Origin of the sequence: Mycobacterium sp. (assembly GCF_046091765.1) — a bacterium.
In the GTDB taxonomy this organism is placed as follows: Bacteria; Actinomycetota; Actinomycetes; order Mycobacteriales; family Mycobacteriaceae; genus Mycobacterium.
Genome location: NZ_JBJTCF010000045.1, coordinates 1 through 43266 on the forward strand (window position 1 = coordinate 1; position 43266 = coordinate 43266).

Consider the following 43266-nt stretch of genomic DNA (forward strand, 5'->3'; position numbering starts at 1 on the left):
AGCCTCTCCAACACCTCGAAGCGCTCACCCGGATTCAGCGAGTCCAGATCGGCGGCGGCCAGCTGCGCCACCGCGGCGTCGAGCGCATCCAACGCCACCTGAATCGAACCCATGTTCTAAAAATAGCGCGGAGGTACGACAGGCAAACACCCCTCAGGCCTGCTCCTGACGATTGAACAGGGCCTGTGAGTCAGGCGGCCCGGATCTCCAGACCGACGGTGCGCTTGGCGCCGCCGCGGAGTTTGGAGAAGAAGGTGAACACCTTCCCGACGAGCCCGTAACGATTGGTGATGGCGCGGTAGACCGCGTCGGTCTGCGACTCGTCCAGCACGGTCGCCACCGCCTCCACCGCCTCGCCCTTGACGTTGCCGCGCATGTCGCAGACCGCCAGCGTCACCCGGGGCGTGTTGCGGATCCGCTTCACCTTCCACGCGTTCTTCTCGGTGATCACCAGCGCCCGGTCGCCGTCGCGGGCGATCCAGATCGGGGTCGGCTTGGGCCGGCCGTCCTTGGTGAAGGTCGTCAGCAGGACGTACTGGGCTTTGGACACCTCGTCGAAAGTGGTAGCCATGGCTTAAATCCTAGCCGTGTCCCAGCCGTCGCCGCCGAGTGAACGCCGACCGGGCGAACGGCGGCTACGACCGGGTTTCGATCACCGACACCGTGCCGGCGTCGGAGTTGGTGACATAGACCGTGTGCGTGCCCGGGTCCACCGCCACCCCGCGCGTACCCGGACCGACGGGCACGGTGTCGCTGACGGCGCGCGCCGAACCGTCGATCACCGCAACCGAATCGCCGCGTTCGTTGACCACGTACGCGGTGCGGGTGCCCGGATCCACCGCCAGTCCGCCGGATGCGGAGATGCTCTGCACCGGCACGGCCGCGACGACCGCGCGCGGACGAGCGTCGATCATCGACACCGTGCTCTCCCAGAAGTTGGCGACGTAGACGACGTGCTCACGGGTGTCCACCGCCACCCCGCGCGGCCCGGTGCCGGCCGGAATCGTGTGGGTCACGGTGCGTGTCGAGGCGTCGATCACCGACACCAGATTGGCCCCGGTGGCGGGCTGATTGCCCCCCGCGAACCTCTCGGTGATGACGTAGAAGGTGTTCAGGGCGGGGTCCACCGCCACACCCTGTGGATTGGCTCCGACCCTCACGGTGGCCACAACGGTGGATGTTGTTCCGTCGATGACCGACAGCGTCTCGTCTCTGGCGTTCGGGACGTAGACCAGGTGGGTGTTCGGGTCCACCGCCACGTCGACGGGAAGGCGGCCAACGGCCACCGTGGCGGTGACGGCGCGCGTCGAGCCGTCGATCACCGAGACGGTGTTGTCGAAGAGGTGGGTCACGAAGATGGTGTTGGTACTCGGGTCCACCGCGACGGACCAGGGCTTGTTACCGACCGGGATACGGCTGGTGACCGCGCGCGTTTCCCCGTCGATCACCGAGACACTGCCGTCCTCGGTATTGGCGACGTACACGGCGCGGGTGCCCGGATCCACGGCGATACCGTTGGGTCCCTTGCCGACCGGCACGGTCGCGGTGACCCGGTAGGAGACGTCCGTGGGTCGATCGTCGTTGCCGGGTGTCGCCTGACCCCCGGTGCGCCCACCGCAGCCGGACAGCGCCACCGCCATTGCAGCAACGGGGATGAGCAGGAATCCGGTCCGGTGAGCACCTATGGTTATCGCGCCTCGAGATCACCCTCGGTCTCCAGCAGCACCTGACGCAGCCCGCTGAGCGTCTGGGGTTGCGGGCTCTGCCACATCCCCCGGCCCACCGCCTCGAGCAGCCGCTCGGACATCCCGTGCAGCGCCCACGGATTGGACTCGGAGAGGAACTTGCGGTTCTGCGGATCCAGCACGTAGGACTCGGTGAGTTGCTCGTACATCCAATCCGCCATCACACCCGCGGTCGCGTCGTAACCGAACAGGTAGTCCACCGTCGCCGCCATCTCGAAGGCGCCCTTGTAGCCGTGGCGGCGCATCGCGGCCATCCACCGCGGGTTGACCACCCGGGCGCGGAACACCCGGGTGGTCTCCTCGCCCAGGGTGCGGGTGCGCACCGCGTCGGGTCGGGTGTTGTCGCCGATGTAGGCGGCCGGGGCATGACCGGTCAGGGCGCGGACGGTGGCGATCATGCCGCCGTGGTATTGGAAGTAGTCGTCGGAGTCGGCGATGTCGTGCTCGCGGCAGTCGGTGTTCTTGGCCGCCACCGCGATCCGACGGTACTGCGTCGACATGTCCTCGGCGGCCGGCCGGCCGTCGAGCCCGCGGCCGTAGGCGAACCCACCCCACGCGGTGTAGACCTCGGCGAGGTCGGCGTCGTCGCGCCAGTTGCGGCTGTCGATCAGTTGCAGCAGTCCCGCCCCGTAGGTTCCGGGCTTGGAGCCGAAAATCCTTGTGGTGGCGCGCCGTTGGTCGCCGTGTTCGGCGAGGTCGGCCTGGGCGTGCGCGCGCACGTAGTTGTGCTCCTCGGGCTCGTCGAGATCCGCGACCAGGCGCACCGCGTCGTCGAGCAGGGTGAGCACGTGCGGGAAGGCGTCGCGGAAGAAGCCGGAGATGCGCACGGTGACGTCGATGCGGGGCCGGCCCAGTTCGTCGAGCGCGATCGCCTTAACGCCGACCACCCGGCGCGACGCGTCGTCCCAGACCGGCCGCACCCCGAGCAGGGCGAGCACCTCGGCGATGTCGTCACCGGAGGTGCGCATCGCCGAGGTGCCCCACGCCGAAAGGCCGACCGAGCGCGGCCAGTCGCCGTGGTCGGCGCGGTAGCGCTCCAGCAGTGAATCGGCCATCGCCACGCCGGTCTCCCAGGCCAGCCGCGAGGGCATCGCCTTGGGGTCCACCGAGTAGAAGTTGCGTCCGGTGGGCAGCACGTTGATCAGGCCGCGCAGCGGTGAGCCGGACGGCCCGGCCGCGATGTAGCGGCCCTGTAGCGCGCGCAGCACCTGGTCGATCTCCCCCGCCGTCCCGGCCAGTCGGGGTACCACCTCCTCGGCGGCGAAGCGCAGGATCGCCGCCACGGCCGGGTCGCCGGTCAGCCCGTCCGCACATCCGGGGTCCCAGCCCGCCGCCTGCAGCGCGGACAGCAGTGCGCGGGCCCCGGCCTCGGCCGCGTCGACGGTTGCCCGGTCGTCGCTGCCGTCCTCGGCCAGACCGAGAGCCTGACGCAGACCCGGCAGATGCTGCTCACCGGCGAACAACTGCCGCGCCCGCAGGATGGACAGCACCAGATCGAGTTCGGCCGCGCCGGTCGGGTTCCGGGCCAGGATGTGCAGGCCGTCGCGGATCTGGACGTCCTTGATCTCACACAACCAGCCGTCGACACCCAGCAGCATGTCGTCGAAGCTGTCGTCCTCGGGCCGCTCGGCCAGACCCAGATCGTGGTCCATCTTCGCCGCGCGGATCAGCGTCCAGATCTGCTGACGGATGGCGGGCAGCTTGGCCGGGTCGAGAGCGGCGATGGTGGCGTGCTCGTCGAGCAGTTGCTCCAGCCGCGCGATGTCGCCGTAGGTCTCCGCCCGTGCCATGGGGGGAATGAGGTGGTCGACGAGCACCGCGTGCGCGCGACGTTTGGCCTGGGTGCCCTCGCCGGGGTCGTTGACCAGGAAGGGGTAGATCAGCGGGAGGTCTCCGAGCGCGGCGTCGGTGGCGCAGTCCGCCGACATCCCCAGCGTCTTGCCGGGCAGCCATTCCAGGTTGCCGTGCTTGCCCAGGTGGATCATCGCGTGCGCACCGAACTCGTGCCGCAGCCACAGGTAGGTGGCCAGGTAGTGGTGACTCGGCGGCAGGTCCGGGTCGTGGTAGATCGCCACCGGGTTCTCCCCGAACCCGCGCGGCGGTTGCACGAGGATGACCAGGTTGCCCGATTGCAATGCCGCGAAGACGATCTCGCCGTCGGGGTCGCGGCTGCGGTCGACGAACAGATCCCCCGGCGGCGGGCCCCAGTGCGCGACGACGGCTTCGGCCAGGCCGACCGGCAGGCCGGCGAACCACTGCCGGTAGCGGGCGGCGGAAACGCGAACGGGGTTGCCGGCCAGGTGGCCTTCGGTGAGCCAGGACGGATCCTGCCCGCCCCGCTCGATCAGGGCGTGCATCAGCGCGTCGCCGTCGCGGGCCTCCACCCCGGGCACCTCGCCGATGTCGTAGCCGTGCTCGCGCAGTGCGCGCAGCAGGGCGATGGCGCTTGCCGGGGTGTCCAGCCCGACGGCGTTCCCGATCCGGGAGTGCTTGGTCGGGTACGCCGAGAACACCACCGCCAGCCTCTTGTCGGCGGGAGCGACCCGCCGCAGCATCGCGTGCCGTACAGCCAGCCCGGCGACCCGCGCGCAGCGCTCGGTGTCGGGAACATAGGAGATCAGCCCGTCGGGGTCGATCTCCTTGAAGGAGAAGGGGACGGTGATGATCCGCCCGTCGAACTCGGGCACCGCGACCTGGGTCGCGACGTCCAGCGGGCTCAGTCCGTCGTCGCTGTCCGACCAGCGCGACCGGGAACTGGTCAGGCACAGCCCCTGCAGAATCGGGACATCAAGGGCGGCAAGGTGTTTGACATCCCACATGTCGTCCTCGCCGCCCGCCGAGGCCGACGCGGGACGCGCCCCGCCGGCGGCCAGCACGGTCACCACCAACGCGTCGGCGCTTCCCAGCAGCTCCAGCAGTCCCGGCTCGGGATTGCGCAGCGAGGTGCAGTACACCGGCAGCGGCCGCCCGCCGGCGTGCTCGATCGCGGCGCACAGCGCCTCGATGTAACCGGTGTTGCCGGCGAGCTGCTGGGCCCGGTAGTACAGCAGGGCCACCACCGGACCGTCGGTGTCGGGCGCCTGAAGGTCCAGCACTCCCCACCCCGGCATGGACACCGGCGGGGTGAAGCCGAACCCGGTCATCAGCACCGTGTCGCACAGGAACGCGTGCAGTTGGCACAGGTTGTCCACACCGCCCTGGGCCAGATAGGCGTGGGTCTGCAGGGCGACCCCGGCCGGCACCGACGAGCGCTGCATCAATTCGGCGTCGGGGGCCTGCTCGCCGCTGACCACCACGGTCGGAATCCCGCTGCCGACGACCGCGTCGATGCCGTCCGGCCACGCCCGGTAGCCGCCGAGGATGCGCACCACCACGACCGCGACGCCGTCGAGCAGTCCACTCAGTTCACCGTCGAGCAGCCGGGACGGGTTCGCCCAGCGGAACGGCAGACCGCTGGCCCGGGCGGTGATCAGATCGGTGTCCGACGTCGACAGCAACAGCACCAGGGGCCGGGTCACCGTTCGTACCCTAACCGGGCGGTTCGGAGTCGGCGCCCAGGGCGGCGACCCCCGAGCCGGACAGCGGCATCGCGGCCACCGCGAGGATGGCCACGATCACCACCGGGCCCAGCAGCGGCGCCCAGTCCAGCCGCAGCGGCACGGCCAGGGCGGCCAGAGCGGCGAGGGTGAAGCCCAGGAGCCCGGCCACGCTCGGCATCGTCATCGTCACCGCCTGCCCGCCGGCGGCGTGCCGGATCACCAGATAGGCCGCCGCGCTCACCCCGGACACGGCGGCGAAGAGCACCGGCGGGTCGGTGAGCGCGCCGCCCGCCAGCGTCAGGAGCACCGCCGCCGTGGCCGCCCACCGCACGAACAGCCCCGCCAGCACGGCGACCGCCGCCACCCCGAGCACGACCAGACCGACGGTCCCGGCCGGCCACGCTGCGGCGAGGACCATCAGGACGCCGAATGCCGTCGAGGACAGCAGCGGGGCGGGCTGGGCGCCCGCGGGAGCGCTCACCGGGATCTCCTGCGGGTGACCGCCCGGGTGGCCTGCGGTATCAGTCGCATCGCCTGTTCCAGCGTCACCTCGTCCGGCCAGGACAGCACCTCGACCCCGATCACCCGCATGTCGCGGTACATCGCCGAGCGCTGCAGCGCCCACATCCGCTGCATGATCGGCTCCTCCTCGTCCTCGAGCGGATAGCCCTGCAGGACGTCGACCACCACAACCGGGTGTCCGCGTTTGCACAGGTCGGTCAGCGCCAGCCCGAATGCGGTGTCGAGCAGCGTCGAGAACGCGATCACGATCGCGTGCGGCGGGATGGCCGGCTGCGGGGCGAGGGTGCCCTCCATCGGGTGATAGCCGACCCCGGCGCACAGCACGGTGTCGAGGACCCGATAGAACTGCCGCTGCCCGATGTCGGGCGCCAGCCAGCGCGGGCGCGGCCCGCCCAACCCGACCAGCCCGGCCCGGTCGCCGGCCCGCAGCGCCGACTGCACCACCTGGACGGCGCCCTCGACGGAGCGCTGGGTGGCCGCCGTCGCGGGCCCGGGCGGCTGCGCGCTCATGTCCACCAGCACCACGACGTCGACGGAGCGGTCGGTTAGCCGCTCGGTGACGTGCAGGTTGCCGCGGCGCGCGCTGACCGCCCAGTTGACGGTCCGCAGCTGGTCGCCCGGCACGTAGGGGCGGATGTCGGCGTACTCCACCCCGGGACCGGTGTGGCGGGTCAGGTGCGTGCCGAGCCGGTCGGGCACTTCGCTGGGCGGGATCGCCGTCGACGGCGGGGGCACCAGCGGGAACACCAGGACGTCGGCGATCTCCGCCGACGCCGCGGCGGTCAGCAGCCCACCCGGTGCCACCACGCCCACCGTCGCCGAGACGGGGTAGCGGCCCCAGCGCTCGGCCGACACCGACACCCGCTGTCGCACCGCGTCGCCGTCGGGCAGCGACTCGAGCCGCATGCCGGGCAGCGCGCGCACCTCGAGTCGTACATCCACCTCGGCCGCCGCCTCGCCCTCCGCCGCAATCTCGGCGACTATCTCGACCCCTTCACCCTCGAAGCAGCGCTGCAGGGCCGGTGTCGCGTCCACGGTGAGCCGCCGCGGCGGGGTCTGCCACCCGATCGTGCACAGCACGCCCAGCATCGGTGCGGCGAACAGCAGCAGCTGCCAGCGGCCGGACGCCAGAGCCGCCACCAGAGCGGCGGCGGCGCAGACGAACAGCGACTGGGTCAGCGCCGAGATACGCCAGCGCAACTCGACGTCAACTCGGCGAACCTCGTCGGCCACGCTAAGCCTGCTCGGGCGCGCGGGGCACCGGCAGCCTGCGCAGCAACTGATCGACCACGTCGGATCCGTGCAGACTGCGCACCCACATCTCCGGGCGCAGGGTGATCCGGTGACCGAACGCCGGCACGGCCAGCGCCTTGATGTCCTCGGGCAGCACGAAGTCGCGACCGCTGAGCAGGGCGCGTGCGCGGGCGAGCTGAACCAGGTCGAGTTCGGCCCGCGGGCTGGCTCCGACGACGACCTGGGGGTGACTCCGGGTGGCCGCGGCCACCGTGACCACGTAGCGCAGCACGTCGTCGTGCACCGACACCTGCTCGACCGCCTCCTGCATCTCCAACAGCTCTGCGGCGTCGACGATCTCGGTGAGCTCCACCTCGGCCGCGCCCCGCTCCAGCCGCCGGCGCAGCATCGAGGCCTCGTCGCTTTCCGACAGGTACTTCAGCGCCACCTTGACGGCGAACCGGTCCAGCTGTGCCTCCGGCAGCGGGTAGGTGCCCTCGAACTCGATCGGGTTGTCGGTGGCGATCACGACGAACGGCGCGGGCAGCCGGTGGGTCTCCCCGTCGATGCTGACCTGACGTTCGGCCATCGCCTCCAGCAGCGCCGCCTGGGTCTTGGGCGGGGTCCGGTTGATCTCGTCGGCCATCAGCAGGTTGGTGAAGATCGGGCCGCGCCGGAAGTCGAACTGACCCGACCTCATGTCGTAGATCGTCGAGCCGAGCAGGTCGGCGGGCAGCAGATCCGGAGTGAACTGCACCCGGGTGAAGCGCAACCCCAGCGTGGCGGCGAAGGACCGCGCGATCAGGGTCTTGCCCATGCCCGGCAGGTCCTCGATGAGGACGTGGCCACCGGCCAGCACCGTGGTGAGGATCAGCGTGAGCGCGGCGCGCTTGCCGACGACTGCCCGCTCGACCTCGTCGAGGACCGCCTCGCAGCGCGCGGTGGTCGCGGCGACCGATGTCGTCATAGCTGTTCCATTCGTCGGAGGATCTCGTCGAGGGTGTCCCGCCCGGGACCGGGCTCACGGCCCTTCGTGGCGGCGACGTTCTGCGGGTCGACCCACTGCCACAACTCGGCGCCGAAGACCATCTGGCCGGTGGCGGCCAACGCGGATGCGTCCCGCTGGCGGGTGGCCAGCACGAACTCCCGGGCGAGTTTGGGGCGCAGGTGCCGGTCCCAGTCGGCGCGCGACGAGTCCGCCCAGCGGACCATCGCCTGGGTCTGCGACCGCCACCGGTGCAGCGACTCCAGGGAGTCATCGACACCCTGATCACCGGACTCCCCCGAGCCGACGCCCGCGAATCTGCCGCGCAACTCCCACGCCAGCAGCGCGACGGCGACACCGGCGACCGGCAGCGTCCAGCGCCGTGCCACCACGAAGGTCATCAGCTCGGCCAGGACCACCAGCAGCAGGCCGCCGGCGACGATTTTGTTCATGAGGGCCTCACGGCACGGCCACGCTGTGCACGTCGTCGAGGACGGTGCGCAACGCCCGCTCGGCCGCCAGCCGGTGTTCCTCGGTCATGACGTGCGCACTGAACCGGGCCTCGGCGAACAGATCGACCAGCGCAGTCGCGCTCCCGGCGCGCAGCACCCCGGAGTCCACCGCCCGCTCCAGGACCTCCGAGGGGGTGTCCGATTCGCGCGGCGCCGCGTGCGGCGAACCGGCCAGCGCCCGCTCCATCGCGGCGTAGCAGGCGATGATCGCCTCCCGCGGGTCGCGGCTGCGGTCGCCGATCTCGGCCAGGCCGAGTTCCGCGGCCACCGCGAGCGGCTCGGCCTCCGGCGGCGCGTCACGCCGGTCGCCCGCCCTGAGCGGGGCGGCGACGGGGCCGGGACGGCGGCGTCGGCGTGCGGCGATGACCGCGCCGGCGACGATCATCACCGTCATCACCACGGTGGTCGTCACCAGCAGGACGAAGACCTCCCCGCCGGGTCGCTCCGCCGCCGGCGGCTCGCGGGCCGGCGGGGTCGATCCGGTGGCATCCGAGACCGCCCGCGAGCCCGCCGGCGGTGCCGCGGCGTCGGGCCCACCCAGTTGATTGAGCAGGATGAAAAACGCGAGCCACACCATCAGCAGTCCGACCGCCGCGATCAGCAGACGCCGGTCCAGTCGCCCGCGCCCGGATTCGGGGCTGAGCGGGAAGGCACGCCGCAGACCGGGTGTCGCCCGCACCGGGTTGCGCGCCGAGGCGTAGAGCGCGATCGCCAGGATGATCAGCGAGACAGCGAGCAGAACGGCGATCCCGGCCAGCGTCGTCGGGCTGTCCTCGGCCCGTTGCGGGGTCTGGGTCCGGGCGTCGGGCAGCTGCCCGCGCAGGCTGAGTGCGGCCACGACCAGCAACCCGGCCAGGACGGCTGCCCGTCCGGCGGGCCGGGAAAGAGATGGGCCTGCCCTCGTGATTGCCTGCGTGGTTGCCTGCGTGATTGCCTTCGTGATGCCATTCCCCCTGAGTCGGATCGTGCCCCTCCCATGGTGGCACGCCCGCTGCTCAGCGGCGCAGCCGTACGGTGGGGGCGTGGTGGTCGACCGCGATCGGGCCTCCCCGGACGCCTGCCCGGGCGCCCTGCTTGTGCACCGGGCCGCCGACGGGCCGATGGCCCGGGTGCGGCTGCCGGGCGGCCTGCTGACCGCCGCCCAGCTCGACGCGCTGGCCGAGGCCGCGGAGCGGTTCGGGTCCGCCACCGTGGAGCTGACCTCGCGCGGCAACGTCCAGCTGCGCCGCATCAGCGACACCGAGGCGGTGGCCGACGCGCTCGCCGGCGCCGGTCTGCTGCCCTCGCCGACCCACGAGCGGGTCCGCAACATCGTCGCGTCGCCGTTGTCGGGGCGGGTCGGCGGACGTGCCGACGTGCGGCCCTGGGTGATCGGGCTGGACCGGGCGATCTGCGGCGAACCGGCGCTGGCCGCGCTGCCCGGACGGTTCCTGTTCAGCATCGACGACGGCAGCGCCGACGTGTCCGGGATGGCCGCCGACGTCGGTGTCGCCGTCCTCGACGACGGGGTCGCACTGCTGCTGGCCGGCCACGACAGCGGGGTGCGCCTGGCCGGCGACGAGGCGGTGGCGGCCATGGTCGGGGTCGCGTCCCGGTTCGTCGCGGCCCGCGGACAGGCCTGGCGGGTAGCCGAAATAGCCGACCCGGCGGCGCTGCTCGCCGGGTTGCGCGCGACGGCGACGCCGGTGCGCGACCTTCCCGCCTTTCCGGCCCCGCCTCGGGCGCCGGTCGGCTGGATCTGTCAGGACGACGGGAAGGTGGCCCTCGGCGCCGCGGTTCCGCTGGGAGTGCTGACGGCGCGGCAGGCCCGCTTCCTCGCCGCGATCGGCGCACCGGTGGTGATCACCCCATGGCGCTCGGTGCTGGTGTGCGACCTCGATGCGGGCGTCGCCGACACCGCGCTGCGGGTGCTGGCACCGCTGGGGCTGGTCTTCGACGGGGACTCCGGCTGGCTGGCGGTCAGCGCCTGTGTGGGCAGCCCGGGCTGTGAACGGTCGCTGGCCGATGTGCGCGGTGAGGCGGCCCGCCGGGTGGCCGCCGGGGTCGCGGGCGGGGGCACCCGGGTGCATTTCGTGGGTTGCGAACGCGCCTGCGGCAGCCCGGCGGGGGCGGACGTCATGATGGCCACCGCGACCGGATACCTCCGGCTGCCCCGCTGCGCCGGACCGCAGAGCGGATGCCCCTAGGCTGAGCGGGTGCTCGACTACATTCGCGACGCCGCCGAGATCTACCGGCAGTCGTTCGCGACGATCCGCGCCGAGGCCGATCTGCAGCGCTTCCCGGCCGACGTCGCCGCGGTGGTCGTGCGGCTGATCCACACCTGCGGACAGGTCGACCTGACCGACGAGGTGGCCTACACCCCCGGCGTCGTCGCCGCCACCCGGGCCGCGCTGGAGTCCGGCGCGCCGGTGCTGTGCGACTCGTCGATGGTCGCGGCCGGCATCACCGCCACCCGGTCGCTGGGAAACGAAGTGGTGTCGCTGGTCGCCGACCCGCGCGCGGCCGACCTTGCGGCCCGCCGCTCCATCACCCGCTCGGCAGCCGGGGTGGAACTGTGGGCCGACCGGATGGCCGGGGCGGTGCTGGCGATCGGCAACGCCCCGACAGCGCTGTTCCGGCTGCTGGAACTGATCGACGAGGGCATGCCCGCTCCCGTCTCGGTGTTGGGCGGACCGGTTGGGTTCGTCGGCTCGGCACAGTCCAAACAGGAGCTGGTCGACCACCCCCGCGAGATGGACTACCTGGTGGTGCTGGGACGCCGCGGCGGCAGCGCGATGGCCGCGGCGGCCGTCAACGCGATAGCCGGTGCGCCGCAATGAGCGGAACCCTGTTCGGTGTCGGGCTGGGCCCGGGCGACCCGGAGCTGGTGACGGTCAAGGCCGCGCGGGTGATCGGCGAGGCCGACGTGGTGGCCTACCACAGCGCACGACACGGGCGCAGCATTGCGCGCCGCATCGCCGAGCCCTACCTGCGGCCCGGCCAGATCGAGGAACATCTGGTCTACCCGGTGACCACCGAAGCCACCGATCACCCCGGCGGATATGAGGGGGCGATGGAGGACTTCTACCGGGAGGCCGCCGACCGGCTCGCCGCGCACCTCGACGCCGGCCGCGACGTCGCCCTGCTGGCCGAGGGCGATCCGCTGTTCTACAGCTCCTACATGCACATCCACACCCGGCTGGCGGACCGCTTTGCAGCGGTGATCGTGCCGGGGGTGACCTCGCTGAGTGCGGCCTCCGCGGCGATCGCGACGCCGCTGGTGACCGGGGAGGAGGTGCTCAGTGTGCTTCCGGGAACGCTGCCCGTCGGTGAACTCGCCCGTCGCCTGGCCGACGCCGACGCAGCCGTGGTGATGAAGCTGGGAAGAACGTATCCGCAAGTGCGCGAAGCGCTTTCGGCGGCCGGACGGCTCGGGGACACGGTCTACGTGGAGCGGGCCAGCACCGACTCGCAGGTGGTGCGCCCCGCCGCGGAGGTCGACGGGTCGGCGGTGCCGTACTTCTCGCTGGCGATCCTGCCGGGAACCGGCCGGGCCGCGCGCCCCGCCCCGCAGACCGGGACGGTTGCGGTGGTCGGGCTCGGGCCGGGCAGCGCGGACTGGATGACGCCGCAGAGCCGGCGCGAACTGGCCACCGCCACCGACCTGATCGGCTACGGACCCTATCTGGACCGGGTCGCCCCCTGCCCGGGTCAGCGCCGTCACCGCAGCGACAACACCGCCGAGAGTGAGCGGGCGCGGCTGGCCTGCGAACTGGCCGAGCAGGGCCGGGCGGTCGCGGTGGTGTCCTCCGGGGATCCCGGGGTGTTCGCGATGGCCACCGCGGTCCTCGAGGAGGCCAAGCAGTGGCCGGGGGTGACGGTGCGGGTGATCCCCGCGATGACCGCGGCGCAGGCGGTGGCCAGTCGGGTGGGCGCACCGCTCGGGCACGACTACGCGGTGCTCTCCCTGTCCGACCGTCTCAAGGGTTGGGAAGTGATCGCCGCACGGCTGTCCGCGGCGGCCGCCTCGGATCTGGTGCTGGCGATCTACAACCCGGCGTCGACCACCCGCACCTGGCAGGTCGCCGCGATGCGCGATCTGCTTCTCCAACATCGCGACGCCGGAACCCCGGTGGTGATCGGGCGCGACGTGTCCGGACCCGCCGAATCGGTGAGTGTGGTGCGGCTGGCCGATCTCGACCCCGCCGGAATCGACATGCGCTGCCTGCTGATCGTCGGCTCGTCGCAGACCCAGTGGTATCCCGGCTCGGCCGGCGACGTGGTTTTCACCCCTCGGCGCTACCCCGGCTGAGGCGTCCCGAGCGCGCCGGAGCCGACCCAGTCCAGCGCCTCCCCGACTGTGCCGACGACCCGCACCCCGGGCGGCAGCGGCGGTCGTTCGATCATCACCACGTCGACACCGAGTGCCCGCGCGGCATCGAGCTTGGCCCGGGTCAGTTCTCCCCCGCTGTTCTTGGTCACCAGCACCTGGATTTGGTGCCGCTCGAGCAGCGCCCGCTCGTCGTCATAGCGGTAGGGCCCCCGGGAGAGCGCCACCTCGTGCCGCCGCGGCAGCACGGCGGGATCCGGCGGGGTGACGACCCGGATGAGGAACCACGCGTCGCCGGCGGTGAAGGCGTGCAGTCCGGACCGCCCGGTGGTGAGGAACACCCGCGGATAGCCCCGGGTCGCCACCAGCTCCGCGGCCGCGGACACGGAGCCGACCAGGTGCGCGCCGGCGGGTTCCCAGGCCGGACGGCACAGCACCAGGTGCGGCAGACCGAGTTCGGCGCAGGCCTGGGCACCGTTGCCGGTGATGGTCGCAGCGAAGGGGTGGGTGGCGTCGATGACAGCCTGGATTCGGTTGCCACACAACCACTCTCGCAAACCGCCGGGGCCGCCGAATCCCCCGATGCGGACCGCGCCCACCGGTAGCGCCGGATCGGGTATCCGCCCGGCCAGTGAGGTGATGACCTCGGCGTCCGGATGCAGGTGCCCGGCCAGTTCGCGCGCCTCGGCGGTGCCGCCCAGCAGCAGGATGCGCATCAGTGCCGGCTCCCCCGTCGCCGCCCGGACGAATAGAGATAGCTGTCGGGGAACTCGCCGGCCGTCAGTGCCGCACCGACGATGATCACCGCCGTGCGGGTGATCGCGGCGGAGCGCACCTGTCCGGCGATGTCGGCCAGCGTGCCGCGCAACACCTGCTGCTCGGGGCGGCTGGCGAACGCGACGACGGCCACCGGGGTCTGCGGGGGGTACCCGCCGTGCAGCAGCTGCGGCACGATCGCCTCGACGCGGTGTGCCGCGAGATGGATCACCAGCGTGGTCTGCGCCCGGGCCAGCTCGGCGAGGTCCTCCCCGGCGGGCAGCGGCGTGGACAGGGTGGCGACCCGGGTCAGGATGACCGACTGGGCGACTCCGGGCACGGTGAGCTCCCGGCCGAGGACCGCCGCGGCGGCGGCGAACGCCGGCACGCCTGGCACGATCTCGAACGGGACGCCGAGTTCGGCAAGGCGCCGGCACTGTTCGGCCACCGCGCTGTAGAGCGACGGATCACCCGAGTGCAGCCGCGCGACGTCCTTGCCGTCGCGGTGCGCGGCGGCGAGCTCCGCGACGATCTGTTCGAGGGTCAGCGGCCCGGTGTCGATCACTCGCGCTCCGGGCGGGCAGCTCTGCACCAGTTCCCCGGGCAGGATCGAGCCGGCGTAGAGGCAGACCTCGCAGCGCTCGATGAGCCGCTGTCCGCGCACGGTGATCAGATCGGCGGCTCCGGGTCCGGCACCGATGAAGTAGACGGTCACCCGGGACTGACCACCCACTGGGTGATCGGCATCGCCGGGCGCCAGCCGGTGAAACCGCCCAGCGGTTCGCCGCGGTAGTGCTGGAAACGGGCCAGCTCGCCACCGAGTCGGGAATGCCACTGCACCAGAATCGCTTCGGACTCCGCCGTGACGGCGTTGACGACCAGGCGGCCGCCACCGTTGATCCGCGCCAGGCACTCGTCGAGGAGGTTCTCGGTACTCAGCCCTCCGCCGATGAAGATGGCGTCGGGCGGCGCGGCGCCGTCGAAGTCCCCGGGCGCCGGTCCGCGCACCTCGATGTCACAGCCGAAGGCCCGGGCGTTGGCGGCGATGCGGCCACGGCGCGCGGCGTCGACCTCGAAGGCCACCGCCCGGCACCCGCGGGCGCTGCGGCACCATTCGACGGCGATGCTGCCCGAGCCGGACCCGACATCCCAGAGCATCTCGCCGGGCCGGGGCGCCAGCGCCGAAAGCGTCACCGCGCGCACCGACTGCTTGGTGATCTGTCCGTCGTGGCCGAACACGTCGTCGGGCAGCACCTGCCCGACTCTCCGCTCAGGCAGATAGCGGACCGCGATGACGGAGAGATCGTCGACATCGGTCGCCGGCTCAGCCGCCCACGCGTCGGCTCGGCCGGTGCGGATCCGCTCCCACGGACCACCAAGCTGTTCGAGCACGGTGAATACCGATGCACCGCAGCCGGTTTCAGTGAGAATCGCGCCCAGCGCGGCCGGTGTGTTCCGGTCGCGACAGAGCACCACCGCCTGACCGCCGCGGCGCACGGCGGTGTGCGCGGGCGCGGTCACCAGGCTGATCACCTCGGTGTCCTGCCCGGCCCAGCCCAGCCGGGCACACGCGAGAGTCACCGAAGAGACATGCGGCAGAACCCGGACCGACTCGGCCCCGTACAGGGCGACCAGCCGGCCGGCGATGCCGTGCAGCAGCGGATCGCCACTGGCGACGACGTGAACGTCACCCGGCGCATCGGCGAGCAGGGTTTGCAGTGCGGGCAGCATCGGCGAGGGCCAGCAGCGCCGGGGTGCGCTGATGGAGTCGTCGGCGTCGCCGAGCAGTTCCAGCTGTCGCGGTGAGCCGTAGATCACCGTGGCGCGGCGCAGTTCGCGAAGCGACTCCGGTGACAGCCCGCCCACTCCGTCGGCCCCGATGCCGACCACCACGATCGTCGGGGTCATCGGGGCATCCTGCGCCAGATCGCCTGCGGCAGCAGCCGCAGACCGAAGAACACCGGCCGAAGCGCCCAGGGCACCCACACCACGCGCCGGCCCCGCGCCAGCGCGCGCGCGGTCGCCGCGGCGACCTGTGCGGGTGTGCTCGACAGCGGGGCGGGTTGCATGCCGCGGGTCATGCGCCCGACGACGAATCCGGGGCGGACGATCAACAATGTCACGCCGCTGCCGTGCAGGGCATCGGACAGTCCGCTGGCGAAGCCGTCCAGGCCGGCCTTCGCCGAGCCGTAGACGTAGTTGGCCCGGCGCACCCGGGCCCCGGCCACCGAGGAGAACACCACCAGCCGCCCGCGCCGCGCCGCACGCATCTGCGCGGCCAGCAGGGTGAGCAGGCTGACCTGCGCGACGTAATCGGTGTGCACGATGGCGACCGCGTGGGCGGGGTCGCATTCCGCAACGGACTGCTCACCGAGCACTCCGAAGGCCAGCACCGCGGTGCCGACCGGCCCGAACTCGGCGGTCACCTTGTCGACCAGGACAGCGTGGGTGGCCAGATCGTCGGCGTCGAACTCGACGGTGTGCACCGCGGCGGCACCGGCCGCGCGCACCGCGGCGACCTCGGCGTCGAGGCGGTCGGCACCTCGGGCGGCCAGCACCACCACCGAACCCGGCGCCAGGTGCGTGGCGAGTTCGACCCCGATCTCACTACGCCCGCCCAGAACCAGCACGACATCTGCGGCCGCGTCGGCCGTGTCCTCCATGGCTGCGATTATTCACTGCGCTAGCGTGGGCACCGATGGCCAATACCACCACCCGGCTGACCAGCGACGCGCTCGAATTCCTCACCGAACGCCACCTGGCGATGCTGACCACGCTGCGCGCCGACGGTTCGCCGCACGTGGTCGCCGTCGGGTTCACCTTCGACCCCCAGACGCACATCGCCCGGGTGATCACCAGCGACGGATCGCAGAAGGCGGTCAACGCCGAGCGCAGCACGGTCGGCGTCGTCTCCCAGGTCGACGGGGCCCGGTGGCTCTCGCTGGAGGGCCGCGCCGGGGTCAACCGCGATCCCGAGGCGATCCGCGATGCCGAACTGCGTTACGCCCAGCGCTACCGCACCCCCCGGCCCAACCCGAAACGGGTGGTGATCGAGGTGCTCATCGAACGCGTGCTGGGATCCTCCACCCTGCTCGACCGCTCCGCGGACTGATCGCCCTCAGCGCGCGAGGGGCACCACGGTCAACTCGTGCGGCCGGGCATTGACCGCCGCGGCCCCGGCTGCGGTGACGACCACGATGTCCTCGATGCGCGCGCCCCACCTCCCCGGGAAGTAGATGCCCGGCTCCACGCTGAACGCCATGCCCTCGGCCAGCGGCAGGTGGTTTCCCGCCACGATGTAGGGCTCCTCGTGCACCGACAGGCCGATGCCATGCCCGGTCCGGTGCACGAAGAACTCCCCCAGCCCCGCCGCGGCGAGCACGTCGCGGGCGGCGGCGTCGACCTGCTCGGCACTGACTCCGGGTCGCACCGCGGCCACCGCGGCGGCCTGCGCCCGCTGCAGCGCCGCGTAGCGCTCGGCGACGTCGCTCGCCGGCTCGCCCAGACTGTAGGTGCGGGTGCAGTCGGAGTGGTAGCCCGGCTCGACGGGTCCGCCGATGTCGACGACGACCACGTCGCCGGGCTGCAGGACACGGTCGGAGTGACGGTGGTGCGGGTCGGCGCCGTTGGGTCCGGAACCGACGATGACGAAGGTTGCCTCCGAATGCCCCTCGGCCACAATGGCTTCGGTGATGTCAGCGGCGACCTGAGCCTCGGTGCGCCCGGGGCGCAGGAATTCCGGCACCCGGGCGTGCACCCGGTCGATGGCAGCGCCGGCGGCGCGCAGCGCCTCGACCTCGGCGGCGTCCTTGATCATCCGCAAGCCGGCCAGCACCGGCGTGGCCAGCACCGGAACCGCGCCGAGTTTCCCGGCCAGCGGCAGCAGATGCAGGGCCGGCATCGAGTCGGTGACCCCCGCCCGCGCGTGTCCGCCCAGCGCGTCGGCGACCAGTGTGTAGGGATCCTCCCCGTCGACCCAGTCCCGCATGTCGAGGTTCAGGTCGGCCGCCGCGGACTGGCGCAGAGCGGCCAGTTCCAGGCGCGGCAGCACCACCACCGGCTCAGCTCCCGAGGCGGGCACCACCAGCGCGGTCAGTCGCTCGAAGGTCTGCGCCCGCGACCCGATGAGGTACCGCAGGTCGTAGCCGGGGGTGATGACCAGTCCGGCGAGTCCGGCCTGACCGGCGCTCGCCGCCGCGGCGGCCAGCCGATGGGCGTAGACCTCGCTGGCGAAGCGGGCAGCGGTCATGGGGGCAAGGCTAGTGGGCAGGCTAGCGTGCGGGTATGTCCGCTCCGGTGATGCTGCTTGACGGTGCCAGCATGTGGTTTCGGTCCTACTTCGCGCTGCCGTCCTCGATCACCGCGCCGGACGGCCGTCCGGTCAACGCGGTCCGCGGTTTCCTCGACAGCATGGCCAAGGTCATCGATCAGCACCGGCCCGGACGCTTGGCGGTCTGTCTCGATCTGGATTGGCGCCCGCAGTTCCGGGTGGACCTGATCCCGTCGTACAAAGCCCACCGGGTGGCCGCCGAGGTCGATGAGCTCGACGACACCGACGCCGACACCGAGGAGGTACCCGACGATCTGGGCCCGCAGGTCGAGATGATCGCCGAGATCCTCGCCGCGCTCGGGATCGCCACCGCCGGCGCGCAGGGGTTCGAGGCCGACGACGTGATCGGCACCCTGGCCGCCACAGAGCGCCGAGATCCGGTGGTGGTGGTCAGCGGCGATCGCGACCTGCTGCAGCTGGTCGCCGACACACCGGTGCCGGTGCGGGTGCTCTACCTGGGCGGGGGCATGGCCAAGGCGACGCTGTTCGGGCCCGCCGAGGTGGCCGAACGCTACGGCGTGCCGCGGGGCCGCGCCGGGGCGGCCTACGCCGAACTGGCGCTGCTGCGCGGTGACCCGTCCGACGGGCTGCCCGGGGTGCCGGGTGTCGGGGAGAAGACCGCGGCGACGATGCTGAACCGCTACGGGTCACTCGAGCGGATCCTCGCCGCCGCTGCCGACCCGCAATCGGATCTGCCGGCCGGCTTTCGGACCAGAATCGTCTCGGCACTCGCCTACATCGAGGCCGCGCTGCCGGTGGTCTTCGTCGCGCGTGATGCCCCGGTGGAGTTGTCGACCGCCGACGACCATCTGCCGAAGGCCGCCGTCGATCCCGCCGGGCTTGCCGAGCTGGCCGAGCGCTACGGGGTGGTCTCGCCGGTCGGGCGGCTGCGCCAGGCAATGGGTCTCGCGTGAGCCGCTCTGCACCCCGTTGCTTTCAGGTGAAACCCGTCGCGAGGCTTACCCACGCTCCTAGGCTGACCGGGTCGGTGTCCGGGTGATCGGGAGGCGTCACGGTGTTGCACAGGTATGCCCTTTGTGTGGGTTCGGCGTTGTCGGTGGGACGGGTCGGTGCCTTGGCGGCGGCGCTGGGTGTGGGTGTGGTTCTGGGGGTGGTGCCGGCGGTGGCCTCCGCGGACAGCGCCGAGGGATCGGGCGTCGCGCAGGCGACCACACGCTCGGCGGCTGATGCGGGCCCGACCCGTGCGGGGCGCACCGCACCCCGGGCCACCGCGCTCAGCGCGGTGCGCGACCAGCTCAGCCCGACCAGGGCTGCGCGCACCGGGCAGACACGACACGACCAGCGGCCCCCGGCCCCGGCGGCCGCGGTCGCGCTGGCGGGCCAACTCAGCTCAGCACCCCCACCGCGGCGCGCCACCACCAGCGTGCAAACCACCCGGCCCCGCTCAGCACTGAGCACCGCCGCGGCCGACCCGATCTCCGACTTCATCGGGATCTTCATCGGCGACGGCACCGCAGAGAAACCCAATGCCGGGATCCTGCTCGGCAACGGCTACAGCTGGACCGCAGACACCTGCCCGACCGGCCCCTGTGCCGGCGGCAACGGCGGACTGATCGGCAACGGCGGCAACGGGTTCAACGGCGGCAACGGCGGCAGCGCCGGCTGGTTCGGCACCGGCGGCAACGGCGGCGCCGGGGTGGCCGCGATCAACAACGGCACCGGCGGTGACGGCGGCGCCGGTGGACTGATCACCGGCAGCGGCGGTGACGGCGGAACCGGCGCCCCCAGCACCAACGGCGGTGACGGCGGCAGCACTGGACTGCTGTCGATCTTCGGCGACGGCGGCAACGGCGGCGCAGGCGGAACCGGCACCCCCGGCGCAGGCGGCACCCCCGGTGCCGGCGGCAGCGCCGCAACCCCCAACGGAACCACCGGCGGCAACGGCAGCGCAGGCTCAGCAGGCGGCACCGGCGGCGACGGCGGCGAAGGAAGCTGGATCCTGGGCCGCGGCGGTGACGGCGGTGCCGCCGGCACCGGTGGTGACGGCGGTGCCGGCGGCAGCGGCGGTGCCGGCTACAGCCCCCTGATCGCCGGCCAAAACGCCGGCAACGGCGGCCAAGGCGGTAACGGCGGCGACGGCGGCACCACCGGCACCCCCGGCGCCCCCGGCATCGGACGACTGCTCTTCCTCATCGCCCAAACCGGCACCCCCGGGACCACCGCAAACCAAGGCAACGGCGGCACCGGAGGAACCGGAGGAAACGCCGGCACCGGCTCCAAGGGCGGAGTCGGACAGACCGGCGGCAACGGCGGAGCAGGTGGCGACGGAGGCACCGGCGGCGGCGGCACAACCCCCGGCCAAGGCGGCGCCGGCGGAACCGGCGGGGCCGGCGGCAAGGGCGGCGACGGCACGGCCGGCGGACTTGCCCCCGCCCCCGGCGGGGAAGGCGGCGACGGCGGTGCGGGCGGATCCGGCGGCACCGGACCCGCCGCAACCCAAGCCGCAGGCGGCACCGGCGGAACAGGAGGAACCGGCGGAACCGGTGGTGGACTCTTCGGCAGTACTGGCCAGACAGGCACCGCAGGAAACACCGCAACCGGCGGGACCGGTGGCGGCGGCGGAACCGGCGGCACCGGCGGAGCCGCCTCGGCCCCCCGCGCCTACGTCACCAACAACGGCAGCAACACGGTCTCGGTCATCGACACTGCCACCAACCCCGTCACCGCGACCATCGCCCTCCCTGGCAAACCCTGGGGAATCGCCATCACACCGGACGGAACCCGGGCCTACGTCGGCGAGGGCTACTCAGCAGACGGCGAGGCCACCACGGTGTCGGTGATCGACACCGTCTCCAACACCATCACGACGGCGATCCCGCTCAGCGGAGACGCGTTCGGACTTGCGATCACCCCGGACGGCAGCCGTGCCTACGCGACTGTCGCAGGTGCTGATGGGAACTCGACCGTGGCGGTGATCAGCACTGCCACCAACACCGTCACAACGACCATCCCGGTGGAAGGCTCAGGCTCTAACCCGGCGATCACCCCGGACGGTGGCAGGGTGTACCTCACCGCGACTCTTGATCCGACCCTCGGCAGCGTCGTGGTGATCGACACTGCGACCAACACCGTCACCGCGACCATTGACCCGGTGGGATCCTCGGGAGCGGTTCCATCTGGCGTTGCGACTTACAGCGGACAGGTCTACTTCTCCACCTTCAGCTTCTTTGATCCGGCCGGTGGCGCCACTGTTCAGGTGATCGACACTGCCACCAACGCCATCACCGCCGTCATCAGGCTTGACCCGAGTCCCTTCGCGGTCGCGGTGACGCCGGACGGCGACTTCGTGTACGTCACAGTCGACGATATCGAGACCGGCGGGACCGGTTTACTGTCGGTGATCGATACCGCCAGCGACATCGTCGCTACCACCATCACTCTGACCGGCGGTAGCGGAGTCCGCCCCTGGGCCGTGGCGGTCACCCCCAACGGGGCTTACGCGTACGTCACCCTCGGCGACGTCGACACCTTGACCGGCGGCAAAGTCCAGGTGATCAACACGACCAGCAACACGGTGACCGCCACGATCCCCGCACCCAACGGCTCCGCTCCCTACACCCTGGCGATCACCCCGCGGTGGTGGTAACCCTCCGCGAACGTGCGCACAGATACACCGGCAGCGGCGTGTCGGGTACCGACACGCACACTCGCGGGGCGGGCTACTTGGGCCGGCCGACCTCGTAGGTGCCCTTGTCGTCCTGGAAGGTCACCGTCACCTGGCGCTTGGTGCCATCGATGCTGACCTCGCAGTTGAAGGTATCGCCCTTCTTGACGGTCGGGTTCTGGCCGTTGTTGCACCGGACGTCCTGGACGTTCTTGGCGCCGTAGCCGTTGGACTCGTCGGTGAGGACCTGCTGCACGCCCTGCTGGGCCTGGTTGACGTCGAGCTTGGTGGTGACGAAGAAGCCCGGCTTCCAGAACCCCAGGATCAGCACCACGATGAGCGCCAGCGCCGCCAGCAGGCCCAGCACCGTGCCGGCGACCGCGGTGGACTTCTTCCCCGCCTCCTCCGCACCCGGCGGGGCGAAGGGCGGGTACTGCCCGGGCGGCGGGTACTGCCCCGGCGGGTACTGGCCGTACTGCGGGGGCATCGGGTAGCCGCCGGGCTGCCCGTAGGGCTGCACCCCGGGCTGGCCGTAGGACGCGTACTCGGGCTGACCGTAGGGCTGCGGATAACCCGGCGGGGGCGGCTGACCGTACTGCGGGTACTGCCCGGTCGGGTAGGCCTGCGGCTGCCAGGCCGGAGCCTCCGACCCCGGCGGCTGCCAGGACGTCTCCGGTCCGGGCTGACCGCGCGACGCGCCCTGCTCGGCGCCGCCAGGCTGATCCTTGTCCGAGCCCTTCCAGGGGTTGGCCTCAGATCCCTGCGGTCCGCTCATCGTCTCTCCTTGGTGTGGGTCGTTGCCCCGGGGTGCGCGTAGCAACGGTAACGCCTGCACCACCCTACCCGCTGTCAACAGCGACGACGCCGCGGCGGATGTCGTCGATGGCCCGTTGGGCCGCCCCCCGCAGCCCCGGCTGCGGGGCGGCGTTGCGCACCTGATCGAGCAGGTCAAGCACCTGACGGCACCACCGGACGAAATCTCCGGCCGACAGCGCCGACCCGTCGCCGGCGGTGTCCGAGCAGTCCAGCGCGGCGGCCAGGTTACCGGTGGTGGCCCAGCGGTGGACTGCGGCCACGAATCCGGGGTCGGGCTCCCGCGAGGGCGTCAGCCGGTGGCGCTGCTCGTCGGCGCGCAACTGGTCGAAGAGCCGGCGGGTGTCGGCCAGGGCGCGGCGCACCGCCGCGGTGGGCGTGTCCACCGCGTGGGCGGGGGTGGGGCCGTCTGAGCCGCGGGTCTCGAACACCACCGCCGAGAGCACCGCCGCCAGCTCGGCGGGCTGCAGCCCCGCCCACGCCCCCGTCCGCAGGCACTCGGCCACCAGCAGGTCGCTCTCGCTGTAGATGCGGGCCAGCAGCCGACCGTCGGGCGTCACCCGGGGCGCCCCGCCGCCGGTTTCGATGTAGCCCCGCTCGGTCAGCAGACCGACGATCCGGTCGAAGGTCCGGGCCAGCGAGTTGGTGGCGCCGCGGATCTTCTGCTGCAGCTGCTCGTTGTCCCGCTCGATGCGCAGGTAACGCTCGGCGATCCGGACCTTCGCCTCCCGCTCGGGCAGCCCGTGTGCCGGGTGCCGGCGCAGTTTCGTCCGCAGCGCGGCCAGTTCCGGGTCCACGTCGGGGGTTGGGTTCGCAGCACCCCGCCGGCCGCGGCGCGGTGCGGTGTTCAGCCCGGCCGCGGCCGTCAGCAGCGCGGAGGCGAGGTCGCGGCGGGTCTTGGGCTGGCGGTGCTCCACCCGTTTGGGCAGCGTCATCGAACCCAGCGGGGCCGAGGCCCCGGAGTAGTCGGCGGAGGAAATCCTTCCGGCCCAGCGGTTCTCGGTGAGCACCAGCGGGCGGGGGTCCTCCGCGTCGCGCGCCGCCTCCAGCACGACCGCCAGCCCGCCGCGGCGGCCGTGGGTGATGGTGATGATGTCGCCGCGGCGCAGCGCGGCCAGCGCGTCGGTGGCGGCCTGCCGCCGCTGCAGCCGCGAGGCCCGCGACTGGGAACGCTCGCGTTCGCCGATCTCGGCGCGCAACCGGGCGTAGCCCAGGATCGCCGGCTCGGCGCCGGCGGCGCGGCCTTTCCAGCCGAGTTCGTCGGCGATGTCCTCGAGCATCTTCTCGCCCCGCTCGACCCCGCGCACCAGCCCCACCACCGACCGGTCGGCCTGGTACTGGGCAAAGGACCGCTCCAGCAACCGGTGCGCCTGCTCGGGCCCCATCTGGCCGACCAGGTTGATGGTCATGTTGTAGGACGGCGCGAACGAACTCTTCAGCGGGAACGTCCGGGTGGAGGCCAGCCCGGCCACCTCGGCCGGTTCGGCGGTCGGCTCGCCGGGATGCCAGATCACCACCGCGTGACCCTCCACGTCGATCCCGCGGCGTCCGGCCCGCCCGGTCAGCTGGGTGTACTCCCCCGGCGTCAGCGGCAGGTGCGCCTCGCCGTTGAACTTCACCAGCTTCTCCAGCACCACGGTGCGGGCCGGCATGTTGATGCCCAACGCCAGGGTCTCGGTGGCGAACACCGCCCTGACCAGACCGGCCGCGAACAGTTCCTCGACGGTGTGCCGGAAGACGGGCAGCATCCCGGCGTGGTGGGCGGCCAGGCCGCGCAGCAGCCCCTCCCGCCAGTCGTAGTAGTCCAGCACCGCCAGGTCGGCGTCGGCCAACTCGCCGCAGCGGCGGTCGATCACCTCGGCGATGCGGTCACGGTCCTGCTCGCCGGTCAGCCGCAGCGAACTGCGCAGGCACTGCTTGACCGCGGCGTCGCAGCCGGCCCGGGAGAAGATGAAGGTGATGGCCGGCAGCAGGCCCTCGCGGTCGAGCATGGCGATGACGTCCGGCCGTGCCGGGGGCCGGTACACGCCGGAGTAACCCGGTCGGCCGCGCCGGCGCGGCTGCCAGTCGGCGAGCCGGTCGGCCTCGCGGCGGTGGGCGATCTGGCGCAGCAGCTCCGCGTCGACCACCACGGGGTTGCCCTCGCCGGCGCGGTAGTCGAAGAGGTCGAAGAGCCGCTTGCCGACCAGCACGTGCTGCCAGAGCGGAACGGGCCGGTGCTCGTCGACCACCACGGTGGTGTCGCCGCGCACCGTCTTGATCCAGCCGCCGAACTCCTCGGCGTTGCTGACCGTCGCCGACAGGCTGACCAGGCGCACCTGCTCGGGCAGGTGCAGGATGACCTCCTCCCACACCGCGCCGCGCATCCGGTCGGCGAGGAAGTGGACCTCGTCCATGACGACGTAGGCCAGCTCATGCAAGGTCTCAGACCCGGCGTAGAGCATGTTGCGCAGCACCTCGGTGGTCATCACGACCACCGGGGCGTCGCCGTTGATGGACTGGTCCCCGGTGAGCAGCCCGATGTGCTGTGCGCCGTAGCGGCGCACCAGATCGGAGTGCTTCTGGTTGCTCAGCGCCTTGATCGGTGTGGTGTAGAAGCACTTCTGCCCGGCTTGCAGCGCCAGGTGCACGGCGAACTCCCCGACGACCGTCTTGCCGGCTCCGGTGGGCGCGCACACCAGCACGCCGTGGCCGTTCTCCAGCGCGGTGCAGGCCTGCTCCTGAAACGCATCGAGCCGGAAGGAGAGCTGGCCGGCGAAACGGGCCAGCTCCGACTCGCGCTCAGGTGTTGTCATGCTCAGTGCGCGACGGCGCGGGCACCGGGGAGGGCGCCTCGATCGGTGCCGCGCGATCGTCGGGCAGAGCCTCGGTGGCCGCGCGCTTGGCCTTGCGCCGGTCGTGCAGGCGGGCGATCTGGATCGCGAACTCCAGCAGCACGGTCAGCGCCAGGCCGAGCGCCAGCATGGAGAACGGGTCCGACCCGGGGGTGGCGACCGCGGCGAAGGCGAACACCGCGAAGATCAGCCCCCGCCGCCATTCCTTGAGCTTGGCGTAGCTGAGCACCCCGGAGAGGTTGAGCATGACGATCAGCAGCGGGAACTCGAACCCGACGCCGAAGACGAGCAGCAGGTTGACCAGGAAGCCGAAGTAGCGGTCACCGGACAGCGCGGTCACCTGCACGTCACTGCCGACGGTGAGCAGAAAGCCCAGCGCCTTGGAGAGCACCACGTAGGCCAGCACCGCCCCGCCGACGAACAGCACCGCCGCCGAGACGACGAAGGCCATCGCGAAACGGCGCTCGTTGCGGTAGAGGCCGGGGGTGATGAACGCCCACAGCTGGTGCAGCCAGACCGGGCAGGCCAGGACGATCCCCGCGGTCAGGGCGACCTTCAGGCGCAACATGAACTGGTCGAATGGGGCGGTCGCGAGCAGCCGGCAGCCGCCGTCGGGGGTGAGCTCGGCGCGCGCGGAGGACGGCAGCGAGCAGTAGGGCCCGCGCAGCCACTCACCGAGGCTGTCCACGCCGAGGATGCCGTGGCTGTACCAGATGAAACCCACCACGGTGGTCAGGGTGACCGCGCCCAGCGAGATCAGCAGACGGGTGCGCAGTTCCCGGATGTGCTCGACGAGCGACATGGTCCCGTCGGGGTTGGTGCGGCTGCGCCGCTGTCGCGGGTCGAGCCGGGAGAGAAACTTCGGGGTGCGCACGGCTGCTGCCTGACGGCGCCGGGGCGCCGGGTGTGCTTACCGGTTCAGGCCGGCCGGGCGTCGGTCGGGTTGTGGGGCGGATCGACGGGCGCCTCGACCCGCTCGGACGCGACCTGGGTCGCGGGCTGCGCCGGCGTGACCGGGGCGTCGGTCTTCTCCGCCTTCTCGGTCTGCAGCTCCTTGACCTCGGACTTGAAGATCCGCATGGACCTGCCCAGCGAACGCGCGGCGTCGGGCAGGCGCTTGGACCCGAAAAGCACGACGACGACGAGGAGCAGGATCAGCCAGTGCCAGGGTTGCAGAGCACCCATCGTCACCTCCAGGACCTCAGACTCGGCTCGATGCTACCCCACCGGTCGGTCTACCCCGGGTGATCGTAGGCGGCCAGGGCCTCGGCCGCGGCCTGCCGCACCCGCGCGACCAGGGAGTCGGGCGAAAGCGCCCGCACGTCGGCGCCGAATCCGAGAACCAGCCGCGCCATCCACTCCTCGGCGGCGTAGGTCATGGCGACCTCCCGGAAACCCCCGGGCAGTTCCCGGAGCACCCGCAACGGGAAGTACTCCAGCATCCATGCGACGTGCGGGCTGATGCGCAATGTCGCCGCCGGCAGTGCGGGGTCGGCGTCGAACAGTGCCGTATTGGGCGGCGCGTCGAGGGCGGGCCGCGGCGGCGCGGCCGGCTCGTCGAGCACCCGCGCGTCGATGATGCGGTCGAAGCGGAACAGTCGCACCCCCTCGGCGTCGCGCGCCCACGCCTCCAGATAGCTGTGGTCACCGACCAGCACCACCCGGATCGGATCCACCACCCGGCTGGACTGGGCGTCGCGGGAGGCCGAGTAGTACTCGACCGACAGCGCCCGGCCCTCGCCGACGGCGGCGCCCACGGCCGAGGCGGCCTCGCTTTCCGTGGGCTGGGCCGAGATCACCGCTGGGTGCCCGCCCACCGCCGCCTCGATCTTCGCGATGGCGCCGCGAGCCGCCGCCGGGTCGATGACGCCGGGGATGTCGGCCAGTGCTCGCAGAGCCACCAGCAGCCCGGAGGCCTCCGGGGTCGTCAGCCGCAGCGGTTTGTCCATCCCGGCTGAGAAGGTGACGGTGATGGTGTCGCCGGTCAACTCGAAATCGATCAGGTCACCGGGTCCGTACCCGGGCAGTCCGCACATCCATAGTTGTTTGACGTCCTGTTCGAGCTGGCGGCGGCTGACCCCGAGGTCGGCGGCGGCCTTGGCGTAGCTGACACTCGGGTTGGCCGAGAAGTAGGGCACCATGTTGAGCAGTCGCACCAGTCGGGCGGAGACGGCCGTCACGGGCCGGTTCCCGACTGGGCGGTGAGCCGCCCCAGCACATCGGCGCGCAACGACGGCGGATCGAGGACCAGCGCGTCGGCGCCGTACCCGGCGATCTCGCGGGCCAGCCGGTCGATCGCGCCCACCTCCAACTCGAGCACCTCGCCGTTGCGGCCGTTGACGGTCTGCGCTCCGGCGCATGTGCCCGCGCGGCGCAGCGCGGTTGCGCGCCCGTCGGCCACCCACACCCGGGCCCGCCCGCCGCTGGAGGCGTCACCGATCGCCTGTTCGACCACCGCGCGCAGGTCGAGGTCGGGGGGCCGGCTCACCTCGCCGCCCGCGCCCACGGAGGTGACGTCCACGATGCGAGAGAGCCGGAAGATCCGGGTTGCCGCCCGGTCGCGGTCGTGCCCGACCAGATACCAGCGGCCGCGCGCGGAGACCACACCCCACGGCTCGACCGTGCGCTCGGTGTACTCGTCGATCGGAGTGGGCCGGTGCCGGAAGGCGACGATCTGCCCGGCGTCGATCGCCGCGACCAGTACCCCCAGCACCTCCTCGGATCCCCGCAGCCCGGTCGGCCCGGCGCCGGTGCTGATCGTCACCGGTGCCGACGGATCGACCTCCACCCCGGCCGCGCGCAGCTTCAGTAGCGCGTTCTGGGTGGCGGTGATCAGTTCCGGCGACTCCCACAACTTGGTCGCGACGGCCACCGCGGCCGCCTCCTCGGCGGTGAGGTCGATGTCGGGCAGGGAATAGTCGTCGGGCTTGATCCGGTAGCCGTCGACCGCGTCGAAGGAGCGCACCCGGCCGGTCTCCAGCGGGATCCCCAGATCGCGTAACTCGTTCTTGTCCCGCTCGAACATCCGGGAGAACGCCTCGTCGCTGACGCAGTCGGCGTATCCGTAGACGGTGGCGCGGATGCGCTCGGCGGTGAGATACCCGCGCGTCGAGAGCAGGGCGATGACCAGGTTCATCAACCGCTCGATTTTGGCGATGGCCACGGCGCCAACCTTAACCGGAATGCCGCCGGCACACCCTTCACCGCACCGCCACCGGGGCAGACCGGCGCCGGGCGCTCACATGCTGGCGATCAGCCGCCGCACCCGCTCGTCGGAGGACCGGAACGGGTCCTTGCACAGCACGGTGCGCTGCGCCTGATCGTTGAGTTTGAGGTGCACCCAGTCGACGGTGAAGTCGCGTCCGGCCTGCTGGGCGGCGCTGATGAACTCCCCGCGCAGCTTGGCGCGGGTGGTCTGCGGGGGCGTGTCGACGGCCGCCTCGATCTCCTCGTCGGTGGTCACCCGGGCGGCCAGGCCCTTGCGCTGGAGCAGATCGAACACGCCGCGGCCGCGCTTGATGTCGTGGTAGGCCAGGTCGAGCTGGCTGATCTTGGGGTCGGACAGCTCCATGTTGTAGCGGTCCTGGTAGCGGGTGAACAGCTTGCGCTTGATGACCCAGTCGATCTCGGTGTCGACCTTCGCGAAGTCCTGGCTCTCGACCGCGTCGAGTTGCCGACCCCACAGGTCGATCACCTGCTCGAGCTGGGTGTTGGGTTCACGCGACTGCAGGTAGTCGACCGCACGGGAGTGGTACTCGCGCTGGATGTCCAGCGCGCTGGCCTGCCGCCCGCCGGCCAGCCGCACCGGCCGGCGCCCGGTCAGATCGTGGCTGACCTCGCGGATCGCCCGGATCGGATTGTCCAGAGAGAAATCCCGGAACGGCACCCCGGCCTCGATCATCTCCAGCACCAGCGCGCACGTGCCGACCTTGAGCATGGTCGTGGTCTCGCTCATGTTGGAGTCGCCGACGATCACGTGCAGCCGGCGGTACTTCTCGGCGTCGGCGTGCGGCTCGTCGCGGGTGTTGATGATCGGCCGCGACCGCGTGGTCGCACTGGAGACGCCCTCCCAGATGTGCTCCGCGCGCTGGGACAGGCAGAACGTCGCCGCCTTCGGCGTCTGCAGCACCTTGCCCGCACCGCAGATCAGCTGCCGGGTGACCAGGAAGGGCAGCAGCACATCGGAGATCCGGGAGAACTCGCCGGCCCGCACGATGAGGTAGTTCTCATGGCAGCCGTAGGAGTTGCCGGCCGAATCGGTGTTGTTCTTGAACAGGTAGATGTCCCCGCCGATGCCCTCGTCGATGAGCCGCTGCTCGGCGTCGACCAACAGATCCTCCAGGACTCGCTCGCCGGCCCGGTCGTGGGTGACGAGCTGGATCAGGTTGTCGCACTCCGCGGTGGCGTACTCGGGATGACTGCCGACATCGAGGTAGAGGCGCGCGCCGTTGCGCAGGAACACGTTGGAACTGCGGCCCCAGGAGACCACGCGCCGGAACAGGTAGCGGGCCACCTCGTCCGGGCTGAGCCGGCGATGACCGTGGAACGTGCAGGTGACACCGAACTCGGTCTCGATACCCATGATTCGGCGCTGCACGCGTCGAGCCTACTGGTTGGACCCGCCGTCAGGCGCGGCGGCCGAACCCGCCTCGGGCAGCAGCGTCTCCAGCGCGGGGCCGGTGATCCGCCGGAAGGCGCGCCGCGGACGGCTGGCGTCCAGCACCGCGACCTCCAGCGTCGAGGGCCCCAGCACGCGCGGTTCGGCGGCCGGGGTGGCGCTGCCGGCGGCACTGGCGATGCCGGCTCGCAGCGCCTCGACGGCGACGCCCAGCGCCTCGGCCAGTGCCGCGTTCTCCGAGTAGGAGGCCTTCAGCGCGGAGATGATCGGGTCGGTCGTTCCGCCCATCACCACGAAATGCGGTTCGTCGGCGATGGACCCGTCGTAGGTGATGCGGTAGAGCTCGGGCGCCTTGGTCTCGCCGTGATGAGCCACCTCGGCCACGCAGAGCTCCACCTCGTAGGGCTTGGCCTGCTCGGTGAAGATCGTCCCGAGCGTCTGGGCGTAGACGTTGGCGAGCTGCCGGCCGGTCACGTCGCGGCGGTCATAGGCGTAGCCGCGGGTGTCCGCGTACTGGATGCCGCCGCGGCGCAGGCTGTCGAACTCGTTGAAGCGGCCCACCGCCGCGAAGCCGACACGGTCGTAGATCTCGCTGATCTTCTGCAATGAGCGCGACGGATTCTCCGCGACGAACAGCACCCCGTCGGCGTAGGCCAGCGTCACCACACTGCGGCCCCGGGCGATTCCTTTGCGCGCGATCTCTGATCGCTCACGCATCGCCTGCTCAGGCGAGATGAAATAGGGGAAGCTCACGCGTCCGCCCGGGGTGCCTCGTTGCTCGGCATTCCATCAGGACCGTAATCCTTTGTGCGCGAACGGCTCTCGATGACCTGGCGCGCCAGATTGACGATGCGGTCCTCGGCGACGTCGCGTGCGCCACCGGAGTCGATGGTGACCGCGGTCGGGAAAATACCGCGCACCAGGTCCGGGCCTCCGGTGGCCGAGTCGTCGTCGGCGGCGTCGTAGAGCGCCTCCACCGCGACCTTCAGCGCCGAGTCGGCGTCGCCGACAGCGGAGTAGAGCTTCTTCATCGAGGCCCTGGCGAACAGCGACCCCGAGCCGACCGCCTGGTAGCCCTCCTCCTCGATGTGCCAGCCCCCGGCGGCGTCGAAGGTCACGATCCGCCCGGCCGCCTGCGCGTCGGCGGCATCGACGTCGTAACCCACCAGCAGCGGCAGGGCTACGAATCCCTGCAGCGCGGCTCCCAGGTTGCTGCGCACCATGATGGCCAGCCGGTTCACCTTGCCGGCGAAGGTCATCGGCACGCCTTCGAGCTTCTCGTAGTGCTCGAGTTCGACGGCGTAGAGCCGGGCGAACTCGACGGCGAGGGCGGCGGTTCCGGCGATCCCGGTGGCGGTGTAGTCGTCGGTGATGTAGACCTTCTGGACGTCGCGCCCGGCGATCATGTTGCCCTGCGTGGAACGCCGGTCACCGGCGATCAGCACGCCGCCGGGATACTTCAGCGCGACGATGGTGGTGCCGTGCGGCAGGGCCGCCGACGCCGCGGGATTCTCCGGCGCGGCCGGCAGCAGTTGGGGCGCCCGGTTGCGGAGGAACTCCGAGAACGAGGACAGGTCGACTCCGTGGGCAGGTGAACCGGGAAGAGTTGAGGGGGTGGCCAGCCGATCAGGGTTGGGCCAGGTCACTGTCCGCCCTTTTGGACGTAGGCGCGCACGAAATCCTCGGCGTTCTCCTCCAGCACGTCGTCGATCTCGTCGAGCAGGTCATCGGTCTCGGCGGCGAGTTTCTCGCGACGCTCCTGGCCGCCGCCGGCGTCTCCGGTGAGGTCGTCGTCCTCGCCGCTACCGCCACCACGCCTGGTCTGTTCCTGAGCCATCGCTGCCTCCTGCTTCCCGGCCCGGTCTCACGGCCGAATCCCACAGTACCGGGGTCCGCGGCCGATGAGCCCCCGGTGGGGTTACCCGGGTCGCCGCCCGGCAGGTCAGGTGGTGAGCTGCTCGACCAGTTCCACGGCACTGTTCACCGAGTCCAGCAATGCCCCGACGTGGGCCTTGCTGCCCCGCAGCGGCTCCAGGGTGGGGATGCGGACCAGCGAGTCGCCGCCCAGGTCGAAGATCACCGAGTCCCAGCTGGCGGCCGCGATGTCGGCGCCGAACCGGCGCAGGCACTCCCCGCGGAAGTAGGCCCGGGTGTCGGTCGGCGGGTTGTCCACCGCGTCGAGCACCTGCTGCTCGCTGACGAGGCGCTTCATCGAACCGCGTGCCACCAGCCGGTTGTACAGACCCCGGTCCAGCCGGACGTCGGAATACTGCAGATCCACCAGCTGCAGCCTGGGCGCCGACCAGCTCAGGTTCTCCCGGTTGCGGAAGCCCTCGAGCAGCCGCAGCTTGGCCGGCCAGTCGAGCAGTTCGGCGCACTCCATCGGATCGCGTTCGAGCAGATCCAGAACGTGGGCCCAGGTCTCGACGAGGTCGGCGGCCCGGGCGTCGTGGTCGCGGCCGTCGAGCAGTTTGACGACACGGTCGAGGTAGATGCGCTGCAGTGCCAGAGCAGTCAGTTCCCGGCCGTCGGCGAGCGCCACCGTCGCGCGCAGCGTGGGATCGCGGCTGATCACGTGGACGGCGTGCACCGGCCGGGCCAGAGCCAGGTCGCTGAGGTCGAGTCCGTGCGCGAGCCCCTCCTCGATCACGTCCAGTACCAGCGCGGTGGTGCCCAGCTTCAGGTACGTCGAGGTCTCCGCGAGGTTGGCGTCGCCGATGATGACGTGCAGGCGGCGGTACTTGTCGGCGTCGGCGTGCGGCTCGTCGCGGGTGTTGATGATGCCCCGCTTGAGCGTGGTCTCCAGCCCCACCTCGACTTCGATGTAGTCGGCGCGCTGGGAGATCTGGAACCCGGCGTCGTCGCCGGAGGGGCCGATGCCGACCCGGCCGGCGCCGGTGACGACCTGGCGGGACACCAGGAACGGGGTCAGGCCGGCGATCACCGCCGAGAACGGGGTCTGGCGGCTCATCAGGTAGTTCTCGTGCGAACCGTAGGAGGCGCCCTTGCCGTCGACATTGTTCTTGTAGAGCTGGAGCTTGGCCGCCCCGGGCACGCTGGCGACGTGGCGCGCGGCGGCCTCCATCACCCGCTCACCGGCCTTGTCCCAGATGACCGCGTCCAGCGGGTCGGTGACCTCGGGAGCGGAGTACTCCGGGTGGGCGTGGTCGACGTAGAGCCGGGCGCCGTTGGTCAGGATCATGTTCGCCGCCCCGACCTCGTCGGCGTCGACCACCGGGGGCGGGCCCGAGGTGCGGCTCAGGTCGAATCCGCGGGCATCGCGCAGCGGCGACTCGACCTCGTAGTCCCAGCGGGTTCGCTTGGCCCGCTGGATCCCGGCGGCCGCCGCGTAGGCGAGCACGGCCTGGGTGGAGGTCAGGATCGGGTTGGCGGTCGGGTCGGACGGCGAGGAGATGCCGTACTCGACCTCGGTGCCGATGATCCGCTGCACCGCCACAGCCTAGCCGGGCTGGCGGTAAGCTCGTCGAGCGTGGACGTCTTCGGCAAGCGCTACGGCGAAGTCCTGCTGGTCCGGATGGGGCCGTCGGGTCCGCAGGCGACGGTTTATAACACCTTTCCGCTCAATGACTGCCCGGCCGAGCTGTGGGACGTGCTGGACGCCGAGTCGATCGCCCGCGACAACGACGCGGTCGCCGCGCTGCTCAACGGTCCCCGCTACTGGCTGATGAGCGGTCTGGCGAAGAAGGCCGGCGAAGCGCAGCCGACCAAGACCTTCGGCGGGATCGAGATGATCGAGCAGGCGACGGTGCAGTTGTCCTCGCAGGACCCGCAGCCCTACAGCGTGAACAAGGTCGACCGCCGGGCGGTGTTCACCTTCGACGCCGGCCGCCCGGTGTTCGAACTCGTCGACGCCGACGGTCAGCGGTGGGTGATGCAGACCTACAGCCAGGTCGTCGACAAGAACTTGGCCCTCCAGGACCTACCCGGCCTGGCGGCCCGTCTGAAACCGCCGCCGGGGTGGCGTTACGAAACACGCACGCTCACCGAGCCTTTGGTGGTCGACACCACGGCCAGCGTTGCGCACGTGCTGCAGGACGAGCTCACCAACACCTATTCGCGGGAGTCCCCGGCTCCCTAGCAGGCGGGGACGGAATCTGTTTACAGGTACTGCCCGAGGTTGGACTCGGTGTCGATCGCACGACTGGCGCTGGCGGTCTTGCCGGAGACGAGGGTGCGGATGTAGACGATCCGCTCCCCCTTCTTGCCGGAGATGCGGGCCCAGTCGTCGGGGTTGGTGGTGTTGGGCAGGTCCTCGTTCTCGGCGAACTCGTCGACGATCGAGTCCAGCAGATGCTGGATGCGCAGACCCCGCTGGCCGGTCTCCAGGACGGACTTGATCGCGTACTTCTTGCCGCGGTCCACGACGTTCTGGATCATCGCCCCGGAGTTGAAGTCCTTGAAGTACATGACCTCTTTGTCGCCGTTGGCGTAGGTCACCTCCAGGAACCGGTTGTCGTCGATCTCGGCGTACATCCGGTCGACGACCTTTTCGATCATGGCCTTGATGCAGGCGGTGCGGTCCCCCCCGAACTCGGCGAGGTCGTCGGCGTGGACCGGCAGATTCTCAGTGAGGTACTTGCTGAAGATGTCCTGCGCCGCCTCGGCGTCGGGCCGCTCGATCTTGATCTTGACGTCGAGCCGACCGGGCCTCAGGATCGCCGGATCGATCATGTCCTCCCGGTTGGAGGCGCCGATCACGATGACGTTCTCCAGGCCCTCCACCCCGTCGATCTCGCTGAGCAGCTGCGGCACCACCGTGGTCTCCACGTCCGAGCTCACCCCGGTACCGCGGGTGCGGAAGATCGAGTCCATCTCGTCGAAGAACACGATCACCGGCGTGCCCTCGGACGCCTTCTCCCGGGCTCGCTGGAAGATCAGCCGGATGTGGCGCTCGGTCTCGCCGACGAACTTGTTGAGCAGCTCGGGACCCTTGATATTGAGGAAGTAGGACTTGGCCTCGCGCGAGTCGTCGCCGCGCAGATCCGCCATCTTCTTGGCCAGCGAGTTGGCGACCGCCTTGGCGATGAGCGTCTTGCCGCAACCCGGCGGCCCGTAGAGCAGCACCCCCTTGGGCGGGCGCAGCGAGTACTCGCGGTAGAGCTCCTTGTGCAGGAACGGAAGTTCGACGGCGTCGCGGATGAGCTCGATCTGCCGCGTCAGGCCGCCGATGTCGCTGTAGGCGACGTCGGGCACCTCTTCGAGCACGAGGTCCTCGACCTCGGCCTTGGGAATGCGTTCGAAGGCGTAGCCGGCCTTGGTGTCGACCAGCAGCGAGTCACCGGGGCGAAGCTTGCGCGGCCGCTGATCCTCGTCGAGGGACTCGGCGACCTCCGGGGCCATGTCCTCGACAGCCACCAGCGGCTCGGCCAGCCAGACGATGCGCTCCTCGTCGGCGTGCCCGACCACCATCGCGCGGTGTCCGTCGGACAGGATCTCGCGCAGCGTGCAGATCTCCCCCACGGCCTCGAAATGCCCGGCTTCGACAACGGTCAGCGCCTCGTTGAGCCGCACCGTCTGACCCTTCTTGAGCGACTTGACGTCGATGTTGGGCGAGCAGGTCAGCCGCATCTTGCGACCGGAGGTGAACACATCGAGGGTGTCGTCGTCGTGTGCGCCCAGCAGCACGCCGTAGCCGCTGGGCGGCTGGCCGAGTCGGTCGACTTCCTCGCGCAGCGCCAGCAGCTGCTGGCGGGCTTCCTTGAGGGTGTCCATCAGTTTGGCGTTGCGAGCGGTCAGAGAGTCGATCCGGGCCTCGAGCTGCTGCACCTCGCGCACGCTGCGGGGGCCGGCGCCCGTCGCGTGCACCTGCTCACGCAGGGACGCCGCCTCGCGCCGCAGTTGCTCAAGCTCATCCGCCTCCCCGCCGGTCAGCGGGTCGTCGTCGGCGTTGAACGCGTCGGGAGAGGCTTGATCACTCATCTACGGCTCCTTCCCCACACCGAGCCGGTGCGGCGGGACACCTCAACGCTACCGGCGATTACACCATGGTGCGCTCCCGGTGAATTTCGACACTCTGACTTGACTGTTAACCTTTTCGGTGACGTGAGCTGACCGAAAGGACTCCCGTGACCCTCAGACTCCTCGCCGCCGGGGCGGCCGCTGTCGCGGTCGCCGGGTCCGCCGCCGTCGGCGTGACCGCCCTCGCGACGGGTATCGCGGCTGGTCCAGGGCCGGTGCAGGCTGCGGTTTTCGGCGTTCCGCTGCCCCTTGACCCGGCCGCCGCCGTGCCGACCGCCGACCAGCTCAACTCGGTGCTCTACGGCCTGGCCGACCCCAATGTGCCGTTCGCGGCCAAGGGCAACCTCGTCGAGGGCGGTATCGGCCGGATCGAGGCCCGCACCGCCGATGCCCTGATGCTCAAGGCCGTGGCAAACGGGCAGCTGCCGCTGAGTTTCTCGGTCGGCAACATCGCCGCCGCCGGCCCCGGTGCGGCGACCGCCAGCATCACCGCCTCCGGCCCGACGATGCCCCCGACGACCCAGTCGATCACCTTCGTCGACCAGGGCGGCTGGAAGCTGTCCCGGGCCTCGGCGGCGACGGTCCTGGCGATGTTCAGCACCTGACCCGCCGGGATGCGACCGACCGGGATCGGCGTCGCCTGCACCCTGGCCGCCGCAGCGTTGATCGGATGCTCGAATCCCGCTGAGCAGAATCCGGCGCCGGCGGCGTCGTCCGCCCAGGAGCTGCCGCCGGCTGCGCCGTCTGCTCCGCCCGCCGCCGCCCCGGACCCGGCCGCGCTGCCGCCGCCGGAGGCGCTGGCCGACGTGATCTACCGGCTGGCCGATCCGGCGATACCGGGGGCCGACAAGATGCACCTGGTGGCCGACACCACGCCCCCCGACGCGGACGCCCTGAACGGCTTCGCCTCCGCCCTGCGCGACAGCGGGTACACGCCGCTCGCGGTCCGCGCCAGCGACCTGCACTGGGCGCCGGGCCGCAGCGGTGCGGTGTCGGCGACGATCGTCATCACCACCCCCAACCCGGCCCAGCGCGGCGAGTTCACCTTCCCCCTGGAATTCGGTGCGCACGCCGGCAGCTGGCAGCTGAGTCGGCAGAGCGCCGAGATGCTGCTGGCATTCGACTCCGCCCCGCCGAACAGCCCGCAACCGGTTCCCTGACGCCGTGTGGATCGGCTGGCTTGAGTTCGACATCCTGCTCGGCGACGTGCACTCGCTCAAGCAGAAGCGTTCGGTGGTGCGACCGATCGTCGCCGAGTTGCAGCGACGCTTCTCGGTCTCGGCCGCCGAAACCGGGGCGCTGGACCTGCACCGGCGGGCCGGCATCGGGGTGTCGGTGGTGGCCGCCGACCGCGCGCACGTCGTCGAGGTTCTCGACGCGGCCGAGCGGTTGGTGGCCGCGCGCCCGGAGATCGAGTTGCTCTCGGCGCACCGGGACCTCCGGCGCAGCGACGACTAGGTGTTTACTACCACCGGACCGATCAGTGGACCGCGCACCACGATGCGCATGGTGCATCCGAAGCTGCCACATGATCCGGTGCGATCTCCTCGTACACCGCCGAGCCGGCGCTGGGTCCGCACTGGTGGAGGATCCACCATGCCCCGCACAGGTTCGACGACAAGATCGGGACGCGGTAGGAGAAGGCCACCTGGTAGATGCTGAAGACACTAACCAGGCCGGTGCCGGTCAGTAGCACTGCCGAGCCGGGTTCAGGGTCGATCCGGCGCAGACGGGCGACCACTTCCTCGGCATGGGTTTCGTAGGCGTGGAACTGCCCACCCTCTCCCACCATGTGCTCGATACCGATCACATTGATCCCGCCGCCGGTCCAGTAACGCTCCGTCTGGTCGGTGAGCCAGTCCGGGTACGGCGACAAGAGCGTTATCCGCGTCACGCCGATGGACCGCAGCGCGTCGTGAATCGCAAGGCTCGCCGTACGCACCGGCGCGCCGAAACGACGGCTCAGATCGGCGCACAGGTCATTGTCGCCGTCGATACCCAACTGGTAGTTGGGTCCGGTCATCGCGACAAGCGCGCAGGTGACCTCCAGACCCACCAGCAAGTCGAGGGCCTCCGCATACGAGGGCAGGTAGCGCTGGTTGCGCTTCTGCAGCGTGAGCCCGGTGAATCGGGGTAACCGGGAGCCGTACGACAGGATGCCGTCGCCGAGCAGGGCGCCCAGCTCGGGCTCCACGACCGGGTTGGACGGCGGCACCACGACTCCGATCCGGTAGGCGGTGGCGGGATCCGGCAGCGGCCTCATCGCCGCACCAGCGTGATTCGCGCGGCACTCATCCGCCGCGACCCTTGCGACGCTGCGGTGTGGGTGTGACGGTGCCCGGAGCCAGCTTGCGCGCCGAGATCAGGAACGCTGTGTGCCCGCGCATGCTGTGTTGCGGACGCACGGCCAGACCGACCACATTCCAGTTCCGGTGCAACGTCTCCCAGGCGCGGGGCTCGGTCCAGCACTGCTGTTCGCGCAGCGCCTCGACGGCCGTCGACAGCTGGGTGACCGTGGCGACGTAGACGATCAGCACCCCGCCGGGCACCAGGACTCGCGCGACGGCGTCGAGCACTTCCCAGGGTGCGAGCATGTCCAGCACCGCCCGGTCGACCGAGGCGTCGGGCAGGTCGGTGTCGGCGAGATCGGCGATCACCAGCCGCCAGTTGTCCGGCTGCGCGCCGAAGAAGGTCGCCACATTGCGCCGGGCGTGCTCAGCATGGTCGTCGCGTACCTCGTAGGAGATCACCTGGCCGGTCGGGCCGACCGCCCGCAGCAGCGAACAGGTCAGCGCACCGGACCCCGCGCCGGCCTCGAGCACCGTCGCCCCGGGGAAGACATCGCCCTCGTGCACGATCTGGGCCGCGTCTTTCGGATAGATCACCTGCGCACCGCGCGGCATCGACAGCACGTAGTCGATGAGCAGTGGGCGCAGCACCAGAAAGGCGTTGCCGCCGGTCGCGGTGACCACGCTGCCCTCCGGCAGGCCGATCACCGCGTCGTGGGCCACGATGCCCCGGTGGGTGTGGAAATCCTCGCCCGGGCTCAACACCATCGTGTAGTGGCGGCCCTTGGCGTCGGTCAGTTGAACCCGGTCGCCGGCGGCGAACAGGGCGGTCGATCGGTCCTGCGAATCGGTCACCCGGTCAGAGCACGCTGGTGAAGTAGGCGACCGCGACCCCGGCCGCGACGGCGAAGAGGTCCTCGCCCAGGGCGATCGGGCGATCGCGTCCGCCGATGGCCTTGACCAGCCTGGTGCGCACCTCGTAGCCGCCGATGGTGCCCAGCACGGCGCCGACCATCCCGGCGCCCAGGCTGCCCCACGGGTATCCCCAGGCGGTGCCGAGGGCGGCGCCCGCGAAGGCGCCGGTGGCCAGCCGGGTCAGAAACGACGGTGCGGTCTTGCGGCTGGGCATGCTCGGCATCTGGTCGCTGATCAGTTCGGCGACCGCGATGACGGTCAGGACCGCGACGGTGACCCCGTGACCCAGCCAGGACACCCACGTGCCGGACAGGTTGATCCACTCCAGAAACGCCGCCCAGGCGACCACCGCCGGCGCGGTGAAGGCTCGCAGTCCCGCGACCACGCCGATCAGCAGGGCCAGCAACAAAACGAGCGCGTGCGTCATGGCCGGGACGCTAGCACGGCCGCAGGAGCAGACCTCAGAACCGGCAGAACCTCACGTCGGAGGCCAGGATCGCCTTCGCGCCGATGCTCGCGAGGTCGTCCATGATGGCGTTGACCTCCCGGCGCGGCACCAGCGCGCGCACCGCGACCCAGTCCGGATCGGCCAGCGGGGCGATCGTCGGCGACTCCAACCCGGGGGTGATCGCGGTGGCCCGCTCCAGCACCGCGCGAGGGCAGTCGTAGTCGAGCATGAGGTACTGCTGTCCGAGCACGACTCCGTGCACGCGGGCGACCAACTGGTCGCGCGCGGTCCGGTCGGCCTGCTCACCGTCGGCCCGCTCGATGAGGACGGCCTCGGAGTCGCACAGCGACTCCCCGAACGCCACCAGGTGATGGCTGCTCAGGGTGCGACCGGAACCGACCACGTCGGCGATCGCGTCGGCGACGCCGAGTTGCACCGATATCTCCACCGCCCCGTCGAGCCCGATCACGGTCGCGGCGATCCCCCGGGCCGCCAGGTCGCCGCGGACGAGATTCGGGTAGGCGGTCGCGATGCGCTTGCCGGCCAGATCCGACACGGCCCACTCCCGGCCGGCCGGCGCGGCGTAGCGGAAGCGCGAGACCCCGAATCCCAGCGCGAGGCGTTCCCGCACCGGCGCGCCGGACTCGACGACCAGATCGCGCCCGGTGATCCCGAAATCCAACTGTCCGGAGCCGACGTAGATGGCGATGTCCTTGGGGCGCAGGAAGAAGAATTCCACGCCGTTGACCGGGTCGATGACGGTCAGGTCCTTGAGTTCACCGCGTCGGCGGTAGCCGGCCTCGGCGAGGATCTCCGCGGCCGGTTCGGACAGCGCGCCCTTGTTGGGCACCGCGACTTTGAGCACGGCTAGAGCTTCCGGTAGACGTCGGCGAGGTCCAGGCCGCGCGAGATCATCAGCACCTGCGTCCAGTACAGCAACTGGCTGATCTCGCCGGCGAGCACCTCGTCGGGCTCGTATTCGGCAGCCAGCCACACCTCGCCGGCCTCCTCGAGGATCTTCTTGCCCAGCGCGTGCACGCCCGCATCCAGCGCCGCGACGGTGGCGCTGCCCGCCGGCCGGGTGCGGGCGCGCTCGCCCAGTTCGGCGAACAGCTCCTCGAAGGTCTTCACGGGCAGCGATTGTTCCATGCGGGCCCGGGCATCGTCACGGCGGTTTTCCGGGCGCGCGCTTGCCTGCGGATTCGGCATCGTCGCAGGTTCTGCTGAGCTAGGGTCGCAGCACCGTCAGGAAAGGGGTATCGCCATGCACGGTCCGGACAAGGTGGAGCAGGCTCCGCGGGAGCCGGTGCACACCGGACGGGTGGTCACGATCGCGACGATCGCCGCCCTGGGCGGGTTCCTGTTCGGCTACGACAGCTCGGTGATCAACGGCGCGAACAAGGCCGTCTTCTACCAGTTCCAGGTGTCCGACAAGTTCCTGCAGGGCTTCGTGGTGGCCATCGCGCTGCTGGGGTCGGCGGTCGGCGCCTTCATCGGAGGCCGGCTGACCGACAAGTTCGGCCGCCGAAGGGTGATGGTCACGGCCGCCATCCTGTTCCTGATCGCCGGACTGGGTCAGGCCTTCCCCTTCGGTACCGGTGACTTCATGCTGTGGCGCATCGTCGGCGGTTTCGCCATCGGTCTGGCCGCGGTGGTCTCACCCATGTACATCGCCGAAGCCGCCCCGGCGCATCTGCGCGGGCGACTGTCGTCGCTGTTCCAGCTGGCCATCGTGGTCGGCATCTTCGCCACCCAGCTGATCAACCAGATCATCATCGGCCTGACCCCCAACTCGGTTCAGAAGCCACTGATGGATCCGACCGTGCCGCCGGTGGAGGCCAACAACACCCTGGCCCTGGGCCTGCAGTCCTGGCAGTGGATGTTCTTGTGCATGGTGGTGCCGGCGGTGGTCTACTGGGTGCTCGCCCTGACCCTGCCCGAGTCGCCGCGCTATCTGGTGGCCCGGGGTCAGGACGACGCGGCCGGCCAGGTCCTGCAGCAGATCTACGTCGGCGACGTCGCCGCCAAGGTCCACGTGATCAAGCAATCCCTGGCCGGCGAGCACAAGATGCGCCTCTCCGACATCAAGGGGCCGCGCGCCGGGCTGCTGCCGATCGTCTGGGTGGGCATCATCCTGGCCACCCTTCAGCAGTTCGTCGGCATCAACGCGGTCTTCTACTACTCCAACCTGATCTGGGGCGCGGTGGGGTTCGGCGAGAGCAAGGCGTTCCTCACGTCGACGATCATCAGCGCGGTCAACGTGATCTTCACGTTCGTGGCGATAGCCCTGGTCGACCGGATCGGGCGCAAACCGCTGCTGCTGGTCGGCTCGATCGGCATGTTCATCACCCTCGGCGTGCTGACCGTCGTCTTCCAGACCGCGCCCGCCTGCACCGAAGCACTGCTGGGCACCGAGGGCTGTGCGACGGTGGCCGACCTCAACACGCCCATCCTGTCCAACACCGGCGGGCTGGTCGCGGTGCTGATGCTCAACACCTATGTCGCGTTCTTCGCGGCGACCTGGGGCCCGATCGTGTGGGTGCTGCTGGGTGAGATGTTCCCCAACAAGATCCGCGCCGCGGCGATGTCGGTTGCGGTGGCGGCCAACTGGATCGCCAACTTCATCGTCTCGGAGTCCTTCCCCGGCCTGGTGGGGATTTCGCTGGGCCTGGCCTACGGACTGTTCACCCTGGGCGCGCTGGTGTCGTTCTTCTATGTCCTGAAGTTCGTCACCGAAACCAAGGGCGTGCAGTTGGAGGACATGGAGCAACTCGAGCAAGTCGATATCTAGCGCATCTCGGGGTACATCTCCTCGTAGATCTCGCGCAGACGGACCGGACTGAGTCCGGCCAGCGAGGTCAGGTGGCGCCGCCGGGGCCCGGTCGGCACCACGACGTCGTTGGGTACCACCAGCACCGGGCACCCGGCTTCCTCGGCGGCGGCAGCTCCTGCCACCGAGTCCTCGATGGCCAGACACCGGGCGGGCTCCTCCCCCAGCAGCGCGGCGGCGCGCCGGTAGGGATCGGGCGCCGGCTTGCCGTTGGGCACCTCGTCACCGCACACGCTGGCGGTGAAGTAGTGCCGTCCGATGCTGTTGAGCGCGCGCTCGGTCAGCCCGCGTCTGGTGTTGGTGACCAGCGCCATGGGGATGGCCGCGTCGGCCAGCGCATCGAGTAGCTCACGGGCGCCCTCGCACCACGGCAACCCGGCGTCGAAGAGCTCACCGGCGACGTCGTGGAGCCAGTCCGCGGTTTCGGCCATCGCGACCGGGTCGGACGGCAGACCCAGGTCGCGGTAGACGATCCGCATCACCACCTCCGCGGAGCCGCCGACGGTGGACTCCCGCACCGCCGGGGTCAACTCGGCGCCCTGGCGGTCGTAGAGCTCCTGCAGCGCGATCTCCCAGAGTTTCTCGGAGTCCACCAAGGTGCCGTCCATGTCCAGCAGGACGGCCTTCACCCGATGTCCTGTCCGGCGAATGCGCTCATCGTCGCCGAAGCGTATCGCCGCCCCGGCGAATACGACGAGTCGATGCCGCGACGTGCGGTGTGAGCTAGTTCGCCGATGGCGGCTGCGGCCGGAACGGCTGGAAGGGCTGGTACCACCACCAGTGGGCGCGTTCACCGGTCGGTGCGGGGTAGGGCCGCACCGCGGGTGGGGGCGTGTTGGGGGGACGCGCCAGTGATCCCGGGTGCAGTGGCCGGCCGGTGTTGTCGGTGACGGACAGCGTGTCGGCGGGTCCGGTGATGGTGATGGCGCCGCGGTGGTGCATGCGGTGGTGATAGGGGCACAGCAGCACCAGGTTGGTCAGCTCG

42 protein-coding genes and 1 pseudogene are annotated in these 43266 nt (G+C 70.9%); 11 read left to right on the forward strand and 32 right to left on the reverse strand.

Annotated features, from left to right (window positions below; all coding sequences use genetic code 11):
• Positions 1-190: 190 nt before the first annotated feature.
• The 8 genes from ACKOB8_RS03975 to ACKOB8_RS04010 form a co-directional block, all read right to left on the reverse strand.
• Positions 191-571, reverse strand: coding sequence for a PPOX class F420-dependent oxidoreductase (locus ACKOB8_RS03975; RefSeq protein ID WP_526375871.1), 381 nt, complete (start codon positions 569-571; stop codon positions 191-193).
• A 64-nt stretch (positions 572-635) separates the two neighbouring features.
• A complete protein-coding gene (locus tag ACKOB8_RS03980) occupies positions 636-1640 on the reverse strand; it encodes a YVTN family beta-propeller repeat protein (protein ID WP_526375873.1) in 1005 nt (334 codons plus the stop codon).
• A gap of 47 nt (positions 1641-1687) precedes the next feature.
• Positions 1688-5263, reverse strand: coding sequence for a cobaltochelatase subunit CobN (gene cobN, locus ACKOB8_RS03985; RefSeq protein WP_526375875.1), 3576 nt, complete (start codon positions 5261-5263; stop codon positions 1688-1690).
• A gap of 10 nt (positions 5264-5273) precedes the next feature.
• A complete protein-coding gene (locus tag ACKOB8_RS03990; protein ID WP_526375877.1) occupies positions 5274-5765 on the reverse strand; it encodes a hypothetical protein in 492 nt (163 codons plus the stop codon).
• Positions 5762-7039: a DUF58 domain-containing protein gene (locus tag ACKOB8_RS03995; RefSeq protein ID WP_526375879.1), complete on the reverse strand. Its 1278-nt coding sequence runs from the start codon at positions 7037-7039 to the stop codon at positions 5762-5764. The genes ACKOB8_RS03990 and ACKOB8_RS03995 overlap by 4 nt, the downstream gene beginning before the upstream one ends.
• Position 7040: 1 nt before the next feature.
• Complete coding sequence (locus ACKOB8_RS04000; protein WP_526375881.1) at positions 7041-8006, reverse strand: AAA family ATPase; 966 nt, start codon at positions 8004-8006, stop codon at positions 7041-7043.
• Positions 8003-8476 (reverse strand): hypothetical protein, encoded by a 474-nt coding sequence (locus ACKOB8_RS04005; protein ID WP_526375883.1) that lies wholly within the window; start codon positions 8474-8476, stop codon positions 8003-8005. Before ACKOB8_RS04005 ends, ACKOB8_RS04000 begins: the two co-directional genes overlap by 4 nt.
• A gap of 7 nt (positions 8477-8483) precedes the next feature.
• Complete coding sequence (locus tag ACKOB8_RS04010; RefSeq protein WP_526375885.1) at positions 8484-9374, reverse strand: DUF4129 domain-containing protein; 891 nt, start codon at positions 9372-9374, stop codon at positions 8484-8486.
• Between the two features lie 187 nt (positions 9375-9561).
• On the opposite strand from ACKOB8_RS04010, the gene cobG reads away from it, so the two are divergent.
• Genes cobG through ACKOB8_RS04025 form a run of 3 tightly spaced genes read left to right on the forward strand, consistent with a single transcriptional unit; the run spans position 9562 to position 12827 of the window.
• Positions 9562-10722, forward strand: a complete 1161-nt coding sequence (cobG, locus tag ACKOB8_RS04015) for a precorrin-3B synthase (protein WP_526375943.1) — start codon at positions 9562-9564, stop codon at positions 10720-10722.
• A 9-nt stretch (positions 10723-10731) separates the two neighbouring features.
• Positions 10732-11355: a precorrin-8X methylmutase gene (locus tag ACKOB8_RS04020; RefSeq protein ID WP_526375887.1), complete on the forward strand. Its 624-nt coding sequence runs from the start codon at positions 10732-10734 to the stop codon at positions 11353-11355.
• Positions 11352-12827: a precorrin-2 C(20)-methyltransferase gene (locus tag ACKOB8_RS04025; RefSeq protein WP_526375889.1), complete on the forward strand. Its 1476-nt coding sequence runs from the start codon at positions 11352-11354 to the stop codon at positions 12825-12827. Before ACKOB8_RS04020 ends, ACKOB8_RS04025 begins: the two co-directional genes overlap by 4 nt.
• On the opposite strand, the gene ACKOB8_RS04030 is transcribed toward ACKOB8_RS04025, so the two are convergent.
• From ACKOB8_RS04030 to dprE2, 4 genes are read right to left on the reverse strand one after another with little or no spacing between them, the layout of a single operon-like run.
• Positions 12815-13561: a cobalt-precorrin-6A reductase gene (locus ACKOB8_RS04030; protein WP_526375891.1), complete on the reverse strand. Its 747-nt coding sequence runs from the start codon at positions 13559-13561 to the stop codon at positions 12815-12817. The genes ACKOB8_RS04025 and ACKOB8_RS04030 overlap by 13 nt on opposite strands.
• Entirely contained in the window at positions 13561-14316 is a 756-nt protein-coding gene (gene cobM, locus ACKOB8_RS04035; protein WP_526375945.1) for a precorrin-4 C(11)-methyltransferase, read from the reverse strand. Before cobM ends, ACKOB8_RS04030 begins: the two co-directional genes overlap by 1 nt.
• A complete protein-coding gene (gene cbiE, locus ACKOB8_RS04040; protein WP_526375893.1) occupies positions 14313-15509 on the reverse strand; it encodes a precorrin-6y C5,15-methyltransferase (decarboxylating) subunit CbiE in 1197 nt (398 codons plus the stop codon). Before cbiE ends, cobM begins: the two co-directional genes overlap by 4 nt.
• Positions 15506-16264 (reverse strand): decaprenylphospho-beta-D-erythro-pentofuranosid-2-ulose 2-reductase, encoded by a 759-nt coding sequence (gene dprE2 / locus ACKOB8_RS04045; RefSeq protein ID WP_526375895.1) that lies wholly within the window; start codon positions 16262-16264, stop codon positions 15506-15508. The genes cbiE and dprE2 overlap by 4 nt, the downstream gene beginning before the upstream one ends.
• A gap of 35 nt (positions 16265-16299) precedes the next feature.
• Between dprE2 and ACKOB8_RS04050 the strand changes: the two genes are divergently transcribed.
• A complete protein-coding gene (locus tag ACKOB8_RS04050) occupies positions 16300-16713 on the forward strand; it encodes a F420-dependent biliverdin reductase (RefSeq protein WP_526375897.1) in 414 nt (137 codons plus the stop codon).
• Between the two features lie 6 nt (positions 16714-16719).
• Here ACKOB8_RS04050 and ACKOB8_RS04055 read toward each other — a convergent pair whose 3' ends face one another.
• Entirely contained in the window at positions 16720-17850 is a 1131-nt protein-coding gene (locus tag ACKOB8_RS04055; protein WP_526375899.1) for a M24 family metallopeptidase, read from the reverse strand.
• Positions 17851-17885: 35 nt separating this feature from the next.
• Between ACKOB8_RS04055 and ACKOB8_RS04060 the strand changes: the two genes are divergently transcribed.
• Together ACKOB8_RS04060 and ACKOB8_RS04065 are read left to right on the forward strand one after the other, a co-directional pair.
• Positions 17886-18845, forward strand: a complete 960-nt coding sequence (locus ACKOB8_RS04060) for a 5'-3' exonuclease (RefSeq protein WP_526375901.1) — start codon at positions 17886-17888, stop codon at positions 18843-18845.
• A gap of 125 nt (positions 18846-18970) precedes the next feature.
• Positions 18971-21538 (forward strand): beta-propeller fold lactonase family protein, encoded by a 2568-nt coding sequence (locus ACKOB8_RS04065; RefSeq protein WP_526375903.1) that lies wholly within the window; start codon positions 18971-18973, stop codon positions 21536-21538.
• A 73-nt stretch (positions 21539-21611) separates the two neighbouring features.
• Here ACKOB8_RS04065 and ACKOB8_RS04070 read toward each other — a convergent pair whose 3' ends face one another.
• From ACKOB8_RS04070 to dop, 11 genes are all read right to left on the reverse strand, one after another.
• Positions 21612-22331 carry a DUF4333 domain-containing protein gene (locus tag ACKOB8_RS04070; RefSeq protein WP_526375905.1) on the reverse strand — a complete coding sequence of 240 codons (720 nt, stop codon included), beginning with the start codon at positions 22329-22331 and terminating at the stop codon, positions 21612-21614.
• A 64-nt stretch (positions 22332-22395) separates the two neighbouring features.
• Entirely contained in the window at positions 22396-25164 is a 2769-nt protein-coding gene (locus tag ACKOB8_RS04075) for a DEAD/DEAH box helicase (RefSeq protein ID WP_526375907.1), read from the reverse strand.
• Positions 25151-26005, reverse strand: coding sequence for a twin-arginine translocase subunit TatC (gene tatC / locus ACKOB8_RS04080; protein ID WP_526375947.1), 855 nt, complete (start codon positions 26003-26005; stop codon positions 25151-25153). The genes ACKOB8_RS04075 and tatC overlap by 14 nt, the downstream gene beginning before the upstream one ends.
• 116 nt (positions 26006-26121) lie before the next feature.
• Positions 26122-26388, reverse strand: a complete 267-nt coding sequence (gene tatA, locus ACKOB8_RS04085) for a Sec-independent protein translocase subunit TatA (protein ID WP_526375949.1) — start codon at positions 26386-26388, stop codon at positions 26122-26124.
• 50 nt (positions 26389-26438) lie between these two features.
• Positions 26439-27383 carry a helix-turn-helix transcriptional regulator gene (locus tag ACKOB8_RS04090; RefSeq protein WP_526375909.1) on the reverse strand — a complete coding sequence of 315 codons (945 nt, stop codon included), beginning with the start codon at positions 27381-27383 and terminating at the stop codon, positions 26439-26441.
• A complete protein-coding gene (locus ACKOB8_RS04095; RefSeq protein WP_526375911.1) occupies positions 27380-28366 on the reverse strand; it encodes a helix-turn-helix transcriptional regulator in 987 nt (328 codons plus the stop codon). Before ACKOB8_RS04095 ends, ACKOB8_RS04090 begins: the two co-directional genes overlap by 4 nt.
• 75 nt (positions 28367-28441) lie before the next feature.
• Entirely contained in the window at positions 28442-29800 is a 1359-nt protein-coding gene (gene pafA / locus ACKOB8_RS04100) for a Pup--protein ligase (protein WP_526375913.1), read from the reverse strand.
• Positions 29801-29809: 9 nt separating this feature from the next.
• Complete coding sequence (prcA, locus tag ACKOB8_RS04105) at positions 29810-30574, reverse strand: proteasome subunit alpha (RefSeq protein WP_526375915.1); 765 nt, start codon at positions 30572-30574, stop codon at positions 29810-29812.
• Positions 30571-31467: a proteasome subunit beta gene (gene prcB, locus ACKOB8_RS04110; protein WP_526375917.1), complete on the reverse strand. Its 897-nt coding sequence runs from the start codon at positions 31465-31467 to the stop codon at positions 30571-30573. Before prcB ends, prcA begins: the two co-directional genes overlap by 4 nt.
• Positions 31464-31658, reverse strand: a complete 195-nt coding sequence (locus ACKOB8_RS04115) for a ubiquitin-like protein Pup (RefSeq protein ID WP_526375919.1) — start codon at positions 31656-31658, stop codon at positions 31464-31466. Before ACKOB8_RS04115 ends, prcB begins: the two co-directional genes overlap by 4 nt.
• Positions 31659-31763: 105 nt before the next feature.
• A complete protein-coding gene (dop, locus tag ACKOB8_RS04120; protein WP_526375921.1) occupies positions 31764-33272 on the reverse strand; it encodes a depupylase/deamidase Dop in 1509 nt (502 codons plus the stop codon).
• Positions 33273-33356: 84 nt separating this feature from the next.
• On the opposite strand from dop, the gene ACKOB8_RS04125 reads away from it, so the two are divergent.
• The gene (locus ACKOB8_RS04125; RefSeq protein WP_526375951.1) at positions 33357-33920 is read left to right on the forward strand and encodes a hypothetical protein; all 564 of its coding nucleotides are present in this window, start codon (positions 33357-33359) and stop codon (positions 33918-33920) included.
• A 20-nt stretch (positions 33921-33940) separates the two neighbouring features.
• Here the strand turns inward: ACKOB8_RS04125 and arc are convergent, their stop codons facing one another.
• Complete coding sequence (arc, locus tag ACKOB8_RS04130; RefSeq protein ID WP_526375923.1) at positions 33941-35761, reverse strand: proteasome ATPase; 1821 nt, start codon at positions 35759-35761, stop codon at positions 33941-33943.
• 146 nt (positions 35762-35907) lie between these two features.
• On the opposite strand from arc, the gene ACKOB8_RS04135 reads away from it, so the two are divergent.
• Genes ACKOB8_RS04135 through ACKOB8_RS04145 form a run of 3 tightly spaced genes read left to right on the forward strand, consistent with a single transcriptional unit; the run spans position 35908 to position 37258 of the window.
• On the forward strand, positions 35908-36405 hold the full coding sequence (locus tag ACKOB8_RS04135) for an MTB12 family secreted protein (RefSeq protein WP_526375925.1): 498 nt from the start codon (positions 35908-35910) through the stop codon (positions 36403-36405).
• Between the two features lie 9 nt (positions 36406-36414).
• Positions 36415-36960 (forward strand): lipoprotein LppK, encoded by a 546-nt coding sequence (lppK, locus tag ACKOB8_RS04140; protein WP_526375927.1) that lies wholly within the window; start codon positions 36415-36417, stop codon positions 36958-36960.
• 4 nt (positions 36961-36964) lie between these two features.
• Positions 36965-37258 carry a DUF503 domain-containing protein gene (locus ACKOB8_RS04145; protein ID WP_526375929.1) on the forward strand — a complete coding sequence of 98 codons (294 nt, stop codon included), beginning with the start codon at positions 36965-36967 and terminating at the stop codon, positions 37256-37258.
• Positions 37259-37280: 22 nt separating this feature from the next.
• Here the strand turns inward: ACKOB8_RS04145 and ACKOB8_RS04150 are convergent, their stop codons facing one another.
• The 5 genes from ACKOB8_RS04150 to ACKOB8_RS04170 are packed head-to-tail and all read right to left on the reverse strand — an operon-like array spanning position 37281 to position 40600.
• Complete coding sequence (locus ACKOB8_RS04150) at positions 37281-38063, reverse strand: aspartate racemase/maleate isomerase family protein (RefSeq protein WP_526375931.1); 783 nt, start codon at positions 38061-38063, stop codon at positions 37281-37283.
• 28 nt (positions 38064-38091) lie between these two features.
• Positions 38092-38943, reverse strand: a complete 852-nt coding sequence (locus ACKOB8_RS04155; protein ID WP_526375933.1) for a class I SAM-dependent methyltransferase — start codon at positions 38941-38943, stop codon at positions 38092-38094.
• A gap of 4 nt (positions 38944-38947) precedes the next feature.
• Positions 38948-39430 (reverse strand): DUF4126 family protein, encoded by a 483-nt coding sequence (locus ACKOB8_RS04160; RefSeq protein ID WP_526375935.1) that lies wholly within the window; start codon positions 39428-39430, stop codon positions 38948-38950.
• A gap of 34 nt (positions 39431-39464) precedes the next feature.
• A complete protein-coding gene (gene hisG / locus ACKOB8_RS04165) occupies positions 39465-40316 on the reverse strand; it encodes an ATP phosphoribosyltransferase (RefSeq protein ID WP_526375937.1) in 852 nt (283 codons plus the stop codon).
• 2 nt (positions 40317-40318) lie between these two features.
• Positions 40319-40600: a phosphoribosyl-ATP diphosphatase gene (locus ACKOB8_RS04170; protein WP_526375953.1), complete on the reverse strand. Its 282-nt coding sequence runs from the start codon at positions 40598-40600 to the stop codon at positions 40319-40321.
• Positions 40601-40715: 115 nt separating this feature from the next.
• Between ACKOB8_RS04170 and ACKOB8_RS04175 the strand changes: the two genes are divergently transcribed.
• Positions 40716-42242 (forward strand): sugar porter family MFS transporter, encoded by a 1527-nt coding sequence (locus tag ACKOB8_RS04175; RefSeq protein ID WP_526375939.1) that lies wholly within the window; start codon positions 40716-40718, stop codon positions 42240-42242.
• On the opposite strand, the gene ACKOB8_RS04180 is transcribed toward ACKOB8_RS04175, so the two are convergent.
• Together ACKOB8_RS04180 and ACKOB8_RS04185 are read right to left on the reverse strand one after the other, a co-directional pair.
• Positions 42239-42910, reverse strand: a complete 672-nt coding sequence (locus ACKOB8_RS04180) for an HAD family hydrolase (protein WP_526375941.1) — start codon at positions 42908-42910, stop codon at positions 42239-42241. The two genes, ACKOB8_RS04175 and ACKOB8_RS04180, sit on opposite strands and share 4 nt — an antisense overlap.
• A gap of 94 nt (positions 42911-43004) precedes the next feature.
• Positions 43005-43266, reverse strand: a pseudogene (locus tag ACKOB8_RS04185) (hypothetical protein); the annotation flags it as partial.

Bases quoted from the DNA above. Each gene is read 5' to 3' on its own strand.
- ACKOB8_RS03975 (WP_526375871.1), bottom strand. From the start codon at position 571: ATGGCTACCACTTTCGACGAGGTGTCCAAAGCCCAGTACGTCCTGCTG.
- ACKOB8_RS03980 (WP_526375873.1), bottom strand. From the start codon at position 1,640: ATGGCGGTGGCGCTGTCCGGCTGCGGTGGGCGCACCGGGGGTCAGGCG.
- ACKOB8_RS04000 (WP_526375881.1), bottom strand. From the start codon at position 8,006: ATGACGACATCGGTCGCCGCGACCACCGCGCGCTGCGAGGCGGTCCTC.
- ACKOB8_RS04005 (WP_526375883.1), bottom strand. From the start codon at position 8,476: ATGAACAAAATCGTCGCCGGCGGCCTGCTGCTGGTGGTCCTGGCCGAG.
- ACKOB8_RS04025 (WP_526375889.1), top strand. From the start codon at position 11,352: ATGAGCGGAACCCTGTTCGGTGTCGGGCTGGGCCCGGGCGACCCGGAG.
- ACKOB8_RS04030 (WP_526375891.1), bottom strand. From the start codon at position 13,561: ATGCGCATCCTGCTGCTGGGCGGCACCGCCGAGGCGCGCGAACTGGCC.
- cbiE (WP_526375893.1), bottom strand. From the start codon at position 15,509: ATGACCCCGACGATCGTGGTGGTCGGCATCGGGGCCGACGGAGTGGGC.
- dprE2 (WP_526375895.1), bottom strand. From the start codon at position 16,264: ATGGAGGACACGGCCGACGCGGCCGCAGATGTCGTGCTGGTTCTGGGC.
- ACKOB8_RS04050 (WP_526375897.1), top strand. From the start codon at position 16,300: ATGGCCAATACCACCACCCGGCTGACCAGCGACGCGCTCGAATTCCTC.
- ACKOB8_RS04055 (WP_526375899.1), bottom strand. From the start codon at position 17,850: ATGACCGCTGCCCGCTTCGCCAGCGAGGTCTACGCCCATCGGCTGGCC.
- ACKOB8_RS04060 (WP_526375901.1), top strand. From the start codon at position 17,886: ATGTCCGCTCCGGTGATGCTGCTTGACGGTGCCAGCATGTGGTTTCGG.
- ACKOB8_RS04070 (WP_526375905.1), bottom strand. From the start codon at position 22,331: ATGAGCGGACCGCAGGGATCTGAGGCCAACCCCTGGAAGGGCTCGGAC.
- ACKOB8_RS04075 (WP_526375907.1), bottom strand. From the start codon at position 25,164: ATGACAACACCTGAGCGCGAGTCGGAGCTGGCCCGTTTCGCCGGCCAG.
- tatC (WP_526375947.1), bottom strand. From the start codon at position 26,005: ATGTCGCTCGTCGAGCACATCCGGGAACTGCGCACCCGTCTGCTGATC.
- tatA (WP_526375949.1), bottom strand. From the start codon at position 26,388: ATGGGTGCTCTGCAACCCTGGCACTGGCTGATCCTGCTCCTCGTCGTC.
- ACKOB8_RS04115 (WP_526375919.1), bottom strand. From the start codon at position 31,658: ATGGCTCAGGAACAGACCAGGCGTGGTGGCGGTAGCGGCGAGGACGAC.
- ACKOB8_RS04125 (WP_526375951.1), top strand. From the start codon at position 33,357: ATGGGGCCGTCGGGTCCGCAGGCGACGGTTTATAACACCTTTCCGCTC.
- arc (WP_526375923.1), bottom strand. From the start codon at position 35,761: ATGAGTGATCAAGCCTCTCCCGACGCGTTCAACGCCGACGACGACCCG.
- lppK (WP_526375927.1), top strand. From the start codon at position 36,415: ATGCGACCGACCGGGATCGGCGTCGCCTGCACCCTGGCCGCCGCAGCG.
- ACKOB8_RS04150 (WP_526375931.1), bottom strand. From the start codon at position 38,063: ATGAGGCCGCTGCCGGATCCCGCCACCGCCTACCGGATCGGAGTCGTG.
- ACKOB8_RS04160 (WP_526375935.1), bottom strand. From the start codon at position 39,430: ATGACGCACGCGCTCGTTTTGTTGCTGGCCCTGCTGATCGGCGTGGTC.
- ACKOB8_RS04170 (WP_526375953.1), bottom strand. From the start codon at position 40,600: ATGGAACAATCGCTGCCCGTGAAGACCTTCGAGGAGCTGTTCGCCGAA.
- ACKOB8_RS04175 (WP_526375939.1), top strand. From the start codon at position 40,716: ATGCACGGTCCGGACAAGGTGGAGCAGGCTCCGCGGGAGCCGGTGCAC.